This window comes from Marinobacter litoralis, assembly GCF_016427555.1.
Taxonomy (GTDB): domain Bacteria; phylum Pseudomonadota; class Gammaproteobacteria; order Pseudomonadales; family Oleiphilaceae; genus Marinobacter; species Marinobacter litoralis_A.
In genome coordinates this window covers 346029-403699 of the sequence record NZ_JAELVS010000002.1, presented here as the reverse complement: position 1 = coordinate 403699, position 57671 = coordinate 346029, and the positions used below count along the sequence as shown (strand labels likewise).

Sequence of the window (57671 nt, the reverse complement as noted above, 5' to 3'; positions counted from 1 at the left end):
CAAGCTCGACAGCAACATCGCTATTCGCACCCTACTCTGCGAGAACGAACATACAGATGAAAACGGGTTAGAGCATGGCACTATTCGATGCTGGGGAGGCGGTGGCATCGTTGCAGATTCGGAGCCGGAGGCGGAGTATCAGGAAACACTGACAAAAGTTCAGCCCCTGATGAAATTTCTGGAGAATTTGAAACTCTGACCTGCGCCACCTTTTGGCGGCGCAGGTCAGCCGTTTAATCTATTAAGCGCTGTGAACAGCACTTGCCTTCAAAAACTCTTTCTTCAGATCTTCGAATTCATGCACCGCCGGGTACTGCGGGAATTCTTCAATCACGTTCTGCGGTGCGTGGAACAGGATACCGGCCTCGGCCTGCCCCAGCATAGTGGTGTCGTTATAGGAATCACCGGCAGCAATCACTCGGTAGTTCAACAACTGGAAAGCACGAACGGACTGGCGCTTGGGATCACGCTGACGCAGCAAATAGTTGGTGATCTGGCCGTTCTCGGCCACTTCCAGCTTGTGGCACAGCAGCGCCGGGTAGCCCAGCTTCTTCATCAACGGCATCGCGAATTCGTAGAAAGTGTCAGACAGAATCACCACCTGGAAACGCTCACGCAACCAATCCAGAAACTCACGAGCACCCGGCAGCGGGTCCAGTGTTCCGATCACCTCCTGAATGGCCGGCAAACCATAACCGTGCTCATCCAGAATCCGCAGGCGCTGTTTCATCAGTACATCGTAATCAGGAATATCCCGGGTGGTGGCCTTGAGTTCTTCAATTCCGGTTTTTTCTGCAAATGCGATCCAGATTTCCGGGATCAATACGCCCTCAAGGTCAAGACATGCGAGTTCCACAACGGTCTCCTGATTCATCAATTGTTGAGCGAGCATACCCAATGCTCATCTTTCAAGCGGCTATCATATGAAAAACGAGGCCTAAATGCATCGGATATTGGGCCGACTCTCCTGCCGACAACGCATAAACATATAGATTGTCATTCCTTCAGGTTATGAATTGTTTGTTGTAGCCTTGAGGGAATTCTATATTGGCAATGCTGGAGCAACATGACTGACATCGATTCTCTCCGCTCGGAACTGGACGGCCAAAGCCCCCGGGCGATTCTCAAAGCCGCCTTGGCACGTTACGACAACATCGCGATTTCCTTCAGCGGCGCTGAAGATGTGGTGCTGATCGAAATGGCCCACAAGCTGACGGACAACCTAAAAGTCTTCACGCTGGACACCGGTCGGCTGCACCCGGAAACCTACGAGTTCATCGAAAAAGTTCGCCAGCATTACGGCATCGAGATTGAAGTGCTCTTCCCGGAAGCGGAAGCCGTTCAGAAACTTGTCAGCCAAAAAGGCATGTTCAGCTTCTACGAAGATGGCCACTCTGAATGCTGCGGTATCCGTAAAGTGGCGCCGCTACGCAAAAAACTGGCTACCGTAGGTGCCTGGATCACCGGCCAACGCCGTGATCAAAGCCCCGGCACCCGCAACGATGTACCCGTGGTTCAGATTGATGGCGCATTTTCGACCGACGAAAAACCGCTGGTGAAATTCAACCCGCTGGCAAACTGGAGCTCCAAAGAAGTATGGGACTACATCCGGATGTCGGAAGCCCCCTACAACACGCTGCACGAAAAAGGGTTCATCAGCATTGGCTGTCAGCCCTGCACCCGTCCGGTGCTACCAGGCCAGCATGAACGCGAAGGCCGTTGGTGGTGGGAAGAAGCCACCCATAAGGAATGCGGGCTTCACGCCGGCAACCTGATTGGCAAATCCGGCTAATCGCTAGTCACAAAAAAGCCCGCCTGTGGGAGCACAGGCGGGCTTTTTATTGCGCGTTCAGTTAATACGTGGGCAATTCGATATCTTCAAACAGCGCAGCAATTTCTGTACGACTGCCCTGGTGCGCCACCACACGATCAACCATCTCTTTGGTCAGATGCGGTGCAAACCGGTTCATGAAATCGTACATGTAACCGCGCAAGAAAGTTCCTTTGCGGAAGCCAAGGCGCGTGATAGAGGGGCGGAACAATTTGCTACCATCCAACGCCACCAGATCGGTATCCACTTTAGGGTCATAGGCCATGCTGGCAATGATCCCTACCCCTAAACCAAGCCTTACATAAGTTTTGATTACGTCGGCATCGGCAGCCGTGAACACCACTTTGGGTGTCAGCCCTTTAGACTGGAACGCTTCGTCCAGTTTGGAACGCCCGGTAAAGCCAAAGACGTAAGTGACCAACTGGTATTCTGCGAGTTCTTCCAGAGTCAGCTCCTGCCCTTGTGCCAACGGGTGATCTTTCGGAACCACCACGCACCGGTTCCAGCGATAGCACGGCATCATTAGCAGGTCATTAAATAGCTCCATGCCTTCGGTGGCGATGGCGAAATCAACCGCGCCGTTCGCCGCCATTTCCGAGATCTGCATCGGTGTACCTTGATGCATGTGCAGAGAGACATCCGGGTATTCTTCGATGAACCCCTGAATCACCGGGGGCAACGCATAGCGTGCCTGCGTGTGAGTGGTGGCTATACTCAGATCGCCCTTGCGCTGATTGCTGAACTCCTGGGCGATTTTTTTTATGCCTTCGGCGCGTCGCAGAATCTCGCCCGCCTCGCGGATGATAATTTCGCCACCCGGAGTGATCCGGGTTAAATGCTTACCGCTTCTGGCGAAGACCTCCAGCCCTAACTCGTCCTCCAACAAACGGATCTGCTTGGATATCCCGGGCTGGGAAGTAAAGAGACTCTGGGCGGTGGCGGACACATTCAAATCGTGGTGTGCAACTTCCCAGATATAGCGCAGTTGTTGTAATTTCATTAAATCCGTCGCTCCCAGATAAGACCTTTCACCGAATAATACGCATAAAAATGATAATTTTCATTCTTTTTGGATATACTTAGACACACATCTTCAGTGTAGCTTAATTCCCCGCATTCACAGCCCCGCCAGCAACTTGGCATTCGCTTTACACTTGACTTGAGCGTGACAAAGCACACAATCGCTTATCGAAGCTATTTTGATTGTGCTTAACCATGCTGCTAAACACTAAATTCATGAGACCATCCCCTGATCGTCGCGCGGTTCGAAGACCGCGCCTGGGCGAACTGTTGGACCCGTCAGACGGAAAACGTTTGAATTTGGTGGTTGCGCCCGCAGGTTTCGGTAAATCAACACTGGCCAGCCAGTGGTGCGCACAACAGAGTACCCGAACGGCATGGTTATCCTTGGATCCTCATGACAACCAGCCCCGGCAGTTCTGGCAATATCTGATTGGTGCATTTGAACACTCGGGATTGATGGGGCTTGAAGATGCGAAAAAACAGCTTTCTCAAGAGTCCGGCGACGATCTGACGGCTGCCATTACCTGCTTGATCAACACATTGTCAAATGAAGGCGCACCCTGGTCGCTGGTGCTGGACGACTACCACGTTATTTCTGATGACGAGATCCATCGCCAGCTCGCATGGTTTATCGACTACCTCCCGCCCGGCATTCTGATAACCCTCGCGTCTCGCACCGAGCCTCCATTGCCGCTGGCGCGCTGGCGTGTGCGTAGACAAGTCCAGGACATCTATCCGGGTTTGCTGGCATTTTCTGAAGACGAATGCCTGTCGTTTTTCCGCGACACCATGGCAATGAATCTGACGGAACAGGAAATCCGCGCCATTGGCCGGCGAACAGAAGGCTGGGTCGCAGCGATGCAACTTTCCGCGCTGTCTGGAAAAGCAGGACAGGAGTCGCAGAGCCAGAGCACACTCACTGCACCGATTGCTTTGGAAGATAAGCTGATCAGTGATTATGTGTTGTCAGAGGTGCTCGAGCAGCTGTCCGAACCGCTCACAGAATTCCTGCTCGACACATCCTGTTGCCCACGATTGTGCGCGTCCCTGTGTAACACCATTCGGGAACGCTCCGACAGCGAAGAGATGCTTGAGTCGTTATTGGCGCAGAACCTCTTCATCATCCCGCTCGATAACCGCAATGGGTGGTTTCGGTACCACGATTTATTCCGTGAGGCTTTGCTGGCACGTGCCCGCATCGTTGATCAGGCCAGAACCGAGACCCTGCAAGGGCGTACCGTGAACTGGTTGCTCAGCCACGGACACGTGCAAGAAGCGATAGGCCAAATTGTCAGCAGCAAGGACACTGAACGGTTGGCAGAAGTATTAGCTGAGCACGGCAATAACCTGATTCACGGCGGGTTTCACTTACCGGTTCTGGAATGGCTCAAACTACTGCCCGAGAGCCGGATTCAGGATAGCCCACAGCTGATGATGCTGCAGATTTGGGGGCTCTATTTTGCGAACCGGGTTGAAAAGCTGGAGCCTATTCTAGGAAAAGTGGAAGATCGACTGGATTGCCAGGTCGCAGACTCCCACCCGGATGCCGAAGGGGCGCTGGCAATCCATGCGGAGTTGTCGCTGATACGTTCCTACCTGGCTCGAAGCCGGAATGACGACAAACACGCATCGGACCTTACTCGCCAGGCTCTTAAAGAGATCGATCACAACCAGATCCCACTGAAGTCGGTTACCTACTACGGATTAGGGCTGGATTACTTCGGTCAAGGTGAACTCACCGATGCACAAGAAGCCTTGGAGACGGCTATCCATTTCGGCCAGGTGGAGCGAAAACCAAGTACAGTTTTATCTTCCGGGGGCCTTTTAGCGTGGATTCAGTATCATCGCGGTGATACCGACCTTGCTCTGGATACCACCACACGAATACGGACCTGGGTTGACGAACATTATTCCGACCCAAGCCAGCCTCGCCTGATTTCATGCTGGCAAAATTCCGCACTGACAGAAATCTATCGGGAGAGGAATGAACTGGAACTGGCCGCCAGTTATCTTTCACCTCTACTGGAGCATGTTGAAAACGGCACCGAGCCAGGCCAGCATGTGGTTATTCAGTACGTGCGTGGTCATTTGGCCTTCAGTGAAGGAAACCTCGTAGCCGCCATTGAATCGCTGGAAGATGCGCGATCGGTTGCTCACAAACGCCGGGAACATATTGTCTTTGAACCACCAGCTGTTTCTGCCCTGCTAGCCCGCTGCTACCTTGCCGCCGGCGATCAGGAGAAAGCCCTGCGCTGTATTGAGCCGGCGATAAAGCAAGCGGCGAATAACCCGCTGAACCGTGAACAAAATCAGATTTCATTGGCACGAACACTTATTTCGGGTGGGCAATACCGAGAAGCGCAAGATACGCTTTCGGCACTGATTCCCATTGCGGAACGCAATGCGCATAACCGTCATTTGGTTGAAATCCTTTTGGTTTACGCCGAAGCACTTCAGCAAGAGGGCCGGTCAGAAGAGGCATCCGCCATGCTCGAGCGGGCACTGGACAAAGCTGAAGACGCTGGTTTTATGCGGTTGTTCGCTGAAGAAAACGACAGGCTAAAACGTTTGCTACTCGATTTACCTCGCCTGAGAACACCCGGTCGCTGGAATCAGGAGCTGCTCATCATGCTCAAAGATCAGCACACCACCAGCACCCCGAAAACACAGGGATCAGCCTCTCAATGTGCGACTACGCCCCCTGCTCCCAATCTGTCTTCTCCATTAATAGAACCCCTGAGTCTACGTGAACAAGAAGTGCTGCAGCTCATCAACCAAGGTCTGGCCAATAAAGACATTGCGGTAGAGATGTCGGTAGCGCCTGCGACCGTCAAAGCCCACATCCGCAACCTGTATAGCAAGCTGGGCGTGGGTCGCAGAACTGAAGCTCTGGCCAAAGCACGAGAACTCGCACTGCTCGACCACTAATCCTAAAGTGTGACTCACGTCACACTTTTCCCACATTAAGCCTACCCACTACGCCTTTAGGACGATCCCTTTAAGCCCCTTTACGCCTTATTATGATTTCACAGTGAGGTTAACGCCTCACGCGAGATCTGAAACTCAGGCCTTCAGTCTCCTTGTTTCGCGTTGTTTGGACGCCCGGGTTCGATTAGAACCCTTTCGACAAGAGCCACCCTTACGGGCTGGCTCTTTTTTTTGGTGGGAATCAGGTGCAGTGAGTCAGTGCTCAATGAGCCGGCGGAAAGGCGGCAGCGCATCCAAAAGCAACTGCCCGTATCGTCGGGCAACAATGCGGCGATCTAGAATCGTCACGCGGCCGGTGTCTTGCTCAGTCCGTAACAGGCGCCCTACCGCTTGAACCAACTTCACCGACGCATCCGGCACAGTGATTTCCATAAAGGGATTGCCACCTCGCTGCGTGACCCACTCCGCCAGACTGGCTTCGATGGGATCATCAGGCACTGAAAACGGCAGTCGGGTAATGACAACGTGGTGCAAATATTTACCCGGTAAATCGATACCTTCGGCAAAACTGGCAACCCCAAAAAGCACACTGGCTTTGCCTTCATCGATTCGGCCACAGTGGGTTCGCAGCACTTCGTTCTTGGCCATATCGTCCTGAGTCAGAATCAGCTCCGGATACTCCGGCGCCAACGCGTCCCTTACCTGCTGCATTTGTCGGCGCGAAGTAAACAAAACCAACGTAGCCTTCTCGCCCGCCCACAAATCCGGCAGGCGTTTTATCAGCGCATCACCAAACCCTTCATCCGTCGGCAGAGCTTCAATCGCAGGCACTTCCACCGTGGCCATTTCGTTATATTTAAATGAGCTGGGAACGACCATGTACCGGCTTGCTTCCGGAAGCCCTGCCCGTGAGCGCAGACGGTCAAATCGACCCAGCGCCGTCAAAGTTGCACTGGTCAATACCGCGCCATAAACGCGTGACCATAATCGCGAATACAGCAGGTTGTCTGCCAGCACGGGTGAGCTGAACAACGTAATGTCTTCGGCGTGATCCCAACGCTGACGAACCGACCATCGCGCAGCCGGCGGGCCTTTACGCTGAACCGGCTGAGCACTTTCATCCTGATCAGGCTTCGCCGCGACGGCCCCTTCTGACCAGGCTTCCCACAACCGTAGCTGTTCTTCGGCGCGGCTATGGAATGCACCAATAACCGGATACCAGGATTCGGCGGTATCTCGATCCAGTTCCGGATCTTTGCGTTCATCGAACGCACTTTGCAGTTCCTCAACCAGAGTTCCGAGATTGCGGCACAAGCCGGCCGTAACGATTCGGGTTTCGCCGGCCAATTCCGCCAGGCTATCCGGCAGTTCGCCTTCCGGATACCGCCATTGGGCAGTCCGGCGTTCTTCGTTGAAATCCCAGCCGGTATTTTCTTCAACCTCTTCGTACACTTTCGCCAACGCAATATCGAGGTCCCGCCCTGCCACGCTGATCTTCTCTACGGCTTTGGTCGCCTGAGAACCGCCCGGCAGCCACGGCTGCATTTTTACCAAAGCCTGTGACAATTGCTTCAGCCATTGACGGGTCGAATTCAAAGGCACAGAAGCTGCAAAATGGTTCAGTGCTTTGTCGGGCAAGTGGTGCGCCTCGTCAAAAATAAACAAAGCGTTTTCCGGCTCGGGGAGAATGGCACCGCCGCCCAGAGCAAGGTCGGCCAACACCAGGTCGTGGTTAGCCACCACGATATCGGCGTCGTCCAGATCTTTTCGGGCTTCAAAAAAAGCGCAGCTATCGAAGTAGGCGCAATGTCGGTTGGTGCATTGACGGTGGTCAGTGGTGACTTGCCGCCAGATTTCATCCGGAATTTGTTCGGGCCAATGGTCGCGGTCTCCGTCCCACTCCCGGGAACCGTAGCTGCCGAGCATTTTCTCAAACGTTGCCCGGCTACTGGCTTCATCATCAACCGGGTTATCCAAGAGAAAAAGTGGCATGGTGTCGCTGTCGCCGTGCCCTTCATCGTGCAAACGGGCCTCGAGGCGAGACATGCACAAGTATCGGCCCCGGCCTTTGGCGAGGGTCCAGTTGAACTTCAGTTTGCTGTGTTTACGAAGATCAGGCAGATCTTTCAGAACAATCTGGTCTTGCAGGGCCACTGTCGCGGTGGAAATTACCAACGTTTTCCCTAACGCCTTGGCCACCGGTATTGCTGAAATCAAATACGCAAGCGTTTTACCGGTACCGGTACCCGCTTCCACAACACACGCCGACGCAGGTGACGTGCGCTGACCGTCGTTATCGGTAATCTCTCCCATGTAGCGGGCAATTTCGGCGATCATCAAGCGCTGACCATAGCGGGCTCGCACCCCCTTGCCTGCCAACACATCCCGATACGCTTGTTGAATGTCCTGTTTAACGTCTTCGGTTAGCGCCATTATCTCGGGCTCACCCAATCGCGAACGATTCCGACCCGAAAGCGCTGGCCATTTTTGCTCAGTACCACGCCATCTTCTGTGATGTTTTCAACCAACAACGAACCCAGGCTTTGGCCTGCGCGCAAATATCGGTTATTGATCATCACCCGGCTGGCAGCAGGGTCTGAGGAATAGATATGGCTGTTGAAGATCAAATCAGGAACACTCTTTTGAAACGAAAGCGGCAATTCTACCAGATGCGGTACGCGTTCTTGGGGACGTGTTTGTACGGGTGCGGGTAAGCTTTGTTGCGCAGGCTGGTTTGGCACAATAATCGTTGGCTGTTCGAATTGAGGCTCATTCAGTCCGGATTCTGTAACCGCTTGTGGCGGCTCAGCAGGCCTAACTGGAACTTGACTGACAGGTTCAGGCTGAAATTCTGGCTCTGTCTTCGCCTGTAAAGCGCGTACAGGCGCTTCCGGGGAGGTCTCCGCGCCGGGCTCCACAGCGGCTGCTGATACCCCGGCTGCCTCCGGAAGTTGCCTCGAGGGCCAAAACACATAGGCTAAAACCACGGCGTTTATGATCAACGCCAACACCACCCAGACCACCGCAGATACCGGTTTTTTCTTGGGGCGATAGATCATCTGCACCTGCTGGCCGAGATCTGGCGCTTTACCCTGGCGGCGCTCTGCTTCAGATTTTTTTAAGGCTTCGAGTATGTATGACATAACCTAGCTGTTTCCCGCCGCCGACTGTGCTACCAATCGCGGCGCCTCAATGCCCAGATCGTTATGGATCTGAATGATGGTCATCGCACCGGGAATGCCATCCACCGTTAATCCGCGCTGCTTTTGATACCAGCGCACCTGATCGGCTATACCTAAGCGTTTGATGCGGTCAGATTCCTGCGCAGTGGCCGCGTAACGATCGGCAAGCTCCATCATTTTGGAACTGATCCACAGCGTTTGGCCTTTTTTATCGGCGTAAACACCGCCACCACTCTTATACTCGGGCGCACGCCACAGAACCCGGATCCCACCAAACCAGTACTGTTCAAGCTGACGAAATTCAACGGTAACCGGCCCTTCCGGAGTCATTAGAGTGGCTTCATCGCCCTCCAATGCCTGTAAAACCACCTGGACTTCCTGCCCGGGCGCTAAGCGCAAGTCGAGGATCGCGGGCCGGTTAAGAAACTCCAGAGTTCGACGCGCACCCTCACGCTGCAAACATTCCAGCCCAACGTTTTGAGCATGTTGACATGGGTAAGGTGCAACCTCGGGATTGTATACCTTTCCCCATAGATCGAAGAGCGCAACGTACGACGCCTGGAGCGAAAGGCCGTGCTGTTCCGGGAGGAACTCTGTCTTGTCTGTTTTCGGGGGCTCGATTGGGGCCGGTGCCTCCTCAGCTTCCGCGTCCTCAGGGGTAGTCGCCGCCACGATCCGCTCAATCACACCGGAAACCGCTCGCTCATCATCGCCCTCTGCGAAGTATTCCGATTGCGGCACATCCAAAACCCACAAGGTACTGATAATCGCGATCAATACGGACGCAACCACCAACCACAAATGACTGACGCTGTCGCCAAAACGGGCACGCTTCGGTGCTCTTGGCTTCATTCCCCCACTGACTTCCTTGGCTGCTCGCTTGATGTGTAACGCGGTAATCTGGTGCTCACCCTCGGCGTAGGCCCCCAATAGAGCACGATCGCTAATCAGGTTAATCAGCCTTGGCACACCCTGGCTGGCACTGTAGAGCTTGCGGATGGCCCCGGGCGTGAACAAATCTCCTCGAAGTCCGGCGACGCTGACCCGGTACTGCAAATAGGCCGGAAGTTCCGCCTTATCTATTGCGTCCAGATGGTAGCGTGCTGTAACCCGTTGGTTGAGCTGGCGCAACTCGGGCAGTGCCAGAATATCCTGCAGTTCAGGCTGCCCAAGCAGAACAATCTGCAGCAATTTCTTTTCGGCCGTTTCAAGGTTGGTCAGCAGGCGCAGCTGTTCCAGCACATCGGCAGACAGGTTCTGCGCTTCGTCAATAATAAGAACTTTGTGCCGGCCGGCAGCGTGCGCTTTGAGCAAGTCCGCATTGATCGCATCGACTAGCACCTTGATGCTGGCATCAGCGGCATGGGAAATTTCCAGCTCATCGCAGACCGCTGACAATAACTCCCGCGCTGAAAGCCGGGGGTTGAGTATGAGCGCAATATCAACGTGGCCGGGGGCATTATCAAGGAAGCAGCGGCATACGGTGGTTTTGCCAGTACCCACTTCACCGGTGATCACAATAAAGCCGCCCTGCCCCTGCACACCATACATGAGGTGCGCGAGAGCCTCTTTGTGGCGGTCACTCAGATACAGATAGCGTGGATCCGGGGCTATGGAAAAAGGCGGCTCTCGAAAACCGAAAAAATCGTAGTACATGGTTCCTAGGGCCTGCTGGCCTCGCCACTGCTAACCAATTTCAGCTCGGCAGCACGGCGACTTTGGTGTTTCAAACGACGCACACAACGCTCGAGCGTTTTGGATATGCGTGCGTGGGAGCGAATCATCGAAATTTTCGGCCAGGTGGAGCGTTCGCCCTGAAGAATCATTTCCCGAACGTATTCAGGTGTCGGGCTGGACATCACATGCCGGTAGTGGCGGAGAGAATAATTGGGCGCGATGGTCACATCGCCTGAATAGCGCTGCGCCATAATCGTATACATCTGACCTGACGCCTGCCGCAAAAGCTCGGGCTTGACGCGCTTGCGCAAGAAATCAAACAAGCCTTGCCCATGAAATGCCACTTCGGCTTTCAACAAGTGCGAGGGCAAATTCAGCAACGACAGCTTTTCATCCTGGCCTCTGGCGTTCAGAAACGGAAGAACATGGGGGTTAGTCTGGCTGACAATGGTGAAATTCACATCGTACAAATGCATCAACCGGTCAACGGGTAGATCACTGACCACCGAGCCGTCCACAAACTTCAGGCGCGGCATGTACGGCAATGTGTTTCCGTTGAGATCTTTTTTCATCAGAGTGACCGGCGGAAAAACTCCCGGCACTGCAGCACTTGCCAACGCGGCACTCCACATCATCAGATAGGGGGAAGTGTATCCACTCAACAACCGTGCCTTCTGGTGAGCTTGTACCGGCGACACACTGATGTTCACGCTTCGCCCGGTGCGTAGATAGGCCTCTTCAAAAGTATATTCGCCAATGTTGTCACGCAGGCACTGTTTCAGGGTATCCTGATCCATCAATCCGCCGCCACGAAGCGCACTAAACAAGCCTCGCCACTTCCAGGCATGGAGATTATGGTTTTCCGGCACAAGCATTTCCGGAATCTCGGCGTCTGTATGAACGCCCAGAATGCCTGCGATGATAGCGCCAACGCTAGACCCGGCAATCACCTGGGGCAGCAGACCTTTCTCCCACAATGCCTTTATCACCCCAAAATGAAACATGCCCAGCCCAGCACCACCGCTGAGCAACAGTGCCGGCCGGCCGAAACTGGTCAGGGTATCCCGGAAAAACTGCAGTTTATCGTGTACTGAAAAGTTCGGCACTGGATGGTCACAAAGGTAATCCAACGACTCACAGACCTGAGAGATGTACTCTTCAACCAGGTGTTTGGTGCCTACCCGGGAACAAGTATAAAGTTCCGGGTTACCCATATTGCCCAGGTCGTGATGAAGCCCTTCACGCAGAGCCCGCTTCAGACGTTCAAAATCGTTTTGCTGACGATATTGTTTGAGGTTGCAGAGCCTGTCGTATATCAGCTCGTAGTGATACAGATCCGAGGCAAAGTCTTCCTTCCACTCAACGTTGCCTTCGAGATAGTCCAACTCCAATGCAGCCGCTTTCCATTGCTCATAATTCTGAGCATTCGCCATTTGCTTTCGGAATCGGTTTATTCTCGGATCTTTAATCAACATCGATCTCCCAACAGTGCTCAGAAATCTTCGAGCATCAGGTCGTCTTCGTCATCATTGGCAAAGGGGTCAGCTGTGATCTTACCATCGTTAATCAGGAATTCACGACGCTGAAGAAAGGCATTTCTCACGAACGTGTACCGATCCCCAGAAATAATGCCTTCTGCGGGTATCAGGTCCGCGCGCTTATCGACAATCTGCAACGCTCGAAGGTAGTACACTTCCGGCTCTTCAACTGTGTCCCATGCCGAGGGCAGAATAAAACTGTCCGAGGCCAGGCCTGAGAAATGGCGGGGGGTCGAGGGCCCGAGAAACGGCAACATCAAGTAGGGTCCGGAGCCAACGCCCCAATACCCCAACGTTTGCCCGAAATCTTCCGGCCGTTCGGGCAAATCAAAGGCCGTAGCCACGTCGAATATGCCACCTAACCCGAATACCGTGTTGAAGGTGAAACGCCCGAACGCTACAACCGCAGACTCGCCCTTAAGCTGAAACAGGCTATTACTGAAGTTGCGGATTTCTGTCAGGTTGTTGAAGAAGTTAGTGACCCCGCGGTCCACAATATCGGGGGTAACGGCGCGATAAGTCTGCGCGACAGGGCGAAGAATCCATTCATCAACTGTTTCGTTGAACGAAAATACGTTGCGATTCCAGTTTTCGTAAGGGTCGGCCGGATTAACGGGTGCGGCGCGCTGGTCTGCCGGCTCTTGCACGGTTTGAGCAGAGGCAGGCATGGTGGCCAAGATGACCAAGAGCATCGGCATCAATGCCGGGAGTTTCCAATACCGAGTAGTCGTTTGAGTCATTTCAATCTCTTGGGTTGTTTAGTCCGATTCCATTAGTCGACAATACCGGCGTTGTATTCTTTTTATCTCAGTCATCCGGAGGAAATTAAATGTCAGTTCAGGGAAATCTCGTCAGCTCCCTTGCCATGGCCCTTAGATGGGGCGACATGGATGCATACGGGCACGCCAACAACACAGTTTACTTTCGCTTCTTTGAAGAGGCTCGTATTGTCTGGCTGGCAAAGCTTGAACTTGGCGGCACAGGCGAACCTACAGGTCCCGTTATTATAAAGACCAGCGCTACGTTTCTGAAGGAATTAACGCACCCAGCCACTGTGGTGGTGGAAACATACGCGGGCAAAGCCGGAAATACCAGCCTGGATACCTACCATTTATTGAAAGATGCGAACACGGGGGACGTATACGCGGAGGGGTACGCGAAAATTGTCTGGATGGACAAGACCACCAGGAAGTCTACCCCGCTGCCAGATACCCTGAGAGCTCTGGCAACGGAGTAAAGCGCATCAGCGGTGGCGTACGATCACGCTGCCGATGGAGTAGCCGGCGCCAAAGGAGCAGATAACGCCCACGTCGCCGGCCTGCAGGTCATCCTTGAACTTATGGAACGCGATGATTGAACCGGCCGAGCTGGTGTTGGCGTATTCGTCCAAAATGACCGGCGCCTCTTCAACGCTGGCATCCCGGCCCAACACACGGCGGGCAATCAATTGGTTCATGTTGAGGTTGGCCTGATGCAGCCACATGCGCGCCAGATTATCGGGGCCTAGCTCCAACGATTCCAAATGGCTCTGTATGGTAGATGCCACCAGCGGTGACACTTCTTTGAATACTTTGCGCCCTTGTTGAACGAACAGCTTATCCGGCTTGCCTACTCCGGATTCGTCCGCACGGTTCAGGAAGCCAAAATTGTTGCGGATGTTGTTGGAGAACTTGGTCACGAGGCGTGTGCCGACAATGGCAAACCCTTGCCCCGGTCTCACATCTTCTTCACGCTCAACCAGCATGGCGGTGCAGGCATCGCCAAAAATAAAGTGGCTGTCCCGATCACGGAAGTTCAAATGGCCGGAGCAAATTTCGGGGCTGACCACCAGCACCGCACGGGCTGTACCATTTTCAACGGCGTTGGCCGCAGCTTGCAACCCAAAAGTAGCGGAGCTGCACGCCACGTTCATGTCGTATGCAAACCCTTCAATCCCCAAGGCTTGCTGAACTTCGATGGAAACTGCAGGGTATGCCCGCTGCAGATTCGAACAGGCAACGATGACAGCATCAACATCAGCAACGGTTTTACCGGCTTGTTCCAGCGCCTCTTTACAGGCATCAACCGCCATATCACACTGCACGGAGCGCTCGTCGTTGCTGCGCTCGGGAATGTACGGAGCCATGCGCTCAGGATCAAGAATACCTTCGCGATCGATAACATGCCGGCGTTTGATACCCGATGCTTTCTCGATAAACGCAGATGACGAGGGTTGCAACGCCGCCAAATCACCGCGCTCAATCTCTTCCGCGTGTTCGGTGTTGTATAGATCCACATACTGGTTGAAGGCCTCAACCAGTTCGTCGTTTTCGATGGTGGCGGGCGGCGTATACAGGCCGGTTCCGCTGATGACGGCTTTAATCACAATAACCCCACGTCATGGTTATAGAAACAGTTTTTGACAATACACTGCCAGAAATACTAACACAGTCCTGAAGATTTGCCCGTTGGACTATCGTTCAGTAACCCTGCGCACGAACCGCGCTGACATTTATCACACCCGCGTTAGCGCCCACTGTTTATCAAGGCGCTTAACCGACACCGTCATTGCGGTGCCTAATTGCTGCGCAAAGAACGAAACCCGGAATTCTTCCAGCATCCAACGATACAGCTCCAGCTCCGGATCTCGCACACCCTGTCGTTTTTGCTGTTCCAGTTTCTTGGCGTAGCGGGCCCACAAGCTATCAATGCTGTGAAGAAATTCACGCTCTTTGCCCATTTCTCGAGGCATTTTTTCCAGCCGGATCAGGGCCGCCTCAAAGTACACGCCGAAACGGCCCAGCCACTCCGAAGGCGTTTCAACAAGAAACCCTGGATAGACAAGATGTTGAAGCTGAAACTTAATGTCAGCCATACTGTTTGCTAAAGCAAGATTAATCTTACCCTTCAGTTGCTTTGCAACCTTCTGATAACCCGTCATCGCGGTATGAAGGCGTTGGTCTGCCTGCTCCAACGCAGGAATGAAATCCCCTCGATGCTGATTGAAAACCTGATCGAAGCTATCCGGAGTTCGAGGAACCTCAGCGGATAAAAAGTGCTCCATAACAGCCGCTAGCAGCAGATCATCCAACAGGGCTTTAGCCTGCCCGACCGGGGCAAACATCAACGCAGACTGCTTAAACTTGGGCAGACGGCGTTCAAGATCCGTTAGTGTGCTGCCAAATCTGTTGATGATCAGCCGTGCAATGCCTCGACGCATGGTATTTTCAGCCGTCAACGGATCCAGGCATCGAATTGCCCGCACCTGCTTACCGAGGTCTTCCAGAGCCGGGTAAACGGTCACTTGCATGCCGCCCTTTTCAGTCTGGACGCGCTCCGGCAGCTTTCCGAACTGCCAATCCGAGTGCTCAATCACTTTAGCTTCTGCGGTGTCATCCGATGCCGCGGTGGTCAGCGCCTGCTCGGCCTGCTCTCCAAGCTTGGCCTGCAGATCATCCGCGCTGCGACTTTCGGCCATCACCTTGCCTTTATTGCCGGTAACCTTCAGATTCATGCGCAAATGCCGGGGCAGCTCCTCTTCTGGCCAGGCGTCCGGGTCGATCCGAACACCCGTCATACGGCGCAACTGATCCGCCAGCTTTAAGGTTAAAGGCTCGTTGCTCGGCTGCATGTTTTCGAGCGCGGCATCGACAAAATCCGGAACCGGAACGAAATTTCGTCGAACCGATTTGGGCAAGCCTTTCACCAGCGCGATGCACTTTTCCCGTAACAAACCTGGCACCAGCCATTCCAGTCGGCGCGAGGGAATCTGCTTCAGCGCCATGAGCGGTACATTCAGGGTCACGCCGTCCCGTTCACTGGTCGGCTCAAACTCGTAGCTCAAGGGGTATTTGGCACCCTCCCACTCCAGATAATCCGGATAAAGCGCTTCTGCGGACTGATCGACGGGGCGCTGCAACACATCGGCTTCGGTCAGCTCCATGTTTCGCAACGCTTCAGAAGACAGATTCTTCCACCAGCTTTCGAAGTGTCGGCCACTAACAATGTCGTCGGGCAGGCGTTCGTCGTAAAACGCCACCAACACCTCATCATCCACCAACAAGTCCCGACGCCGGGTTTTCTTTTCCAGATTTTCGACGGTATCCAGCATCTCGCGGTTGCGAGTAATAAAAGGCGCCTTTGACCGCAATTCCCCTTCCACCAGCGCTCGGCGGATAAACAGATTCCGACATTCGGCGGGGTCTACTTTGGTGTAGGCAATCCGGCGCTTGGGCACCACATCCAACCCGTACAACGAGACCTTTTCATAGCCCATGACCTGGGCCCGTTTTTGCTCCCAGTGAGGTTCAAAATAATGGCGCTTTACAATATGGCCTGCCAAAGGCTCCACCCATTCCGGCTGAATAGCGGCCACCATGCGCGCAAACACCTTACTGGTTTCGACAATCTCGGCGGCGACAATCCACTTGGGGCCGGATTTTGCCACTTTGGAACCCGGAAATATCATGACCTTGCGATTACGGGTCGCGAGATACTCGCGTTTCTCCACCTTCACGGCAATCTGACCCAGCAGGCCGGCCAAAATGGGTTTATGAATGGCATCGTAGTTCGCAGGTTGTCGGTTCATCGACAGTTTTTGGTCCCGACAAATCAAGGTAAGTTGCCGGTGAATATCCCGCCACTCACGCATGCGCATCCAGCTAAGAAAGTTCTTTTGGCACAGCTTCTTGAGCTGGTTTTGAGATAATTCCTGGCGCTGCTCTTCGAACCAGTTCCAGATATTCAGCAAGGTTGCGAAATCCGATTCTTTATCATTAAACGGCGCATGGGCCTGATCCGCAGCCTGTTGTTTTTCCTGAGGCCGTTCGCGCGGGTCTTGCACACTCAGCCCCGCAATCACGATCAATATTTCGGCCAGGCTGCCGTGGTCTGCCGACGTCACCAACATTCGGGCCAGGCGTGGGTCCAACGGTAGCCGGGACATCGTCCGCCCCAGCTTGGTTACCCGCCGCTTTTCATCAACCGCACCGAGTTCTTCGAGCAGTTTGTAGCCATCATTCACCTGACGCCGGTCCGGGGCCTCCAAAAACGGGAACTGGCGTATTTCGCCTAAACCAGACGTAGCCATCTGGAGAATGACTGACGCCAGATTGGTGCGCAGGATTTCCGGATCTGTGTACTCAGGCCGGTTAATAAAATCTGCCTCGTCGTAAAGCCGGAAACAGATACCCGGCGCAACCCGGCCACACCGCCCTGCCCGCTGGTTCGCGCTGGCTTGAGAAACCGGCTCAATCGGCAGGCGCTGGATTTTAGAACGAACGCTGTAGCGACTGATTCGAGCGACACCGGTATCGATGACATAGCGAATGCCCGGTACCGTGAGCGAGGTTTCCGCCACGTTGGTGGATAACACAATTCGCCGCCCGCGGTGTGACTGGAACACCCGATTTTGTTCTTGATTACTCAAGCGGGAATACAGGGGCAATACTTCGGTGTGGCGCAACTCCGCATGCCGGAGCACTTTGCTGACGGCGCGGATTTCCCGTTCGCCCGGCAGGAACACCAACACATCTCCCGGAGACTTTTTTTCCGAGCGCTCGTGTTGCTCAATTTCTTCGATGGCCGAAAGAATGCCGTCGGTCCAGCCTTGATCCTTATCATCCTCATCGCCGACCAACGGGCGGTAGCGAACATCTACCGGATAGGTCCGGCCACTGACCTCTATCACCGGGGCTTTATCGAAAAACTCGCTGAAACGCTCCACCTCAATAGTTGCCGAGGTGATGATCACTTTCAGGTCCGGGCGCTTAGGCAGTAGTTGCTTGAGATAACCCAGAAGAAAATCAATGTTCAGGCTTCGTTCGTGGGCTTCGTCAATAATCAGCGTATCGTAGCGGTCCAGAAATCGGTCATGCTGTACTTCCGCCAGCAAGATGCCGTCGGTCATCACTTTGATTTGTGAATGCTCCGAGGTGTTGTCGGTAAACCGAACCTGATACCCGACACGCTGGCCTACCTGCTCGCCGAGTTCCTCGGCAATTCGGCTCGATACACTCCGGGCCGCAATACGCCGGGGCTGTGTGTGCCCCACCAACCCCCGTACACCACGGCCCAGGTTTAAACAAATCTTGGGAATCTGGGTGGTTTTACCCGATCCGGTTTCACCGGCAATAATGACCACCTGATGTTCTTCAATGGCTTTGCTGATGTCGTCTACGCGCTCGCTAACAGGCAAGCCGTCCGGAAACCTGGCAGGCTTATGGAGCGCCTGGCGCTTACGAACTTTCTCTTTGCCCTGCTCTAGCCAATCCGTCATCACCGCAAGATCTTTCTGCCCGGGCAAGCCTTTGCTCCGGCCCAAACGTCGAAGAATGCGAGCCGCTTCCTGCTGGTTACACTCAGCCAACTGGCGCTTGAGTGATGTCACCTCAACCTTGGGATCGGCCACATTGGATGCAGAAGCTTTATTCGGGATTGGATCAGACATTACTCGCCATTAGCTCTTAAAGGTTCAATCAGGGAATCAGGCGCTACAGTCTAGCGGGAAAGCCACACTGCATAAACACAAAGACCCTGCCGAGGCAGGGTCTTTAAGTGCGGGAAGAACGAACCGTTTACGCGTTAGCTTCTTCGTCACGCAGTTCACGGCGAAGAATCTTACCCACGTTCGTCTTGGGCAATTCGTCACGGAACTCAAAGTGCTTGGGCACTTTATAAGCGGTCAGGCGTTCGCGGCAGAATTCTTTCAGTTCGTTCGCAGACACACCTTCTTTGGTGGCAACAACGTAGACCTTAACCGCTTCTCCACTTTTAGCGTCATCAACGCCAACTGCTGCGCACTCAACCACTTTTGGATGGCTGGTTACCACATCTTCGATTTCGTTCGGGAACACGTTGAATCCAGACACGATGATCATGTCTTTCTTACGGTCCACAATGCGGATGTAACCATCTTCCTGAATCAGCGCAATGTCGCCGGTCTGAATGAAACCGTCGTCAGTGAAAGACTGGCGGGTATCTTCAGGGCGCTGCCAGTAGCCACGCATTACCTGCGGGCCTTTCACGCACAACTCACCCGGTTCGCCAACTGCGGTTTCGTTGCCTTCATCATCAATGGTCTTGACGATGGTAGACGGGATCGGCAAACCAATGGTGCCCAGCTTAATAGCGCTGCGGGGGTTAAACGTAACCACCGGTGAGGTTTCGGTCATGCCGTAACCTTCGCTGATTTCACAACCCGTGACGCGCTCCCACATCTTGGCTGCGTCGCTGGTCAAAGCCATACCACCTGAGGCGGTCAACTTCACGCCGGAGAAATCCAGCTTCTGGAAATCTTCGTTGTTGCACAGAGCGACGAACAAGGTATTCAGACCGATGAAAGCCGTGAACTTGTGCTTCTGAAGCTCTTTCACGAAGCCAGGAATATCACGCGGATTCGGGATCAGGATGTTGTGAGCACCTGCTTCCAGCATGATCCCGCAGTTCAGGGTGAACGAATAGATGTGGTAAAGCGGTAGCGGTGCGATGACCACTTCTTCGCCTTCAGAAACCTGATCTTCCAGCATGGGGCGAACCTGAGTCAGGTTGGCAACCAGGTTGGCGTGCGTCAGCATGGCGCCTTTCGCAACACCAGTGGTGCCGCCTGTGTACTGCAGAACCGCCAGATCGTCCAGCTTGATTTCAACCGGAGTGAACTTTTCACGGGCGCCCGCGCTCAACACTGCCGGCAGCTTGTGGGCACGTGGAATGTTAAACGGAGGCACCATCTTCTTCACGTGCTTGACGACGGCGTTCATCAGCTTTCGCTTGATGGGCGAGTGCATGTCAGCCACTTCGGTGACGATCACATGCTCAATACCGGTGTTCGGAAGCACTTTTTCTGCGTTTTCTGCCATGTTGGCAAGAACCACAAGCGCTTTGGCGCCCGAGTCGTTAAACTGGTGCTCCATTTCCCGAGTGGTGTACAGCGGGTTGGTGTTCACCACAATCAAACCGGCGCGCATCGCACCAAAGACAACCACTGGGTACTGGGTAACGTTTGGCATCTGAACCGCGATGCGGTCGCCCGGTTTCAGGTCGGTTTTGTTTTGCAGCCAAGCCGCGAAGTTGCGACTCTGAGTATCAAGATCTTTGTACGTCAGAGTGACGCCGACCGCGCTGAACGCAGGCTTATCTGCGTATTTCTTAACGGCCTGCTCAAAAACATCTACCATGTTTTTGTACTTGCTGAGATCTACCTCACGGGGGATGCCCGCAGGGTATTTGTCTTGATAGAACTGCTCAAAATCCATCACCATCTCCTGTTTGATTGGTGTCAATCGGGCCAATTGTGCAACCCGACTAAAGTCTCAATCCTTAAAAGTGCACAGAGAATAGCAGTTTTGGAATCGATGAGGTAGCTTTCAAAATTCTATCCTTCTACAACCAGCAACGAGCCACCAACGACTAGAGGTCACTATGAGCGACACCTTGGACATTCTTGAAAACATTACCTACAACGAATTGAACGAAGGTGACTCCGCGACCTTCACCCGCACACTCACGGAAGACGAGCTCGTGTTGTTTGCAGCAGTCTCGGGTGATGTAAATCCCGTGCATCTGGATTCAGAATTCGCCGCCGACACCATGTTCAAGGAACGCATCGCTCATGGCATGTGGAGCGGCTCGCTGATTTCTGCAGCACTTGCTACCGTTATGCCGGGCCCCGGCACTATCTACCTGGACCAAACGTTATCATTCAAACGCCCGGTAAAACTGGACGATACCCTTACGGTAAAACTGACCGTTTCTGAAAAAGGCTCAAAAAATCGAGTTACGCTGGCTTGCGATGTGCGCAACCAGAACGATGACCAGGTGGTCGTCGGCGAAGCCAAGGTTATCGCACCGACTGAAAAAGTCTCACTGCAAAAACCCCGCTTGCCGAAAATCACCATCGAAGGCTGATGTTCTAGCCCGGAAGGAAATCAATCGGAAACTGAACCTTCCGGGTGCTCACCTGAGCCGCTCCGAAATTGAACATTTGTACTCTCATGGCAATACGTTGTTCCAGGGTCGGATTACTCAATTCGGACGCCACTACCCGACACGCGGATACAGAGCCATTGGGCTCGATGGTCAGCTCCAAGGTGACTTTACCCTCAAGCGTCGGGTCTTTCCTGAGCTCTCGTTTATAAAGCGAGTACAGAACGCTCTTCTGAGCATCGAAAACCTGGCGAATATTGCTCATGGCTCGTTGTTTCGCGGGTTTGCGCAGTGTCTTTTCGGCCTTCGCTACGGCCACCTCTGCCGGCGCTTTCACGTCCGCAACCTGATGGCCTGCAACCTCTACCTCTCGCGCCGGACCTTCACGAGTTTCTATTCCACCGCTATCGCCCAGCACATTCGCGGCAACCGACTCCGCTGACAAACCGGTAACCTCGGCGCCGTTAACATTGGCGGAGAGCCTTCGACTGTTCGTCGATTGAGGCTTGGTCAGTGCCCGTAGCCGATCTTTCATGGCGAACAAACCGGACCTCGACGCGGTTTCCCGAGCTTGTTCCCGGGTTTGCGCAGGCTGCTGGGTTACCTTTGGCTTAATTTCAGGTCGCTGAGGCTCGGCGGCAGGGTTAGGTTGTTCCTCCTGTCGCGCTATTTCTGGCTTGGGTTCAGGTTTCGGTTCCGGTTCTTTAGCGGGCTCTGGCTGCTTTGCCGGGGCCGGTGGTGGCGGAGCAACCAATTTTGCAAACCGTGGCGGTATCCGCTCTGCTTCCGCACGATCAATCTCCGGTACATCCAGGGCAGGAATTAACACCGCTGGCACCATGAACAGGCTCAACACCAATGCCGCGATCACGCCAAAACGCGAACTCTCTGCGCGATCACGACTCCAGGGTAAGCGGGTATTCGCGCGCGCTCCGCCCCGATCAGCCATTACTCACCTCCGCCTCTACCGCGAGCCGTACCTGGCGAAACTGCTCATCAACACAGGTCTGCATAATCCGGCGCAATAATCGATAATCGGTATCTCGCGCGGCCATGATGGTGATTTCAAGCCCTTGTTCCGGTACGGCATCCCAGCGGCTGCGGCGGTATGCCAGCTCCTCGGACAAACCGGCTATTTTCGTGTCTGTCGCTTCGATTCCGTCAAGCGTCGCAACCTCGTGCCCCTGCACGAGTATCGATTGACCAACAACCTGTACGGTCAGGTTCTCGACGGCTTCCTGCTCGGCCGTGGACGTAGGTAAGGGTACATCGGCATTGTTCTGCATCACTTTGACATCAGAAGAATTCACCATCAGAAAAAACACCAGTATGGTAAATATATCCATCAAGGACACGAGGTTCAGGCCACCAGCCTTGTGCATTCGGCTGTAATGGCGCTTGCGCATCCGGGCTCTGCGAGATGTTTTCATACCCCCTCCCCGTCTGCCGCACTGGGGTTTTGCGCCAATACGCGGTTTTCCGCAGCGTCCATCAGCGAAACATCCGGGAACAACTCGGCGTCAACAACACTGGTGGCCACGACCGCCGGATAAGACCGCACGGTATCCATCACCGAGACCAGCGTTTGATAATCAACCTCAGGCCCAACTTCCAGGATCACATCGGTTTTCTCGGGCACGTGACGCTTGATCTGTTGCAGAACTCTGCGCAGACCTTCGTAATTCTGCGCATCGCCGGCAACGGGGAACACCTCGATAAGACCACGCTCGCTGTCGGCGATTTCCAGGCCAGAGGGGATTACAGTAACAACCAGACGTAGATCTTCCGCGGCCGGCACCTCACCAGCTTCCATGCCCGGAAAATTAAGCTCAATCATTCGAACCTGGCTGAACACCATGCCCAAAAGCAATACTGGCACAAGCACGATCATCAAGTTCATAAAGGCCGTGATGTCCAGCTCCGCCTCGGTGGTTAGCCGGCGGTGTCGACGTCTCATATCGCCCTACTCCTGTTCAGTCTCGTTTGCGAATCTGGCACGTCACGCCGCAGCGTTAGGAACTTCAGGCTCAGACACTATATTCAGGAGTTTGACGCCGGCCATTTCGAAGCTATCGACGATTTCATTGGTACGGGTTTGCAGCAGTGCATGAAAGAGCAGCAGAGGGATGGCAGAGATCAAACCGAAGGCGGTCGTGTTCATCGCAACGGAAATACTTTCAGACAGCAAGCTTGCCTTTTGGGCCGGGTCCGCTGCGGCCACTGCCGTAAAGGCGGCGATTAACCCAATGATGGTTCCAAGCAGGCCTAGCAGAGTGGCAACATTCGCCAAAGTTGCTAAATATTGAGTTCGCTTTTCCAACCTTGGAAGCACTTCCATCAAGCCTTCTTCCATGGCGTACTCTATGTCCTCACGACGGCTGTTATTCAGCAAGCGTGCAATACCTGCACCGAGGACGGACGCAATCGCACTGTCCGAACTGCTTGCGGCCTTCATGGCACGAGAATAATCACGCTTTTGTAAGGCCGGTAGAATACCGCGTTCGAACGCCATGCGATTGCGGCGGCGAACTGACCCGAGGTAGATAAAGCGCTCCAATGTGATCGCCAAACCAATCGCCAAAACGACCGCGATCGGGTACATAAAAGGACCGCCGTCCTGAAAGAATCGGATAAGAGTGTCTAGCATGATGTTATTCTCCGTTGTTACTGCTTGTTCACGGTTTATCCCGGCTTGGAGCCACGCCTGTCGGCTCCAGGACCAGTGGGTTCAGGGTTTCGCGAAACAGGCGGTGGTTTTCCACGGCTGTTGCGGTTACCGGTTGGGTAAGTTCGGGCAATTCGTCGTTCAACTCGGCCCTGGGTCTTTTCGGCAAGCTGGGGCCTTGCCAGGGCAGGATATAAAGAATGCGCGGGTCGTCTTCGCCCGAGCTCGCAGAGACACCCGCCACGCTCAACGCTTGCTTCTGAGCTTGCTGGTTGGCCGCCGCTGAATGGGCGGGCATCGGGACTCCAACCACGAGAGCAAGCGTGAGAAATAAACCGGCTTTGGCGACCAAACCCATTATTGAAGCCTCCGTTCCAAATCAACGATCCAGCCGGCAACCATTGCGTCTTCCGAACCAGATAGCTGTTGGTAGCGTTTATAGTGAGCCAAGGCCTTCTCAAGTTGCAGCAGATAGAGCTCGGATATGACCGCCAGGTTGTAATGCAATTCGGCGGTTTCCGGAGATGCACCCAGCCCGTTCTCCAAAAACTTCGCAGCCTCAGCGAATCGGTGTTCGTTTTTAAGAACCAGAGCGAGATTGTTGACCGTGGCTGCGTCGGCCGGATTGAGCGCAACCGCGCTCTTCCAGGATTGGATGGCGGTTTCAACCTCGCCACGGTCATAGGCGTGCTTGCCCTCTTGAGCAAAAACCTCGGCCTGCTCAGGTGAATACGCAAGCGGTAATTGCGACGGCCCCTTATTCGAACCAGCCCGGTCACCTGGCGCTGCACAGCCAGATACCATGGCAACAAGCGCCACCAAGAGACAGAGACCTGATTTGCATGGGCCGTTAAACATCGTCGCTCTCCTTCTCTGCCCAGGTCATCCAGCGAAAATCACGGTTATACCGACCGGGATGCATGGCAGCCAGTGCCTCCAGGCTTTGCCCAATCCACTTGTCGTATCCTTGCTCGGTAATTTTCTGGTGATTCCGGGTATGCAGCTCCATGGCTTTTTCTTCCAGCGGATAGGCTTCTTCCTCAAGCAGCATCTGGTATTGCATGGCTTCCAACTCGTTAAGCTCTGCAGGCACTTCAGATTCCATTAAGTCAGCTGCCAGCACCCGATACAGTTCAGCTCGCCGGAAGAGAACCTCTGTTGCCACGGTTTCACCGGCAAAAGCCTCGGCTTCCAGCAAGTAATTTTGCGCACGCTCCAAGGCAGCCTGTTTGCGAACCAGGGTTTCTTCCAAAGGATGTACCAGCGCTATGGCCGCAAACTGATCGGCTGCGCGGGCCCCAAGATTTAAAGCTGCGTCCGCGGCCCACCTCAGGGTTTCCTCAGAGTGCCACTGGCTTTGAGATTCCGAAGCCACCAATTCCTGCAGCGTTACCCGATCGTTTACGCCGGACTCGATCAGTCGATACCGCATGGTTTGCAGCTGCATATGCTCACTGGCAGTCGCCGCAGCTGGGGCCACGGCAAGCCACTTGCGATAAAGCTCGTTACGGCGTTCAATTTGTTCTGCATCGTGATAGATCGCTGCGGCACGCAGCTTATTTGGCCACGGGTCCGACAACAGGGATGAAGCGGTAAGCAATTCGCTCGCAGCTTTTAATGGCTGGTCAGATTGCTGATAGGAATGCACTAATTTTTCAGTAACTTGTTTCGCTAAAGGATGGTCTGGGTAGTCCCTACGGAACATCTTCAACTCGTTAATGGCGGCAAGCCATTCCGAAGACTTCAAGAAGGTATTGGCCGCATCAAAACGTGACTTAATCGCCAGCTCAGACCCGGGCAGTACATTTATCACCCGTTTAAAGTGTGCAACCGCTAACGTCGACTTACCTTCTGATGCCGCTTGCTCACCTTGTTTGTAAATCGCTGCGGCCAACTGTTGGCGGATGTCATTTTGCTCGTGTGGTGAAACAGATAGCTGGCTTGCCGTTTCAGCAAGCGTTAGCGCTTGGCGCCATGCTCGCTCGGCCAAACCAAATTCGCGCTTGTGTTGCTGCACACGTGCAATGACCAGCCACGCAGCGTACTGTTGCTCGGTATTTGGCGACGCCGAAGCCAACGTTTTTTTCGCATACCCCAGTGCACTCTCATAGTCACCCAAGGCATACCAGCGGTTGGCCAGATCGACACGCAAATCCGACACCCGATCGTCGGCTTCGAAGGTCGTCGAATACCGCTGCTCTTCCGAGCTTATCTCAGTTAACGCGTCCTGATACCGGGTAGTTTGTGGAGACTCAACTCTAGCCGGGACCAACTTTCTGAGCAGCGTGATGGCAGCCCAGCCAGCCTCGTGTGCACGCTCATAGTGGGCTCCGTAGGCCGCACGCCGGAAATTCGATAACGCTTGCACGTCATGCCCAGCCAGCAATCGGGCATCACCGGCCAAGTGCATTAATTCACCTTCCGTCACCGTGCGGGGGGCTAGCATTTCATAATATTCTGCTGCTTTGGCCCAGGAATGCTTCGCCTCTCCCTGCTTCCCGCCTGCTTGAGACGTTGAACCGGAAGCGTAATAAAAATCCGCCAACCACCGGCCATAGTTCTGCCAGCGCCGCCGGTGGTTATCAGGCAGTTGCTGGTAAGGCTCCTCAAGTAAATACTGCGCCACGAATCCGGCTTTGGCTTGCCGGGCTCGTGCCGGCTCTCCTGCCATTTGCCAAAACACGACTTTCTGCTCCAGAAAATCGGGCTTTGATTCATGAACAGGATATCGCCCTACAAAAGCGTTGGTCACTGCGACGGCCTGCGCATACCGGCCTTCAACCGCGTGCAGGTCGGCCAAGCGGTCATACAACAGGTAAAACCATGACGATTGCTCTCGCCTCTCGAGCCAATGCGCCAGAGTCTGATGATCATCCATTCGAGAAGCCATCAACGCGAGCACGCGAAAGCTGTCTTCGATCATATCGAGGTTGGAATTGTGCCGAGGCTGGCTCGAATCGAGATCAGGTAGCTGTTGGTCCAGCAACGTCATAAACGTGGTTGCCGCTCGCTCCCAGCCTGAATTACCTTGTTTGAACTGACTCCACCCCATCATGTAACTGGCTTTTGTGGCCAGCTCCGAATCGGGCTCAGCCGATAGCAATGCCTGATACCCACGTTCCGCCTCCCGGTATCGGCCGGCGGAAAACTCGGCTTCCGCGATGCGAAAACGTGCTTCCGGAACCAGTGCCGATTTCGGGTACAGCCCGACCAATTGCCTCAAACGTTGGATGGATTCCTGGTGCTGGCCCGTCAGGGAATGCGCTTTTGCCATTTGATACAGCAATTCGTCCAAGCGCCCCGAAAACGAACCACGCGAAAGAATACTTTCGTAACTGCCTAATATATCTTGGTATATTTCAGCTTCTTTGGCTTGTGAGAATCCAATATCCTGGCCCGAACGGTCCCGAATGTTATTCAGGCGATTCAGGGCGTCGATGCGCACCTCCGGCTCATCGGAATCTTCAAACAGTTTCTGGTATCGCCGAGCTACCTCCGCGGGAGAAATAGCAGGCAAGGGCCGGGTTTCAAACGTCAGAAAGACCGGCCGCATGTCGCGCAGGGTTTCACCGTCTTTCCCTAACTCCACTCGAAACGATTCCTGAGCAATGGCGTTACCATGCCCAAAAGAGGCAGCCACGAATAAAAGCAGCAACCGCTTGGAAACAAGGGCTAACTTCATTGTGTGCCCTCCCCTAGTGTCTCGAGTGCAAGGTATTCATAGAGGTGTGCAATTTGCTGTTCCGTCTTGTCCAGAGCATGCCCCATCAACTGATACTGATGCTCGACAAAGTCCAGGGCTAGCCGATCCAATGCTTGCGCTGCGCCGGCTCTCTGCGCATTCACCAGAGCAAGTAATCCATGGATCTGTTGCTTTAAACCTTGCGTATCCGACAGCATGGTTTTGATGGAAACGGCATCGTTCCCGCCGTTCAGCAATTCGGTTAACGCGACGACGAACACGGATAGATCATGTCCATTGCGATTTAGCTGCGATGTTTTTTCATCGAGCAGCGCCACCTTCCTGACCGCGTCCTGTGCGTTTTCGGCTTCAAGGAACCTCAGCAAGTACGCCATTCGGGGCTGGGTCAACGTTCGGCTATCCGCCAGGAACCATTCCGGGCCTGTGTTGCGGGCATCTTCGACCAGTGCCTTATAAGCACCGTGCTGTTTAATGCGCTGGGCCAACTCCCTCAACGTTACTCGCTCGCCCTGATAGGCCGCGTTTGCCGCCAGCCAGGATTCCCCGGCTTGCCCCGGATACCCGGTCATATCGTAACCGCGACCCATACCTATCCAGGCATCTGTCACCCCTGGAAACGCCAGGGGGAATTTCTTGGCCCGATGCCAGCTTTGCATGGCCGCCCGGTGGTTGCCTTTGTTCGCTAACGCGAGACCATGCAGGTACAAGGCCTGGGGCGCGTAATAGCTTTCCAGCCGTACTTTTTCCAGTAGATTGATGGCTTTGTCATGGTCATCACTTTTTAAGGCAAGGTAACCGGCACGAAGATGTAATTGGTCAAGGAGGTTGTTGCGGCGTGCTTGATGACTATCTTTGGCCGCCATGGCCATGGCTACTCTGAGAGACACAAGCGCTCTTGTAGAATTCAGGTCGTCCCGAACAAAATCATTGGCCAGGTTGAGATAACCTAACGCCGCCCAATAGCCTTCGTCCATTTTTGCCAGATGGCGACCTGCTGCATCGGTTCGGCCTTTGATGCGCTCTCGCTCGGCCTGCTCAAACAATGCTTGTTCTCGGCGTTCACGGGAAGCCTGTTTAGCTTCGCCGTTCAGATCGGAATGAGCGGGTTCACCAGTTGGAGTGGAAGCGAAATCACCCTCTTCTTCAGAGAACAACGCTTCCGGTTCAAACTCAGGCGCTTTGGCGCGCAAGGTGATCTTCAAGTGCTTTAAGGCAGATTGCTTAATAAACGAGTGTGTAAACTCACGACGCACGAACCGGTTATTATCCGCACGAGCATTCACAACCGCTTTCAGGTGATGAGATCCGCTGCTCAGATGGCCTTGGTACAGCGGTAATGTGTACCCCTGAGCCAAGCCATCGCGCTCATTCTCTGCGTAGCGAGGGGATGCGACAAGCCGCTCGTCGAGATAGATCTCAAGAGAATCGACCAGCAGTGTTTCCGGTGTGGTAGTTGCAAGGGTTAACGTTACGCGGGTGTCTGCATGGCGCAAGAGCTGCTGCTCAACCGCCCGGACATCAGCCGTATGGCGCGCAACCCTATCGGTAAGTTGGGCCAGTTGTGCATCGGGTGACGCAGCTTGAGCACTGGCCACCATGAACACGGCCACTAATCCGGATATCCAACGCTCCAACATCCTTGGAGCAATAATCCGGCACAGTTGTGATTTTTGTTTGCCGAACATAGCTGTCCTGTGGTGTCTGGCCGCAACGATTACGGCAGCCGCGTAACAATTCGAAATAAAGAGTAACACCAGCTAACAACCAAGAACGGTATCCATTTCACCAAATGGACATTTGACGTGCCTGCACTAAATAAAGTGTCAACATATTTGACAGATTGCGGCGAGAAAGGGCCTTCAGAACGAAAGCCCGAAGGCAGGAAGAAGCATCAACCTATTGATTTTCAAGTACATCAAGAGTTTCTGGCCTAAACCCTGCTTCCATCAAGCTTGCGGGCGCGCCATGAGGCTGCACCCGCTTGATATGCCGAGCTTTGCCGATGCCGTGAAAGGCATCGGCTTTTTTATGGCCAATCGAACAGCTATTTGGTTAGTTGTTTCATGGCCGACTCAAGGCCTTCGATGGTCAAGGGAAACATGTGATCGTTCACTAATTGCCGAGTGATACCCAAGGAGCCTCCAGTGCCCCAATAGCTCTCTGGCAACGGATTCAACCAAACCACTTTATGGAAATGCTCCGTCACGCGCTGCATCCAGGTTGCGCCGGCTTCTTCGTTCCAGTGTTCGATAGAACCGCCGGGGTGCGTGACTTCATAAGGCGCCATGGTGGCATCGCCGACGAAGATCACTTTGTAGTCGGGCGTGTACTTGTGAAGAATGTCCCAGGTGCTGGTGGTTTCATTCATACGGCGGATATTGTTCTTCCACACACTTTCATAGATGAAGTTGTGGAAGTAAAAATATTCCATATGCTTGAACTCAAGACGAGCCGCTGAAAACAGCTCTTCACACACGCGGATGTGCGGGTCCATGGAGCCACCCACATCGAAAAAAATCAGAACCTTCACGGCGTTGTGCCGTTCCGGCACCATTTTGAGATCCAGATAACCCGCGTTTCGGGCCGTTGACCGGATGGTGTCATCAAGATCCAGTTGGTCGGCCGCACCCTGACGGGCAAACTTGCGCAGGCGGCGTAAGGCTACTTTGATGTTGCGAAGGCCCAAGGTGATACTGTCGTCCAGATCCTTGTAACCCCGTTTCTCCCAAACTTTCACTGCCCTTCCGTGACGGCCATTTTTCTGACCGATGCGAAAGCCTTCCGGGTTATAGCCATTGGCACCGAAAGGCGATGTGCCTCCTGTACCAACCCACTTGTTACCTCCCGCATGGCGCTCTTTTTGCTCTTCCATGCGCTTTTTGAAGGTTTCGATCAGCTCTTCAAGACCACCAAGAGACTCGATTTTGGCTTTTTCTTCTTCGCTGAGGTGCTTCTCGAACTCAGCCCGCAACCACTCATCGGGAATCAGGGCTTCGAGCAGGTCGTCGAGGTTTTCGATACCGTCAAAGTAGGCTTTAAAGGCCCGGTCAAACTTGTCGAAATGCCGCTCATCCTTAACCAGACAAACACGGGCGAGATAATAAAACTCTTCCATGTCAGCAAAAGCCAGACGCTGCTGGATCGCTTCCAGCAGGTCCAGAAATTCCCGCAGGCTGGCCGGTACTTTGGCTCGGCGGATTTCGAGAAAAAAATCAATCAACATAAAACGATGCTCTTGCCAGCAATCAGTTTCGACGACGCGCCATGAACGCGAGCCTCTGCAGCAGATGCACATCTTGTTCGTTCTTCACCAACGCACCATAGAGCGGTGGCAGCGCAGAGCTGCTGTCTTTTTCCTGCAGTGCTTTCGCTGACAGCTCATCGGCCATCAGCAATTTCAGCCAATCGATAAGCTCGGATGTAGACGGCTTTTTCTTCAGGCCGGGTACTTTTCGGACATCAAAAAATACTTCTAGAGCGTCGCGCACCACTTGCTGCTGCAGGCCCGGGAAATGAACATCCACAATGTCTTTCATGGTGTCATGATCCGGGAAGCTGATGTAGTGGAAAAAGCAGCGGCGCAGGAACGCATCCGGCAGCTCTTTTTCATTGTTACTGGTGATCACAATGATCGGACGATGCTTTGCTTTGATGAACTCCTGGGTTTCATAAACAAAGAACTCCATGCGATCGAGCTCTAACAGCAAGTCGTTCGGGAACTCGATGTCTGCCTTGTCAATTTCGTCGATCAGCAGAATCACTTGCTCTTCCGACTCGAAGGCTTCCCACAACTTGCCTTTAACGATGTAGTTACGAATATCTTTTACTTTTTCGTCACCAAGTTGTGAATCCCGCAGACGCGAAACCGCATCATACTCATACAACCCTTGCTGGGCTTTGGTGGTCGATTTGATGTGCCAGGGAATCAGCTTCATTCCCAGAGACGCCGCCATTTCTTCCGCCAACAAGGTTTTGCCGGTGCCGGGCTCGCCTTTGATCAGCAACGGGCGCTGGAGCGAAATGGCTGCGTTAACGGCCATTTGCAGGTCATCGGTGGCTACGTATTTTTCGGTACCGGTAAACTTCATGTGTCTAATTCCTGTTAGTTACTTTAAAACTTAATCTTTTTTGGTTTTGTCTTCGGGCAGATCGTCGAATTCTGACAGATCAAAATCTTCTAAACCAAATTCTTCGGTGTCGTCATCGAATGACTTCGGCTCTGACTCGATGGTTTCGGTGACCTCGGGAATTTCTTCCGCATCTAGCTCAGGCTCAGGCACCAATTCGGGCACATCTTCTGGCTCTGGCTCTGGCTCTGGAACAGTTTCTTCAAGAACAGGAAGCGCTTCTTCCGGTTCACTCTGCTCCCGTTTTCGAGCCAATATAAAGAATACGGCTCCCACAATGATAACGATCAGGGCCGCAATTGCACCCAACATCCAAACCGGGATTCCCCAGAGCGTCCCTTTTTCGGGTTCATGGATCGGTTGGTCTTTGGTTTCGGGGGCATTCTGCTGGTTTGGCTGCGGCAGCGGCTCTTCGCTGACTTCCGCCACTTCACGTTGCGTACCGGGTTCTGTGGCCGGTTGCATTGCCTGAGCTGACTCAGGCTCAGGATTCTCAACGGTTTCGGGCACTGAAGTGTTGGTGGCATCCTCGCCATCAAGTGACATGGGTTCTAAAGGTTGGCTCAAATCCGGAACCAGAGGCTCCGACACCACCGCAACAGCCGGCTCTTCACCGGGAACAACAAACGTGGTTTCGGCGCTGAACTTACGCGCAAAGGTTCCACCATCGGCCACTACGTCAACGCGATAAACACCTGCCTTCGAAAGCTGCTTCAGCGTGTCACGGTACACTCCATCCTCCGGTGGGGGCCCCGAGGAAAGCACCTTCGATCCCTTGCGGCGATTACCCGCACTAAGAGAGAGAGTTACATCGATCACATCCAGAAAGTTCGGATCGTTCAGCAGCTGGTCGCCCTCATAAAAAGCGATCTCTATCTCTAGCGGTTCTTCCTTGCTGAATTGCGCCGGAATCGGGCCGACGACCATCCTCAGATTGCTCACCACAGTGACCCGGCTCCCCTGCCCCAGCTCACCTTCAATCTTCCATTCCCCCGGCTGAGGGTCTGTGACTGTAATCAGGTCGTACCCCGGTTCTGCCAACCAGCGAACGCCTCCGGGTGCTTCTGAGACGGCAAACAGTTCACCGCCGGGCATGGCCAGGCGAAGCTGACTCTGCTCCGAAGACGGGCCGCCGGTAAAGATCAGCGCGGTAAATTCTTCTACGCCCTCATCAACGGTGAACTGATTTCCTTCCAGTGGGATTTGCGCCTGCGGGGCCAAAGCGTTCAGAGCCTCGGCGAATGCGAGGTTCAAGGCCTCTGCCGAACGCGCCAATCTGAAGGTGCCCCCGGTTTCATCTGCCAAGGTACGGAGAAACGAAACGTCGGCGAATTCCGATAATCCCACCGTATGCACGGTTAAGCCATTCGACTTCAAGGCAGGCAGCATGGTTTCAAGAATTCGGGCTTCCTCGGCACGGCTGGCCGCCTCGCCGGCAGGAATATCCACTTTGCCGTCACTCAACAAGATCAGGTGCGTGTTTTCAAGAGTACCGCCGGACAACCAGTCATTACTGGCTTTCTCTATCGCCAGCCCCAGATTGGTGTGCAAAGCAACGGAATTGATTTGCGCCGAACGCTCAACCGCCGCTTCGCGCCATGCATCATCCACGGAATCGTGGGGAACGAGCATGTTCACGTACTGGCCGAAAGTCCAAACTCCGGCGCCCGCCCCATCGGGAAGCAGCCCCGCCAACAGCCTGACGGCTGGGCGACGAAGATTGTCCGGGTCGGTCTCTTTCATTGAACCGGAAATATCGACCACGACACGCACATCGATAGGCTGTGAACCGCTGGCTTGTTCAGCTACGGACACCTGCCATGGTATCAAGACAGAAAAGACAGCAATAAAAAGCCAGCCTAAACGAATACTTTTCACGGTCGCCCACCAGTTATTATTCGGATCGTTTTTTTGGGGTTATTTAGTCACTAGACGGTATCGGACAAGATCAAGTATCCATACCAACAACATCACCGCGGCGGCCAAACCGAAATTAAAAAGAGCGACGCCCGCGGCATCGATGTCGCCAAGAACCAGTTCGTAGCCCGCGTATAGCCATGCGGGGATCCACCAACCTGCAAGATCAGGGGATTCAACCGGAGTGAGTACTAAAACTGTCAGTGCCGCCAGCAAAAGTGTTCGAAAACCATAGAACGGCAAAAACCGGAACAACGCCTTCATCATATAAAACAGCACGATGAAAGCGGCGGCGTACGCGCCCCAGAAAATGGCGTATGCCAAAGAAGCATCTGCATCAATCATTAGATAACCCAGTGAATAATATGTTCTTCCCATTCCTCTTCCGGCACATCGCCTTCGGAGGTTACTCTACCCTGAATGGACAATCCCGCTTTGCGCACCGAATCCGGATCACCCGACCGAAGCGGATGCCAATCTGCAAGAGGACGGCCTTCGGCAAGCGTTCGATAAGCACAGGTATGCGGTAACCAAGAATACTCAGCAATGGTATCTGGCGTTAACACCGTGCATTCCGGAACCACATCCGACCTTTGAGAATAGACCGTGCATTGGCCGTTTTCGATGTTCATACACCGGCAAACCAGGTCCGTGTGGTACACGTCACCGGTATCTTCATCTTCGAGCTTCTGGAGGCAGCACTGGCCACACCCGTCGCACAAAGATTCCCACTCTGCCGGTGTCATTTCCTGCAGGCGTTTTCGCTGCCAGAACGGGATCTGGGCGCTCATTTTTTATGCTGCTCTACCTTGCGTTTGAAATCGACGATGTAGGTGTCCTGCTCTTCCGGCATTTGCAGGAAGAACCCCTTATCTTTCAGGGCATCCAACACTTCTTTTCCCGTTGTTCGGGCCAACTGCTTTTCGGGTGTCAGCAGAAGATCCATCGCGTGGGCAGGTTGGCCGAAAATAGACCGAAGCGCCTCCGGTAACTCCTGCCAATCCTGGCCTCTGGGGACAAAGATGTATGTATCCATCTTTTTGGTGCTGCGATACACCGATACAAATTCACGGCTGGTCATGGTTTCACAAGTTCCTCAATTTCGCCGGCAACCGGGCCTAACAGTGTGGTGCGCCAACCTTCGAAAAATTCCTGTCCACGCAACGTCTGGTCTTGAATCACTTTCTCTGCTCGCTTCCGAGGAGCAAGAATTTCCAGCGGAATATCATACTCTTCCGCCACTTTCTTGAAGCACTTTTTCACTTGCTTATAGAGCGCTTGCTGGTCCCGTGTGAGTGGCCTTTGAATACTTTCAAAATTCGCAGTATCCGCTTCCTTGCCTGCGCGCACGAGTGCCAACAAATGCTCGCCATAACGTTTTATGATACCGCCGGGTAGGCCCTGGATATCGTTCAGCTCGCCCAGCGAGCGGGGGCACCGCTCTGCGATTGCGATCATCAGAGCATCACTCAACACCCGGTTTCTTGGGCGATCAACCTTGTGGCACTCCAGCTCACGCCAAGCGGCCAAACGCTGGAGCACGGATTGTTGGGCTAGTGTTAAGGTCCAGCCACCGCGAAGTTTCAGATAATGCCGATCAACATCGTCCGGCGCAGCGGCTTCGTCTGCAAACCTGCGAGACTCTTCGGCCAAGGCATGCTCCAGGTTCCGTTCCCGCAACTTTTCCGTTACCCAATTCGCCAGCGGTTCCAGATATCGGATGTCGTCCACAGCGTACCGTTGTTGTTCGGGCGACAACGGCCGTGACAGCCAGTCCGATCGCGTAACCGATTTATCCAGCGTTTCTCCGAACAAAGACTCCACCAGGCGGGCATAGCCTACGGAGAAACCCGCACCGGCGAGCGCAGCGCCGATCTGCAGATCCTGGAGGCCGGCAGGTTCAACTTTCAGCCAGTGCCGGAACAACTCGAGATCCTCACTCATCGCATACAGCAATTTCGGGCGATCGCTATCCGCGAGCATTGTCCGAAAGCGGGCTGACGCTTCCGCTACATGCGGTTCAAGCAACCAAAAATCACCGGCGCCACCTAGCTGAACCAAGCCGGGTATCGGATGAAACGTTGAAACCCGCTCAAACTCGGTATCGAGCGAGACCCGACAACCGGCGGGAAGACTGATCAGCCACTGGTCAAGCTGCTCCGGGGTTTCCAACCAGCGAATGGTTTCCGGCGCTGGCGGAACCGGTATGCCCGTATGGCTTTGATTCATAAATTAACCTGAAATTACTCAGAAAGGGGTTTACGGCCCCGGAAGGCATGCGTGAGGGTAAATCCATCGACATAACCCAGTTCTCCACCCACCGGAATACCGTGCGCGAGACGGGTGATCAAGATGTCCTGACCATCCAAGCGATCAGCAATGTAATGGGCTGTGGCTTCGCCTTCAACGGTTGGATTGGTGGCCAAGATCAGCTCTGTCACACCCTCTTCACGAATGCGCTGTAACAGGCGCTCAATTCCGATTTCTTCGGGGCCAACGCCGTCAATGGGAGACAAATGGCCCATGAGCACAAAATAACTGCCGCGATAGTCGCCCGCCTGCTCTATCGCCAGCAGATCGGACGGGCTCTCGACCACACACAGAGTTCCTGTTCGGCGCTCGGGTTTGGCACAAAGCTGGCAGATCTCGGTATCCGAAAAATTCTGGCAACTCTCACAACGACGAACGTTATCCATTGCCTGATTCAAGGCACCGGCTAAACGAACACCCCCCGACCGGCCACGCTCGAGCAAATGAAAAGCCATACGCTGCGCGGTCTTCTGGCCCACTCCGGGCAAACAGCGAAGAGACTCCACCAATTCATCAACCATCGGGCTGAATGCCATGCATACTCCTCAAACAACAACTAGACCGCGCAGGTTCAGAACGGCATTTTGAACCCAGGCGGCATACCCATACCCGACATCAAACCGGACATTTTGTCTTTCTGGTTCGCTTCTACCCTACGCACCGCATCGTTGACCGCGGCCGCCAGCAGATCTTCCAGAATTTCTTTGTCTTCAGACAGCAGCGAAGGGTCGATATCCACTTTACGAACATCGTGACGGCCATTCATGGTCACTTTGACCATACCGGCACCGGATTCACCCGTAACCTCTGCTTTGGCTGCTTCTTCCTGGGCCTTTTGCATTTGCTCTTGCATCTGCTGGGCCTTTTTCATCAGATCGCCCATATTATTCATCATGCGATTATCTCCTACCTGTCTCTATGGGGCGGATACTTTCTTCGACAACCCGCCCTTCAAACCGTTCAACAATGTTCTGTACCAGCGGGTCCTTTCGAATTGACTCCACCGCCGCCTTCAAGCGAGCAACCCGTTGACGCTCCTCAAAAGCAGCAGGGGTATGTGGACCCGGCTCACCCTCTTCCACCTTTAACTGTGTGGCGTCGCCAAAGCGGGATCTCAAGGCCCTGAGAATTTTTTCTTCATGGCGCTCATTCAGAAGCCGGGCGTGACCTTCTTCCAGCGTTAATACAATCGTCTCACCGTCGCGCTCCATGGCACTGTAGCTAGCCAGATTTCCGGGCATACCGGTAATGTCCAATGTCCGATAATCACGCTCCCACACAAAACCGTCATCGCTGACTGGTGCAGCCAGTTCAATTTCGGGTAGCGCATTGGCTTGGTCAGGCTCGGGCGACGGTTCAGGTTCAGACTGAGCCACATTGGGCGTGGGCTCTGGCTCACCGGCCTCTGCGACAGGCGGCTCAGCAACCGCAACGGGTATCGGTTCCTGAGGTGCTGATGCGAACGCCGGTTCATTCGGATCAGGGTCCCACGGTGGTGCATCATCAATTACCGGAGGCGGTGTTTGTTCCGTAACCGGTTCAGAAGGCGGAGCAGGCCGAGGTTCCGGCACTGAGTCCGGTTTTACCGCTGGCACTGGCTGGGCTTCAGATTGCTCAGATTGAGCAGGTACGGCCTGTGCTCGGGCAGGCTCCGGTTCGGGCTCGGCTCGCCCCGCACTTTCGTTGCCGTTCGACGACACCGCCGGCGGCGCTTTTCGATCAACCCCCGGTCGGAAGGCCAGCATGCGCAGAAGGGTCATTTCAAACCCCATCCGGGCATCCGGCGTAATGGCAAGATCTTTTCGGCCCATCAACGCCGTTTGATAAAACAGCTGTGCATCTTCGGCACTGAGCTTGCGCGCCAGCGCCTGGGCCTGGGCGGCATCACCCATGGCGTTGTCAGCGCTACCCGGCACCACCTGCTCCATGGTGACGCGATGGAACAGCGACAACAGGTCAGCCAGAATAACGTCGTAATCCGGCGCGAAATCAGAAATACGATTGATCTCCGCCAGCAATCCGGGGCCATCCCGTTCGACCAGCGCATCAACAATGCGCTCGATATCTTGCTGATCGATCGTACCCAACATAGTGCTGACATCACTGGCCGCCAGCTTCTGGTTGCCAAACGCGATTGCCTGGTCGGTGAGGCTCAATGCGTCCCGCATACTGCCGTCTGCTGCGCGCGCCAATAACCACAATGCGGGATCCTCGAAGGGAATCTGCTCTTCCGCCAACACCTTCTGCAAATGCCCCACAATATGCTCGGGGGTCATGCGTTTGAGGTTGAATTGTAAGCAGCGAGACAACACAGTAACCGGCAACTTTTGCGGGTCGGTCGTCGCCAACAGGAATTTCACGTGCTCGGGGGGCTCTTCCAGCGTTTTCAGGAAAGCGTTAAACGACTGGTTAGTGAGCATGTGCACCTCATCGATGAGGTACACTTTGTAGCGGCCGCGGGTGGGAGCATACTGAACGTTATCGGTCAGTTCACGCATGTCGTCCACCCCGGTACGGGAGGCTGCGTCTATTTCGATCAGATCGACGAACCGCCCATCCAGGATCTCTTTGCAACTACCGCACTCGCCACACGGATTGGCTGTAATACCCGTCTCGCAATTCAGGCAACGGGCCAACAAACGGCCAATAGTGGTTTTACCAACACCTCGGGTACCGGTAAACAGATAGGCATGATGGAGCCGCTGATGCTCCAATGCGTGTACAAGTGCTTGCAGCACATGCTCTTGCCCCACCATATCTTCAAAGGTACGGGGGCGCCATTTTCGGGCTAAAACCTGGTAGCTCATGATCCGCCAACTGCTCTGAAATCAGGGCTTAACAATAGCATGGACCCGTTGCCAGAAGAAGGATGATCACGCTAGCCTGACGTTTCTGCCATCTTGTCCAAAGCACGAATACGGCGCAATTCGTGCTCTTCGAACATCGATTCCCTCAATAACTGAAGCGCCTCGCTTCGGTCCTGTGGCGCCAAACCTTCACTTTGCATGACCACTTGCTTGCGCCGCTGGTAGTCTGCAACCCGTTTTTGCCACTGCTGCCGCTTCATATCCAGCCCTTCCAGCCTGGCCGTTGCTTCGGCTCCATACCGCTGCAACCGCAAAGCTCGCACCTCTACCTCACTCGCACCCGACTGGCGCAACTGCTGTACACGCTGAACGGTACTAACAACGGTTCTGGAAGTTTCTTTCGATTTTCGAACGTGCTCCGGGAGCTGCTGATCGATCTGAGCCAACGCCCGTTTCTTTTCGTTTGCGCTTAAATTCTCGTCAGCCATCACACGCTGGCGATCTAATGCCAAACGCAGGCGGCGCTCCTCAGCGCCGTAAAAGCCTTCAGCCACATCAGACCCCAGATATTTTCTGCGCATACGATGCACCGCATCAAACGCGGCATAAATATCCTCCGAACCGGATACCGACTGGAGCTCTATCTGCTCCGACGCCTCCCGATAGGCGAGGTATTGATCGAGAATACCAAGCACCTCCGCCTGCACCGCGCTCGGCACGCCGTTTTTTTCCATTACAGCTTGCATACGAAGCTTCATGGCCGGCTCGTGCTCAGGCCCCGGCGCTAAGCCAATAAAAAAATCCATAAAACGGCGGAGGTGCCGATCTAGCACCAGATTACCGTTCATATCGACACGAACCGCACCATCGATCTGGATATCAGCAACGCGCTCGTCTCTTGGCAAAGCTGGAAGTGCCAGTGCTTGATCGGATGAGTTGAATGGAGAAACCGAATTCTGGGGGTGGCGGGCTGAAAAAGGGTTTTGAGCTGCGGAAGCCGCGCGTGGGGTTTCGCTAAGCTCGGTATCCGCGTACCAATAAAACAACCCGGTACACGAAACAACAAAGAGCAGTACACCAAAACAAACAACGATGTAACGCTTACTCATGAACCACCTCGATGGCGGGCCATTGCGGCCCGCTCAGTGTGAACACAAAATCAGAGTCCGAGATTTTTGAGGCGATTGGCCTGCTGCCGATAGAGTTGAACCGGATCGGCCGCGTTGCGCCCAACCAAGCCGAACAATTGGTTCACTTGATCAAGATGGTTATGAGCATAATCAACCCCCAACACCCGCCCCACCTTCATACTGCACGCAGGCACCAAACCATCGGTCGGCTCGTCAAACGCCGGCTTCAACGTTAAAAGTAGTGCGTCACTGGCATCCAGAACGTTGGTCCAGACTTTGTTGCCACCCCACGAGTAATAACGCACACCATCAACAACTTCTTCACCATCGTTCCCGCAGTAGCTTGACGGCAGGCCGGCCGGGAATTGGGCGTTAAATGCAAGCGACCCTTCCGTACTGAGGGATGCGATCGCTGCCCCGGTATCCTGAGGCAGACCACCGCCACCCGAGAAGGTATCGATCAACCCGAAGAAAAAGTTTCCAAGGCCGTCCAATGCGCCATTGTTAGCCAAGTCCGCTACCGGTGTGCCCCAGTTAACACCACCAACACTGGAAACAGAAGCCACAAGATCTGGCCGAACACCGGCTACGTAACGGATTGTCGGGCCACCATGACTGTGTCCAATCAGATGCACCTTTTCGGCACCCGTCACTGCCATATATTCCTCAATCTGAGCCAACAACTGCTCACCACGCACTTCCGAGGAATTGGCGGCAGACACCTGGGGCACGAAAACTTCAGCGCCACTTTCCGTCAGGGCTTCAGGAATGCCGTTAAAATATTCAACGAAACCGAGCAGCTTATTAAAGCCAGACAACCCGTGCACCAGTACAATCGGATGCTCGGTTTGGGTGTAGGTATCTGCACTTTTCCCGAACAACCAATCGAACCATCCGGCAGTAGCAGATTGAGAAGACAAACCAATAGCGAGGGCACCAGCCACGACGGCCAGCTTTCGATTTGAACGTGCCATTTCATCACCTGTTTTATTGTTTTAGTTCAGAATGCAACATATCGAACAGCGCCAACATAACGTACAAACGCACTTCAATTAGCGAACATCGTCACAACAACGAACAGACAATAAGGTCTTAAGAGGCCAAAAGCTTGATGACAGCAGTAACAACAGGAAGGAAATTGGGGGTGACCCCACCAGCAATTCTCCGGCACACAATTCCACCGCTTCGGCTGCTCCCTTCCGGGCCTGACCGGGTTCACGGCTTCATGTTGCGGAGGCACCAATGGGGCCACCATAACGGCGTTTCAGAACATTTCCCTGAAAGCGGCGCAAATAGTATCAGAGAGTTACAGGGACTACAACGCCCTAAAGCGGCAAAGGCACTTCGTCTTGTCGAAACCAACAGGCAATACTGTATCGAGTGCGCCTCGCGGGTAGCACTTCGTGAGGTATGGCTTCACTCAGAAAAAACGCGGCACGACCGCTTTCCGGCCTCAACAAGCCTATTGGCGTCTCCTGATCAACCGCATCGAATATACGCAGCTCCCCGCCGTCTTCGATTCCCCAGTCATCGTTCAGATAGAGCACCAGGCTGATCATCCGGGATGCCCTGCCCTGAAAGCTGTCAACATGCTTCTTGTAGAAATCGCCCGACTGATAGGTGGAGTAATGAGCCTCCTGCCTCTTCAAACTTAAAAACAACCGGCGATTCAACCCCTCACGCACTTGCTCAAAAAAACTAAACAGAGCCGCCTGTGGTGCACTGGCACCATCCATCCAGACAATTTTATCGCGCCGCACACTACGATCTTTCAGCAGATCAGCGCCCCGCCCAATGCCAGCGCGAGTCATGGCCTCCGTTTTGTCGAGGATCTCAACCTCACGCTTTAAATCGCGCAGCAAACCCACTGGCAATCGCGACGCAAGGTCGCACTCCAGCCACCCTGCGCCGGCCAGCGCATCGGCCAACTCATCGAGCCAGGCATCGTCCACCAGAGACTGCACCGACGAAGCGTCTCCCACGCTTTTCGGCTCATCTCCGGCCAACCGATCCATCACCTCACCACCCCGCTCAAGGCGCGGTTCAAGCAACGGCACTACGACACCTTTGGTCACATCTGAATCCATTAACAGCGCTCCGGTAATTTGGGATATTGTATGACTAAAGTCGCCGAATTGGCGCTTTTATTTTAACCTGATAGTACGCAAATGCACCTAAAAAAACGGCATCAGCATGTCAGAACGCAGTGACAAACCTTCTACTACTTTGGCACCCGGCCAATGGTCTTTCACTCGCTGGAAAACCATCGGGCAACTGGAAGCTCTCGAAGTTCAGCACCCGCTGTTTGAAGCAGCAATTACACTTCAGGGAGCACACCTGGTTCACTTCTCCCACACCAACGAAGCTAACTGGCTATGGCTAAGCGAACTCGCACGATTCCAGCCAGGCCGTGCTATCAGGGGCGGAGTTCCCATCTGCTGGCCCTGGTTTGGCGACCCGGCCCGAAACCCACCGGCGATCCGAGCCAACATAAAAACGCCGTCTGCGCACGGCTTTGCGCGCACAGCGCTTTGGCAACTGGAAGATGTGAGTGAAAGCGCGCACGAAGTGGAAATCAGCCTGTCGCTGAACACAGGCACCGAGTTTTCCGGCGCATGGGAAGGGCATGCCTTGGCGCTGATCACATTCCATTTTTCACTGCGCGGCTGCCAAATCGCACTCACTACAACCAACCTTGGCCAAGACCCCCTAGCCTTGAGCCAGGCCCTACATACCTATCTACCTACACCGGACATCACTCACACCCGGCTTCTCGGCCTCGGCAACAGTCAATACATTGATACTTTAGAAAACTGGGAGTACGCCACTCAGGATGGCCCGGTTTATTTCGACGGAGAAACCGATCGCATTTATGAATCCGGCGACGTATTGATCGCAGCAACGCCGGAGCGGCGAACCAAACTCATCGGTTTCGGCAGTGACTCAACCGTCGTCTGGAACCCAGGCCCTGCAAAATCCCAACGACTTTCTGATTTCCCTGAGACTGGCTGGAGGAACATGCTGTGTGTCGAAACGGCCAATGCGGCAGGCGACTATCGAGTATTAAATACCGGCCAGAGCCACACATTGGGCGTATTGATTGAGCGGGGATAATTAATAATTTTCTAACCGCCAGCATGCACCGGGATTCAACACAGGGAGCAGGTATGGGCCTGGCGTCATTTATCAGATCGAAATTGTCTTCTGCGGATGTAAACAGCCAAATTGACCGCATCAAAAAGCCAATTGGAACCTTGGGGTATGACCCTTGGGGCTACAACAACGATTCGGTCAAATTCGGGATGACCCTTACCCGCCACCTTTACGAAAAGTACTTTCGCGTTGAAACCAGTGGCATCGAAAACATACCTGCCGAAGGTCCGGTTTTAATCATCGGTAACCACTCAGGCCAGCTTCCCCTGGATGGCATTCTCGTTGGCCATGCGCTGGCAAATCGCGAGGTGAACCCTCGCTTGCCACGAGCAATGATTGAACGCTTCTTCCCGACTGTGCCATGGCTGGGCAATATGCTGAATGAAGTAGGAGCGGTTCTCGGCGACCCCATCAATTGCGCCAAAATGCTCGAAAACGATGAAGCGATTATTGTGTTCCCGGAAGGCGTCCGCGGGTCCGGAAAACTCTACAAGGACCGGTACCAACTTCAACGCTTCGGCAACGGCTTCATGCACCTAGCCATGAAGTACAACGCGCCTATCGTGCCGGTGGGCGTAGTTGGTTGCGAAGAGACAATCCCGGCCATTGCCAACATCAAACCGCTCGCGAAAGCACTGGGCGTGCCTTACGCGCCTGTAGCCCTGCCCTTCGTTTTACCCGCAAAAGTGCATCTTAATTTCGGCAAGCCGATGTATTTCGACAGCAACGAAATTCCGGAAGAACAAGTCACCGAGCGGGTCGAAGCCGTTAAATCAGAGATTAACCGACTCATTAATAAAGGTCTGACCGAGAGAAAAAGGCTGTTCTGATGTCAAAAAAAACCAGACCACAAATTCTTGTTACCGGCGCTGCGGGCACACTGGCGCAGCAGGTCATCAACCGATTGAGTGCCACCTGCGATCTGGTCGCTGTGGATTTCCGCGAAAAAGTCGATTTGGGCGATTCCATACCCAGCTACTGCATCGACTTCAATAAACGCGTTTTTGAAGATTTGTTCCGCCGATACCAGTTTGATGGCGTGATTCATCTGGGCCGGGTGCAATCGAGCGAACTCACCCGAATGCGCCGATACAATGCCAACGTTCTGGGCACCCAAAAGCTGCTGGACTTGTCCCAAAAATACGGCGTTAAGCGGGTTATTGTCTTATCCACTTATCACGTATATGGCGCGGTGGCCTACAACCCCGCACTGATCGATGAATCCGCACCTCTGAAGAGCGCAGGCCTGAGCGCAGATTTGGTCGATTCGGTGGAACTGGAAAACCTGGCCAACCTGTATTTGTGGCGCTACCCCGAACTGAACGTGACCATTTTGCGAGCCTGCAACATTGTTGGCCCCGGTGTGCGCAATACCATGAGCCGGCTGCTCAGCAGCAAGGCGGCACCGGTTCTGGCAGGTTTTTCACCAATGATGCAATTCATTCATATTGACGATATGGCCGATGCCATCACACTGACGTGGCAGAAAACCACAAAAGGTGTGTTCAACGTAGCCCCGCATGACTGGGTTGCCTACCAACAGGCCTTGAAGCTTTGTGGCTGCACCCGCATCCCCATTGTTTCAGTTCCGCCGGTGCTACCGAAAACCATCGCACGGATTCTCAAGCTTCGGAGCTTTCCGCACTATCTTCTGGCGTTTTTTAAATACCCTGTCGTCATCGATGGCAGAACATTCGCCAAAGAATTCAATTTCGAGCCCAAACGTTCGTTGACGGAAATTTTCCATTATTATCGGAATCACAAATAACAGTGTGATCCACGCAGCTAAATTGGCAATTAAAAGGGGCGCAAACGGAGGTTCACAGCTATTCTGTAGAGGTTAGTGACAGATCGGCGGTTTAAGGAAAGACCGAATGCTCAGTGACCTCAGCGTAATCAGCTACGGCGCATCGGCGATTGTGTTTGCCGTGCTGTCGGTCCTTCTCGCGACGCGTTACCTACGCCGCGAGCTTGACCGCGCACTGTTTCTCGCGGCCTTCGTGACCACCCTCTGGGCATCGGCCTTGGTTTCTCAAAGCCTTTGGGGCGAGCCCGGTTTTTTCGTCCGATATCTTCTTGAATTGCTGCGGGACACCGCTTGGCTGCTCCTGCTTTTCGCACTACTCCGCGATTCTTTTCGGCAAGCGAAATTTACCGGACAACTGCGCAAAACATTAGGCATTGCCACCACCGTATTAATTGTCACGCTGCTCTCACTCGGCACATTGGAGTTCGCGTTTAATATCGACCTGGTCAGCGGAAAAACCAAACTGATCGGACAGATTGCCCTTTCCCTGCTCGGCCTGTCGCTGATTGAGCAAATCTGGCGGAACTCCCCCAGGCTGGGCCGCTCAAGCGTAAAATACCTCTGCATCGGCACGGCAACCATCTTTGCGTACGACTTCATTATGTACGCCGACGCCCTGCTATTCGGGCAGGTCGCCGAATCATTCTGGGACGCTCGCGGCTTTATCAATGCAGCTTTAGTTCCTTTGTTTGCGGTCAACATCATCAACGCCCGCAAACAACCAGTGGACTTTCAGCTTTCCCGTGCGGCGGTATTCCACGCCGGCGCACTGATCATGGGCGGTGGTTATCTGCTACTGCTCGCCATTGGCGGTTATTACGTTCGCAGTCTCGGCGGAGAATGGGGTGATGCCCTTCAGGTGCTATTCATCACCCTGGCTCTCGCGTTCCTTGTGACCCTTGTGATGTCCCGGCGCATACGCGCCCGGATTATGGTGTTCATCAGTCAGAACTTTTTCGATTACAAGTATGACTATCGGGAAGAATGGTTGCGGATGACCAAGGAGCTGGCCAATCTCAGCAACGACCCCCCTCTTCCTGAACGGGCGATTCGAATCCTCGCCGATCTGGTTGAAAGCAACGCCGGGGTTATCTGGCTCAAGTCGGATCAAAACAACTATGAGCTAAAAAGCAGCGTGAATGTCGCCACGCCAAAACACACAACGATCGACGGCGACTCCGACCTCGTCAATCTGTTTCAAGCCAAAGAGTGGATCATCGATCTCGCAGAGTATCGCGCCAATCCTCTGGCCTATGACTTGATAGAACTTCCGGAGCCCATCACCAACGTACCCGACGCTTGGCTGATTGTGCCTTTGTATCTTGGCAATGAGCTATACGGCATTGCAATGATCGGCAGACCTTATGCCAAGGTGGTTTTGAATTGGGAGAATTTCGATCTTATAAAAGTCGTGGCGCGCCAAACCTGTAACTTGCTGGCCCAGGCCGATGCTCAAAATCGATTGTCCCGAGCCATGCAATTTGAGGCGGTCAGCAAAGCGTCTGCATTTATGGTGCATGATTTGAAAACCCTTATCGCCCAGCTGTCCTTGTTGGTTAAGAATGCCCCCAAGCACCGCGACAACCCGGCTTTCATTGACGACATGATTTCAACAACCGATCACGCAGTTCGTAAGATGTCGAACCTGGTCGACCACGTAAGAAAACCCACAGCACCCAACGAAGCCGCTCGAATCAAAGTTAACCTCACCGAATTGGCTCGAAGCGTAGCTGAAGACAATAGCCAACGCCTGCCCGCGCCACAAATACTGGGCGACCCTCCAGCCATTTACATCTGCGCGGAATCCGAACAACTCAAAAGCGTACTCGGCCATTTAATTAGAAACGCTCAAGATGCAACGCCACCAGACGGCGAGATTACGCTGAATCTGAAAACAGCCAAGAACAACGTGGTGCTATTCATCCAAGATACCGGAACCGGCATGACCAGCGAGTTTATTCGCAGCCAACTGTTCAAGCCGTTCGAAAGCACCAAAGGCTTAACCGGCATGGGCATCGGCGCCTATCAGGCGAGAGAGTACGTGCAAGAACTCGGCGGCACTATTGATGTAACCAGCGAACCCGGCGTGGGTTCGTGTTTTTCAGTGCGCATTCCAATGACGGGCGTGGTTATCGAAAAACCCAGTAGCTCAGAGGCTTTGCCAAAACTCGATGCACGAATTCAACACAACAACGTCAATTAATCGACGCGAGATCGGTTTTTGCGATGTCAGCATTGCAAAGTGTCAATCTTGAGTTAAGAATCCTATATAGGGAGTTGGCGAAGCTCAGTCGCGCCCCACTAACGGAACACAAAACAAAGGAATGATGGCCGTTGTGAAGCAACTATTAATCGTAGAAGATGACCCAGGCCTTCAAAGCCAGATGCGCTGGTGCTTTAGCGACGACGTTGAAGTGTCTGTGGCATCTGACAGAGAGACCGCACTCGCTGCTCTGCGTCGCCTGGAGCCCCAGGTGGTCACGTTGGATTTAGGCCTGCCACCCGATCCCGGCGGCGCTAGTGAGGGTTTCGCGCTACTCGAAGACATTCTGCGGCTGGCCCCGCAAACCAAGATTGTCGTGGTTACCGGGCGGGAAGACAAAGAGAACGCTGTCAAAGCCGTCGGCATGGGTGCCTGTGACTTCTATCAAAAACCTCTGGATGCCGACATCCTCACTTTCGTCGTGAATCGTGCTTTCCGCTTGGCTGAGCTTGAACTCGAAAATCGCGAATTGGCTAACCAAAACAACGGCACGCACATCAAAGGCGTTGTTGCATCAAGCCCGGAAATGCTTGCGATTTGCCGAACCGTCGAGAAGGTTGCTCCAACCGATGTAACCACTCTGATTACCGGCGAAACCGGCACCGGCAAAGAACTGCTCGCACAAGCGCTGCACGACCACAGCCAACGGGCAGATAAACCCTTCGCAGCGATTAACTGCGCCGCCATTCCAGAAAACTTGCTGGAAAGCGAGCTGTTCGGGTTTGAAAAGGGCTCCTTCACCGGTGCCACACAAAGCAAAAAAGGCAAGATCGAAAGCGCAAACGGGGGCACGCTGTTTCTCGATGAAATAGGCGACATGCCCCTACCCCTTCAGGCAAAACTTCTACGTTTTCTGCAAGAACGGGTGGTAGACCGAGTGGGCGCGGTAAAACCCATCCCGGTAGACGTTAGAGTGGTGTGCGCAACGCACAGGAATGTTCAAGATCTGATTAGCGAGGGCACCTTCCGGGAAGACCTTTATTACCGTATTAGCGAAATCACACTGGATGTACCGGCCCTGCGCAACCGGGAAGGCGATGCAATCGTTATCGCACAATCGCTGCTGATGAGCCTGGGCAAACAAATGGATCGCCCGAACCTCACCTTCTCCGAGGACGCGACTCAAGCGATCAGCGCATACTCCTGGCCCGGCAACGTTCGGGAGATGATCAACAAGGTCAAACGAGCCATCATCATGGCTGACGACAAGCGCATCACTGCTGAAGACCTGTTGCTGCCTTTCGAACAGGCCTGTGATTCGGATTATCAGTTGAATCTGAGGCAGGTTCGCGAGCACGCGGAACGAAAAGCTATCCTTCAGGCGCTAACCCGTTGTGGTCATAACATGGCACAAGCCTCACGCCTTCTCGGCATTACACGGCCGACGCTGTACAACCTCACCGACAAGTATCGAATTGAAACCTCTACAGCGACCAATGGCACCTGAGCCACACCAACACAATAAGAAAGACCCGACAAGAAAAGGAACAGGGCATGACCATGAATAAATTTGTGCGCGCTTCAATACTATCCGTTGCCATTGCCTCGATAACTCTCGCAGGATGCAGCAATGAACCCGAAATGTCTCAGGAAGACATTCAGTACATCAGCCATGTTGATCAAGCACGTTTCTTTCAGCGCCAAGGTGAGCTAAAAGCAAGCACTATCGAAGCGAGGAGCGCGATACAACTCCAGCCCGAACGGCCCGCTCCTTATTTTGTCATCATTGACAATTTGCTGACTGCTGGCGATGCCACAAATGCCGAGCGCCAGATTGATAAGCTGGTAGAAGAGATTGGAGCCGATCAACTCACCCAGTCTGACAAAAACAAAGCTGCTCTTATTCTTGCAAAAGCCAGAGCGCTTAACGGTAAAACCGAAGCTGCACTGGAAGCGCTCAAGCAGCTCGAATCTCCGCCTCCGGATCAATCTCTGGAAGCTGATAACCTAAAAGGCCAAGCCTGGTTAATTAGCGGCGATTTGGAAAATGCCGAACATGCGTATCAAGATGCCATCAACAATCACGCAAACAATGTGTTGGGCCACATCGGATTATCCCGAGTAGCCGCAGCTCGGGAACACTTCGAGTCCGCGAAAACGCATTTGGATCAAGCTAAAGGTATAGATCCAGAACATGAAGAGGTTTGGCTTTGGAAAGCCCAGCTAGCTCACATGCAAGGTGACTGGGAGATTGCAGAGCAGGCTTACATCCGAGCACTTGAGACCATCGGTCAGTACGATGTAATGACATTTCAAAAATACCAGACCATTTCGGCCCTGGTAACGGTTCTGCGCCAACAAGGGAAATCGGCTGAAGCCTTTGTCTACGAGGAAATCCTCGCAAAGTCCGCACCAGGCACCATCAAAAGCAACCTTGAAGCTGCGACCGCTGCTTATGCGAATGGAGATTTCGACACCGCCGGGCGCTACCTTCAAGAAGTACTGAACCAAGCACCGGGACACGAACAAAGCACCCTAATGCTGGGTGTTGTGCGGTTCCGACAGGGGCGCGCAGCAGAAGCTGAAAAGCTACTCGAGCCTTTGGCAAACGTAGATGATGCCGATGAGATTCGTAAGCTGTTGGCCGCAACACGAATCTCAATGCGGGACCCTGAGGGCGCACAATCCATCCTCGACAACGTTGGCAACAAAGATACAGATCCGCAAACGCTGGCCTTGGTAGGTATAGCAGCACTGGCTTCGGGCGACGACCAAACCGGCCGCCAACTTCTGGAAAAGTCTCTGGAACAAGACCCGGACAACCACAATCTGAGAATACGTTACGCGGCCTATTTGACTCAGATGAATGAGCCTGAGCTTGCGCTCGAGCAAGTGCGCACAATTCCGGCCGATGCCGAAGAAGCTCTCCAAGCCCAGCTGCTGACTGCCCGTATCCAAAGCCTTTCCGGTAATACCAATAGCGCTAAGAAAACCTTGGACAGTTGGCTTGCGAAAAATCCCGATAGTATCCGCGCCCTTCTCGCCCGAGGTCATTTGGCAAGCAGCCTTAAAGAACAAGCAGATGCGCAAAAATACTACGAAACTGCAAAGGCCAAAGCCCCTGACGACCCTGCGCCATTGGTTGCACTGGGTAATCTTGCCCGCGCTACGGACAATACAGATCAAGCAATCGACTATTATAAAGAAGCGATTAACCTTGACCCGGACAATGCCGGAGCGATCCACGCGGCCGCAGCTACCATAGGCCGAGAAAAACTCGCGGCCTACATGCAGGAGATCAACGAACGAAACCCTCAATCGGTAGGCCCGCGCCTGGTGTTGCTTGAGTCAGCGCTGATCAACAATGACACAGCCGAAGCTGATAAGCTAACCGCCCAGCTTTTGGAGCGCGCGCAAGAAAATGAACCCAGCCCAAGTGAGCCAATGGTTGCTACGGTTTATGAAGGTATTGGTACGCAAATGGCACAGCAAGGAAAGCTTGAACGTGCGTTGGAAATCTTGAATAGAGGGCGAATTCTGTTCCCGAAAACAGAAAGCATATCGCTGAAGCTGGCCGCCGTTGAGTTTCAGCAAGGCAACACATCAGAAGCGCGTGCCGCATTGCAAGATGTCAAACAGCACCATCCCGACTCCCCGGCACCCTACCAAGTTGAGGCGAACTTCTACGAAAACAGCGGCAAGCACAAGCAAGCCGCCGAGCTATACGAGCTGGCACTGAAAAAACGCCGTACCCCGGAACTGGAAGTGGCGCGCGCTCGTGCCTTCGCGCGCTCAGGACAAGCTCCAGAAGCAGTGGAGGCATTACAGGTTGCTTCTGAACAGTTCCCTAATAACCAGCCGATTCTATTGAGCTTGGCGATGACCCATCAGCAGCTCAATCAGCCGGATGAAGCAATCAAACATTATCAAACGCTGATGAGAATTAACCCTGACAATCCTCTGGTATTGAACAACTTGGCGTGGCTTTATTACGAAAAAGGTGATGAAAAGGCATCAAAGCTCGCCAGAAAGGCGTTTGAGCTAGCGCCAGACAACGCGGCCATTGCTGATACTTACGGATGGATTCTGTTTGAGGCCGGGAATCTGGATGAAAGCCTCAAAGCCTTAGAAAAAGCACATAGTCTAGACCCCAAGTCTCAAGATATTGCAACGCATCTGGCCGAAGCATACAAAGCCGCCGGCATGCATCAGAAAGCCAAGGCAATCATAAACGGCAGCTAAGCAAATAGAGATACGGTCTAATAGGGTCGTCACAATACCAAATCGTTCCATTCAGCAAGTGGCACCCTATACGAGGATCAACAATACTCATTAGACTATTTTTTAATCAGAGAACCGGGTGATCTATGTCTGTTTACAGGGTTTTGAGTCTTGGAAGCGCCATAATCATCATCAGCGGTTGTCAAAGCTGGCAACTGGGAAGATTGCCGCCGACGGCTGCTGTCCCTGACAAGATCACACCGGGTATGGTAGAGGTTCGGTATTACGATGGAATTTCGGGAAGTTCGCTTTCAAACCTGATTGGCAGCGCCCAGTTTCCAGACAACCCAAACGCAACAGAGGAATTAACTGAACTCAGTATCCCTGGGAGACGTGGTGACAACTACGGAAGCTATGTTCGCGGTTTCATTGTTCCTCCGGCTACAGGCGACTACCGCTTCTACCTAGCTTCTGATGATAACGCCGAATTTGCCATTAGTACGAGTGACCAACCCAGTGATGCGAAAGTCGTTGCAACCGTTCCCAATTGGACGGGCTTTCAGGATTACAACAAATATTCATCCCAAAAGTCCGGGCTCATCTCACTCTCTGCAGACAAGCTTTACTACTTTGAACTCAAACACAAAGAAGGCGGTGGTGGAGACCATTTCTCAGTGGCGTGGGAAGGCCCCGGGTTCGCACAATCTGTCATCGGCAGTGCGTACATAGCAAGCTGGGCACAACCCACAGAAGCACCATCGCAAAGCAGCGGTGAATCTTACAATCTCGGTTACCGGGTCGGATTTGTTGATGGCCAGAACGGACTGGCCTTTAACCCTCAGTTCCCGCCTGCAGACCAAGACAAAGACGGCTTATACGACAATTGGGAAGTCTTGAACGGCTTAGACCCGCAAAACCCGAATGACGGTACGAGCGATCCCGACGGTGACTTTTTAGTCAGTGCCGATGAATTTCTCATCGGTACACGGGAAAACAATCCAGATACCGATGGCGATGGCATCCCTGACGGCGCCGAGTATGCCTACGGCATGGACCCGCTTGACAATACCGATGCTTCAGAGGATATGGATGGCGACGGCTACACAAACCTTGAGGAGCACAACGCCGGCACCTCATTGAACGACGCCAACGATACTCCGGCCCCCGCAGAGCCGACCGCTGTTGCTGGTTTCACGGCCCAGTATTTTGAGGGTTCGAATTTCCAACGCCTGGTTGCTGTTGAAGTACAAGATTCGGTGAATTTTGACTGGAGCCGTGGCCAGCCGCGCCCTGACATGCCGGACGATCGTTTCAGCGTGCGCTGGAATGGTACATTCACTGCGCCCCATACAAGTGGCACCAACCAATACCGCTTTACTGTACGCACCAATGACGGTGTGCGCCTGTATGCAGATGGCAAACTTGTGATCGACGATTGGACCGAACGGCCAACCACCGAATACAACTACGATCATTCGCTGAACGCTGGCGAAACGCTGAACCTGACCATTGAATACTTTGAAGGCCAAGGCAGTGCAGTAGCTCAGTACTCAGCGACTAACCGAACAACCGGTCAGGCTTTGTCTACCGCTGAAACAGTTACCACCCTTGATAGCTCTGGTTCAAGTACGCAAGACACTGACGGCGACCAGATCCCCGATACTTGGGAGCTTCAGCATGGCCTGAGCCCCTGGATTCCAGACGCCAGCAACGTCAACAATTCAGAAGGCCTGACGAACATTCAGGCGTATCAAAGTGCATTGGATCCATTCACTCTTGAGACGGTGGAAACTCCGGACTCTGGCTCTTCCTCCGGTGGCACAGATACAGGCGGCTCTACCACACCGCCAGAGGTCCCGGAAGACCCGGCAATCAAATCGCTCACCCTGAGCTGGACAGCACCGCTGACACGGGTTGATGGCAGCTCGATTGCTCTCAGTGAAATTGACTCTTACACCATCAGCTACGGACAAAGCGCTTCGAATCTTAACCAAACCCAGCAGGTCGGTGGTGATAAAACCTCTTATACCTTTGATAACCTCTCTCTCGGAACCTGGTACTTTACGATTCAGGTAACCGATACAACAGGCCTGAGCAGCCCACCCTCTGACGTGGTTTCTGGTGAGGTAAAATAAACCCGACCTGAATCGAGACTGACCGTTCTAACCCGAACGGTCAGCTTCCCTTTTCAATCCATCCTTGAAGTTGATACTCAGCACGCTTTCTTATGAGCGGTGTAAGCTTCTCTAACTCAGCTTGGCCATTGCATTGCTCGCAAGACACACCGACCGCCATCAAAGAAGCATCCGTGCGGCCATTAAAGATACCGGGAATTTGCGCCAGTTTCGCCCGTAGCTTATCGCTTTCCCAACGGCCTTCAACGTTGTACCCATAGGCCACGAAGAGCTCTTTGCCAGATTGCCGGAGCTTCAATCGCATGCCCCGAAAACTCGCTCCATCACCCGCATCAACCTCAAAGGTCTCCACAGGCATAAACAGAGCACGGTCAAACAGGCGATTGTGATAGCCAACCAGTTCCCCCCCCGGCCTCTGATAGCCATAAATATACAGGCCACTTAACACCTCTAACCGCAGCTTGTCATTTTCAGTAGCGCTTTCACGCTCCAGATAAACATCAACACGGTAAGCATCAGGACTACGCACAACAGGCGCCCACCCCTCGAGATCAGACCGAAACAAGGGCAGCCATTGATCACGCTCAAGCAAAGGTTCTAACGAGGGTAACGCATGGGCCAACCGGCCTTGATGCTGTCGCGCATCCAGGCCAAGTGCGGTCGCGGAAAACAAAACAAGCGGGCCAAAGACCAGAATGGCCATTGGAACCAGACTTGTCGTTTTTCTTGCGCCCCCTTCAGAGAAACTTCCCGTGGTGGTAAGCGGCGCCTCGATACCTTCCAACCATCGCGCTAAAAAGAATAACGGTACCAAGGTGCCAGCGAACACCCACCAGCCAAAAAAGTCATGCTCGTTGATCAGCGATGAGGTCATGTTTGATTCGTAACCAATATAGATGATCACGAAAACCCGAATCCAGTTGGCCACTAATGCCAAGAAAATGCCCGCGGCTATTAACGCCCCGCGAGTTCGAACTCTGGAATAATTCAACTCACCGTACAGTGTGCAAAGCGTCAGACCAACCAACAAATACCGTAAACCGGAGCAGCCGTGGGCAATTTCAAAGGCGCCTACACCCGGGAAATAGACAAAAACGCCCTCGACATAAAATTCAATATTGAAGAAAGAAAGCAGGAAGTCGTTTACTGAAACCGTGATTACCTGCAGTGGCCAAGACACGTAGTCCCAAACGGGGATGGTAAAAGCCAAAATCCCCAACGGGAGGAAGAAAGGCTTCGTCTGTTCCCAGCCCCATATGAGTAAAAAAGAACCAAGCACCAACGGCAGCAGGGCGAGTTGCTGAGCGGCCTCGATCAACAAAATAGAACCGGCAAGATACACCAACGAAGCCATGCTCAGAGGCAAGAGCCAGAATGGATAAGCCCCCACTCTCGGCTTCATTCGAACCCATTTATGCAGCGTTAACGCAAGACTAACCACCAGAACCATGAATCCATGGGAATAGGATTCATCAAATTTCAACCACCGCTCAGACAACACTTCCAGTGCGGGCCATAGACCTGCAAACAAAATAACGATTACAGCTATGGGCATCAGCCGATCATAGCCGGTTCGCAAATTCAAACGTTCCATGTTGCCCCATCTCAATGTTTCAGCCTGTATAACAGCTTCAGTAGCCGCCCGCGCACGACCATCAAAGAAACCATCGGCACCTCACGATTGGCGAGGCGTTTTTTGTAATTTTCGTTCTTCCCTTCCCCAGCTAAAAGATCAAAGCTGTTTAATTCAGGGTCACCGAACGCTGCTTCTATGCAATACCCCAGGTGCAGCGTGCCCAAGGCTAATTTGGGGTGGAATCCTTCTATATAACCCGCTTGAATATTATATACCCTTCCCTCATAAACCACATTGTACAGGAGCGATATCTCCCTCTTGCCACAGAATAGAACAGACAACTCCGGCCTTCCGCCTTCTTCGACAATCCTGTACAAGAAGCGTAAATGGAAATCGAGACTGAGTCGCCCAAAACAAGGCGTCCCCCAACGAATAGCGTGGAGCTCATTTAACCGCTCAAAAAAGTACTCCACCTTATTTGGCCAAAAGTTCTCTGTTTTAACGAAACCCTCAGCATCCAGCACTTTTCGACGGTTAAACAATCGCAAACGCGTATTCGGGCCAAGACTGGCAAGGTACTCATCAAACGGACCATCGGTTGAAATATGATAGGCGGTGTCTTGATGGACGGTTCGCAACAACCAGCCGCGCTCGAGACAAAGCTGTTGCAAACGGTTTATCTCGGAAGCGTTATCAATAATGTCCCGAAAGACCGCTTCGTTCCAAGGCAGATGCGCTAGTTCTTTATCTGGCTCCAGGCCGTCATAGAACGAAGTTAAATCGTTGTATTCGGTTCTAGGTGTGGAAATTCGCCGATAATTCGTACCAACAAATTGCAGGCATCGGATAGGCACCACGTTGCGCCAGCGATACTGATCAAGATATATCCCACAGCGGTGATTTTCTCCTCGCGCCACCAAGCTGAACCCCTGAGTATTGCCCCAGGTGTCCCACCAAGTCTTCTGCCAGGCATTGCTTTGGAATAGGCTCACAACCCATGTCGTCCATGAGTAAGTTATAGAGAAAAACAGCACATTTTAGGGCTGTTGGCTTGTCAGAAAATTTTACATACTGCCCAAATAAACAGTGCAATTAGCAGAGTATCACACTGTTATATAGGGTGAAGTTATAATCTGGCACTCCCAATGCTGCAATCCCTGAAAAGGACCTTTGACCGTGTTGGGGGATTTAAAGCATGAGCTTTCTGAGCCGAGTAGTACCCGCCCGCAGTAGATTGCTGACGTTTTTTCTGTTCTTTGTCTTCAGCGCCCTATCCAGCTCACCGCTTCATGCTGCGCCCAACATATTGGTCAGCGAATATCCCGACCGTTCAGCACCGGCCCCATTGGCCGGGGCCGAACTTCACGGAGTCCGTTATATATTCATTTCACCGGACACTGGCATTAAACGCGTAGAGTTTCACCTGGACGCGGCACCGCCATCAGGAGCATTCAGCGTTGAAAACGTCGCACCTTTCGACTTTAACGGTACCGAAGCTGACGATTCCGCCAAGCCCTATGACACCAGTTCCGTAAACGACGGGCAACACAGCATTTACGCTACCGTTCGTTACAACAACGGCACTTCCGAGCTGTTATCCTCGGTTTTTACGATAAACAACGCAGCTCCTGCTTTGGCGTTCAGCCAATCAACAGTTTCTTTTTCCGCCCAGGAAGGCAGCACGACTGCGACATCTCAAGCGGTATCACTGCAGACCTCAGACTCAAATCCGGTTTCCTTTACCTTATCCGACAACGCAACCTGGCTTTCTGTCGCGCCAAGCTCCGGCACAACACCTCAAAGCATTAACCTCACGGCTGATCCTTCCGGTTTACCACCCGGTCAATACACGGCACAGGTTACCGCAAACAGTAACAGTGCCAGCAGTGACAACGTGCTGGTTTCCCTAAATGTAGTACCGCAGTCGTCTAACACCTATGCCTTGATGGTCAGCAGCGCTCCGGACCGGTCTTCCGCTATCTCACTGCGCGGAGCCTCATTGGCCGGCGATGTTTACGTTTTCGTTCCACAGCAGCCGGACATGACACAAGTCCGGTTCTATATCGACAACACTCAAAAGAACGGCTCGCCAGATCAAACCGAAAATGTTGCACCTTATGATCTAGCGGGTACCGCGTCCAATGATCAGGCCCAAGCGTTCGATACAACACAGCTAACTGATGACACCCATACCGTCACCGCGGTGATCAAGCTTAACGATGGTTCAACGCATGAAGTGACTGAATTTTTTGATGTTACCAACAACGCTGTTTTCATGAGTTTCAATCCGTCGTCTTTGGCAGGGTCAAGGCATGTTGATAACCCGAGCCCGATTGTTTCGAATAGCACACTGAGCGACAGTGATAATTCGGATGCTCCGTTCAGTTTGACCTCAAGCGAAACCTGGCTCTCGGCTTCCGCAGATTCTGGCACCACACCCGCCACTGTTACCGTTACCGCAGACCCGACCGGGCTGCCGGCAGGCACTTACAATGCAGAACTGAGCGCTTCTGCTTCAAGCTATGTATCCGCCGTTCTCAATTACACTCTGACCGTTACCGATGGCCCACAAGGGCTGCTCGCCGCGCCAAGCTCGCTAACCTTTAATGCTGCTCCCGACTCAACAGCCGCAAGCCAGACGGTCTCGGTTAGCCATACAAGCAATCAATCCGTTGCATTTACAGTTAGCACAAATGAACTCTGGTTATCTGCCTCTCCAACAAATACAAATACGCCCGATAACGTTGCTGTGTCAGTTGATACAACGGGCATGGCATCGGGAAATTACAGCGGCCTGGTCACTCTCAGCCCGGCCAGCGGAAATCCGGTGGATATAC

At 53.5% G+C, this 57671-nt stretch carries 46 protein-coding genes and 1 other RNA gene (2 of these 47 cut by a window edge); 13 read left to right on the top strand and 34 right to left on the bottom strand.

Annotated elements, in window-relative coordinates; all coding sequences use genetic code 11:
* Window positions 1-199, top strand: partial view of an aminodeoxychorismate synthase component I gene (pabB, locus tag JAO79_RS09440; RefSeq protein WP_199007001.1) — the end only. The gene continues 1193 nt to the left of window position 1, outside the view; only the last 199 of its 1392 coding nucleotides appear in the window; the start codon falls outside the window, past its left edge; the stop codon is at window positions 197-199.
* Window positions 200-241: 42 nt separating this feature from the next.
* Here pabB and thrH read toward each other — a convergent pair whose 3' ends face one another.
* On the bottom strand, window positions 242-856 hold the full coding sequence (thrH, locus tag JAO79_RS09435) for a bifunctional phosphoserine phosphatase/homoserine phosphotransferase ThrH (RefSeq protein ID WP_199007000.1): 615 nt from the start codon (window positions 854-856) through the stop codon (window positions 242-244).
* A gap of 210 nt (window positions 857-1066) precedes the next feature.
* Here thrH and JAO79_RS09430 point away from each other — a divergent pair, with 210 nt between their 5' ends.
* Window positions 1067-1792, top strand: a complete 726-nt coding sequence (locus JAO79_RS09430) for a phosphoadenylyl-sulfate reductase (RefSeq protein ID WP_199006999.1) — start codon at window positions 1067-1069, stop codon at window positions 1790-1792.
* A gap of 61 nt (window positions 1793-1853) precedes the next feature.
* On the opposite strand, the gene cysB is transcribed toward JAO79_RS09430, so the two are convergent.
* Window positions 1854-2831: an HTH-type transcriptional regulator CysB gene (gene cysB / locus JAO79_RS09425; protein ID WP_199006998.1), complete on the bottom strand. Its 978-nt coding sequence runs from the start codon at window positions 2829-2831 to the stop codon at window positions 1854-1856.
* 215 nt (window positions 2832-3046) lie between these two features.
* On the opposite strand from cysB, the gene JAO79_RS09420 reads away from it, so the two are divergent.
* Window positions 3047-5782, top strand: a complete 2736-nt coding sequence (locus JAO79_RS09420; protein ID WP_199006997.1) for a LuxR C-terminal-related transcriptional regulator — start codon at window positions 3047-3049, stop codon at window positions 5780-5782.
* A gap of 255 nt (window positions 5783-6037) precedes the next feature.
* Here the strand turns inward: JAO79_RS09420 and dinG are convergent, their stop codons facing one another.
* From dinG to JAO79_RS09395, 5 genes are read right to left on the bottom strand one after another with little or no spacing between them, the layout of a single operon-like run.
* On the bottom strand, window positions 6038-8215 hold the full coding sequence (gene dinG / locus JAO79_RS09415) for an ATP-dependent DNA helicase DinG (RefSeq protein WP_199006996.1): 2178 nt from the start codon (window positions 8213-8215) through the stop codon (window positions 6038-6040).
* Window positions 8215-8925 carry a general secretion pathway protein GspB gene (locus tag JAO79_RS09410; protein ID WP_199006995.1) on the bottom strand — a complete coding sequence of 237 codons (711 nt, stop codon included), beginning with the start codon at window positions 8923-8925 and terminating at the stop codon, window positions 8215-8217. Before JAO79_RS09410 ends, dinG begins: the two co-directional genes overlap by 1 nt.
* 3 nt (window positions 8926-8928) lie before the next feature.
* Window positions 8929-10620: an ExeA family protein gene (locus JAO79_RS09405; protein ID WP_199006994.1), complete on the bottom strand. Its 1692-nt coding sequence runs from the start codon at window positions 10618-10620 to the stop codon at window positions 8929-8931.
* A 5-nt stretch (window positions 10621-10625) separates the two neighbouring features.
* On the bottom strand, window positions 10626-12116 hold the full coding sequence (locus tag JAO79_RS09400; protein WP_227664483.1) for a DUF3336 domain-containing protein: 1491 nt from the start codon (window positions 12114-12116) through the stop codon (window positions 10626-10628).
* Window positions 12117-12133: 17 nt separating this feature from the next.
* The gene (locus JAO79_RS09395) at window positions 12134-12847 is read right to left on the bottom strand and encodes a VacJ family lipoprotein (RefSeq protein ID WP_413785056.1); all 714 of its coding nucleotides are present in this window, start codon (window positions 12845-12847) and stop codon (window positions 12134-12136) included.
* A 161-nt stretch (window positions 12848-13008) separates the two neighbouring features.
* On the opposite strand from JAO79_RS09395, the gene JAO79_RS09390 reads away from it, so the two are divergent.
* The gene (locus tag JAO79_RS09390) at window positions 13009-13416 is read left to right on the top strand and encodes an acyl-CoA thioesterase (RefSeq protein WP_199006992.1); all 408 of its coding nucleotides are present in this window, start codon (window positions 13009-13011) and stop codon (window positions 13414-13416) included.
* A gap of 6 nt (window positions 13417-13422) precedes the next feature.
* On the opposite strand, the gene JAO79_RS09385 is transcribed toward JAO79_RS09390, so the two are convergent.
* The 3 genes from JAO79_RS09385 to JAO79_RS09375 form a co-directional block, all read right to left on the bottom strand.
* A complete protein-coding gene (locus tag JAO79_RS09385; protein ID WP_199006991.1) occupies window positions 13423-14544 on the bottom strand; it encodes a beta-ketoacyl-ACP synthase III in 1122 nt (373 codons plus the stop codon).
* Between the two features lie 129 nt (window positions 14545-14673).
* Entirely contained in the window at window positions 14674-18606 is a 3933-nt protein-coding gene (hrpA, locus tag JAO79_RS09380; RefSeq protein ID WP_199006990.1) for an ATP-dependent RNA helicase HrpA, read from the bottom strand.
* Window positions 18607-18733: 127 nt separating this feature from the next.
* Window positions 18734-20410 carry an AMP-binding protein gene (locus JAO79_RS09375; protein ID WP_199006989.1) on the bottom strand — a complete coding sequence of 559 codons (1677 nt, stop codon included), beginning with the start codon at window positions 20408-20410 and terminating at the stop codon, window positions 18734-18736.
* A gap of 166 nt (window positions 20411-20576) precedes the next feature.
* Between JAO79_RS09375 and JAO79_RS09370 the strand changes: the two genes are divergently transcribed.
* Complete coding sequence (locus tag JAO79_RS09370; RefSeq protein WP_199006988.1) at window positions 20577-21062, top strand: MaoC/PaaZ C-terminal domain-containing protein; 486 nt, start codon at window positions 20577-20579, stop codon at window positions 21060-21062.
* A 4-nt stretch (window positions 21063-21066) separates the two neighbouring features.
* Here JAO79_RS09370 and JAO79_RS09365 read toward each other — a convergent pair whose 3' ends face one another.
* The 22 genes from JAO79_RS09365 to JAO79_RS09260 all read right to left on the bottom strand — a co-directional run bounded on the left by JAO79_RS09365 (window position 21067) and on the right by JAO79_RS09260 (window position 41826).
* Window positions 21067-22029, bottom strand: a complete 963-nt coding sequence (locus JAO79_RS09365) for an AgmX/PglI C-terminal domain-containing protein (protein WP_199006987.1) — start codon at window positions 22027-22029, stop codon at window positions 21067-21069.
* The gene (locus JAO79_RS09360) at window positions 22022-22510 is read right to left on the bottom strand and encodes an ExbD/TolR family protein (protein WP_199006986.1); all 489 of its coding nucleotides are present in this window, start codon (window positions 22508-22510) and stop codon (window positions 22022-22024) included. Before JAO79_RS09360 ends, JAO79_RS09365 begins: the two co-directional genes overlap by 8 nt.
* Window positions 22507-23037 carry an ExbD/TolR family protein gene (locus tag JAO79_RS09355; protein ID WP_199006985.1) on the bottom strand — a complete coding sequence of 177 codons (531 nt, stop codon included), beginning with the start codon at window positions 23035-23037 and terminating at the stop codon, window positions 22507-22509. The genes JAO79_RS09360 and JAO79_RS09355 overlap by 4 nt, the downstream gene beginning before the upstream one ends.
* A gap of 42 nt (window positions 23038-23079) precedes the next feature.
* Window positions 23080-23727 (bottom strand): MotA/TolQ/ExbB proton channel family protein, encoded by a 648-nt coding sequence (locus JAO79_RS09350; protein WP_199006984.1) that lies wholly within the window; start codon window positions 23725-23727, stop codon window positions 23080-23082.
* A 28-nt stretch (window positions 23728-23755) separates the two neighbouring features.
* A complete protein-coding gene (locus tag JAO79_RS09345) occupies window positions 23756-24043 on the bottom strand; it encodes a hypothetical protein (RefSeq protein WP_227664482.1) in 288 nt (95 codons plus the stop codon).
* A gap of 59 nt (window positions 24044-24102) precedes the next feature.
* Window positions 24103-24603, bottom strand: coding sequence for a tetratricopeptide repeat protein (locus tag JAO79_RS09340; protein ID WP_199006983.1), 501 nt, complete (start codon window positions 24601-24603; stop codon window positions 24103-24105).
* Window positions 24596-27427 (bottom strand): tetratricopeptide repeat protein, encoded by a 2832-nt coding sequence (locus JAO79_RS09335; RefSeq protein ID WP_199006982.1) that lies wholly within the window; start codon window positions 27425-27427, stop codon window positions 24596-24598. Before JAO79_RS09335 ends, JAO79_RS09340 begins: the two co-directional genes overlap by 8 nt.
* The gene (locus JAO79_RS09330) at window positions 27424-29133 is read right to left on the bottom strand and encodes a hypothetical protein (RefSeq protein ID WP_199006981.1); all 1710 of its coding nucleotides are present in this window, start codon (window positions 29131-29133) and stop codon (window positions 27424-27426) included. Before JAO79_RS09330 ends, JAO79_RS09335 begins: the two co-directional genes overlap by 4 nt.
* 359 nt (window positions 29134-29492) lie before the next feature.
* Window positions 29493-30671, bottom strand: coding sequence for a vWA domain-containing protein (locus tag JAO79_RS09325; RefSeq protein ID WP_199006980.1), 1179 nt, complete (start codon window positions 30669-30671; stop codon window positions 29493-29495).
* A 22-nt stretch (window positions 30672-30693) separates the two neighbouring features.
* Entirely contained in the window at window positions 30694-31536 is an 843-nt protein-coding gene (locus tag JAO79_RS09320; RefSeq protein ID WP_199006979.1) for an AAA family ATPase, read from the bottom strand.
* Window positions 31537-31566: 30 nt separating this feature from the next.
* Window positions 31567-33390 carry a vWA domain-containing protein gene (locus JAO79_RS09315; RefSeq protein WP_320158953.1) on the bottom strand — a complete coding sequence of 608 codons (1824 nt, stop codon included), beginning with the start codon at window positions 33388-33390 and terminating at the stop codon, window positions 31567-31569.
* A gap of 102 nt (window positions 33391-33492) precedes the next feature.
* Window positions 33493-33837, bottom strand: a complete 345-nt coding sequence (locus tag JAO79_RS09310) for a hypothetical protein (RefSeq protein ID WP_199006978.1) — start codon at window positions 33835-33837, stop codon at window positions 33493-33495.
* Complete coding sequence (locus JAO79_RS09305) at window positions 33837-34283, bottom strand: YcgN family cysteine cluster protein (protein WP_199006977.1); 447 nt, start codon at window positions 34281-34283, stop codon at window positions 33837-33839. The genes JAO79_RS09310 and JAO79_RS09305 overlap by 1 nt, the downstream gene beginning before the upstream one ends.
* On the bottom strand, window positions 34280-34573 hold the full coding sequence (locus JAO79_RS09300) for a YcgL domain-containing protein (RefSeq protein WP_199006976.1): 294 nt from the start codon (window positions 34571-34573) through the stop codon (window positions 34280-34282). The genes JAO79_RS09305 and JAO79_RS09300 overlap by 4 nt, the downstream gene beginning before the upstream one ends.
* On the bottom strand, window positions 34570-35721 hold the full coding sequence (locus tag JAO79_RS09295; protein WP_199006975.1) for a ribonuclease D: 1152 nt from the start codon (window positions 35719-35721) through the stop codon (window positions 34570-34572). The genes JAO79_RS09300 and JAO79_RS09295 overlap by 4 nt, the downstream gene beginning before the upstream one ends.
* A 14-nt stretch (window positions 35722-35735) precedes the next feature.
* Entirely contained in the window at window positions 35736-36338 is a 603-nt protein-coding gene (recR, locus tag JAO79_RS09290; RefSeq protein WP_199006974.1) for a recombination mediator RecR, read from the bottom strand.
* Between the two features lie 35 nt (window positions 36339-36373).
* Complete coding sequence (locus JAO79_RS09285) at window positions 36374-36697, bottom strand: YbaB/EbfC family nucleoid-associated protein (RefSeq protein ID WP_114333620.1); 324 nt, start codon at window positions 36695-36697, stop codon at window positions 36374-36376.
* A gap of 4 nt (window positions 36698-36701) precedes the next feature.
* On the bottom strand, window positions 36702-38609 hold the full coding sequence (gene dnaX / locus JAO79_RS09280; protein ID WP_199006973.1) for a DNA polymerase III subunit gamma/tau: 1908 nt from the start codon (window positions 38607-38609) through the stop codon (window positions 36702-36704).
* A 71-nt stretch (window positions 38610-38680) separates the two neighbouring features.
* Window positions 38681-39718 (bottom strand): lipase secretion chaperone, encoded by a 1038-nt coding sequence (locus JAO79_RS09275; RefSeq protein WP_199006972.1) that lies wholly within the window; start codon window positions 39716-39718, stop codon window positions 38681-38683.
* Window positions 39719-39768: 50 nt separating this feature from the next.
* Window positions 39769-40713, bottom strand: a complete 945-nt coding sequence (locus tag JAO79_RS09270; protein WP_199006971.1) for an esterase/lipase family protein — start codon at window positions 40711-40713, stop codon at window positions 39769-39771.
* A gap of 174 nt (window positions 40714-40887) precedes the next feature.
* An RNA gene (gene ffs / locus JAO79_RS09265) (signal recognition particle sRNA small type) lies at window positions 40888-40984 on the bottom strand.
* Window positions 40985-41064: 80 nt separating this feature from the next.
* The gene (locus tag JAO79_RS09260) at window positions 41065-41826 is read right to left on the bottom strand and encodes a 2OG-Fe(II) oxygenase (RefSeq protein ID WP_227664481.1); all 762 of its coding nucleotides are present in this window, start codon (window positions 41824-41826) and stop codon (window positions 41065-41067) included.
* Between the two features lie 106 nt (window positions 41827-41932).
* Between JAO79_RS09260 and JAO79_RS09255 the strand changes: the two genes are divergently transcribed.
* The 7 genes from JAO79_RS09255 to JAO79_RS09225 all read left to right on the top strand — a co-directional run bounded on the left by JAO79_RS09255 (window position 41933) and on the right by JAO79_RS09225 (window position 53258).
* Complete coding sequence (locus JAO79_RS09255) at window positions 41933-42853, top strand: D-hexose-6-phosphate mutarotase (protein WP_199006970.1); 921 nt, start codon at window positions 41933-41935, stop codon at window positions 42851-42853.
* A gap of 53 nt (window positions 42854-42906) precedes the next feature.
* A complete protein-coding gene (locus JAO79_RS09250) occupies window positions 42907-43722 on the top strand; it encodes a lysophospholipid acyltransferase family protein (RefSeq protein ID WP_199006969.1) in 816 nt (271 codons plus the stop codon).
* On the top strand, window positions 43722-44660 hold the full coding sequence (locus JAO79_RS09245; RefSeq protein ID WP_199006968.1) for an SDR family oxidoreductase: 939 nt from the start codon (window positions 43722-43724) through the stop codon (window positions 44658-44660). The genes JAO79_RS09250 and JAO79_RS09245 overlap by 1 nt, the downstream gene beginning before the upstream one ends.
* A gap of 106 nt (window positions 44661-44766) precedes the next feature.
* Complete coding sequence (prsK, locus tag JAO79_RS09240; RefSeq protein WP_199006967.1) at window positions 44767-46902, top strand: XrtA/PEP-CTERM system histidine kinase PrsK; 2136 nt, start codon at window positions 44767-44769, stop codon at window positions 46900-46902.
* 124 nt (window positions 46903-47026) lie between these two features.
* A complete protein-coding gene (gene prsR / locus JAO79_RS09235; protein ID WP_199007147.1) occupies window positions 47027-48409 on the top strand; it encodes a PEP-CTERM-box response regulator transcription factor in 1383 nt (460 codons plus the stop codon).
* A 47-nt stretch (window positions 48410-48456) separates the two neighbouring features.
* Complete coding sequence (locus JAO79_RS09230) at window positions 48457-51144, top strand: tetratricopeptide repeat protein (RefSeq protein ID WP_199006966.1); 2688 nt, start codon at window positions 48457-48459, stop codon at window positions 51142-51144.
* Between the two features lie 125 nt (window positions 51145-51269).
* The gene (locus JAO79_RS09225; protein WP_199006965.1) at window positions 51270-53258 is read left to right on the top strand and encodes a PA14 domain-containing protein; all 1989 of its coding nucleotides are present in this window, start codon (window positions 51270-51272) and stop codon (window positions 53256-53258) included.
* Window positions 53259-53298: 40 nt separating this feature from the next.
* On the opposite strand, the gene xrt is transcribed toward JAO79_RS09225, so the two are convergent.
* Together xrt and JAO79_RS16515 are read right to left on the bottom strand one after the other, a co-directional pair.
* Window positions 53299-54852, bottom strand: coding sequence for an exosortase (gene xrt / locus JAO79_RS09220; protein ID WP_199006964.1), 1554 nt, complete (start codon window positions 54850-54852; stop codon window positions 53299-53301).
* A gap of 11 nt (window positions 54853-54863) precedes the next feature.
* Window positions 54864-55826 carry a GNAT family N-acetyltransferase gene (locus JAO79_RS16515; protein ID WP_199006963.1) on the bottom strand — a complete coding sequence of 321 codons (963 nt, stop codon included), beginning with the start codon at window positions 55824-55826 and terminating at the stop codon, window positions 54864-54866.
* A 203-nt stretch (window positions 55827-56029) separates the two neighbouring features.
* Between JAO79_RS16515 and JAO79_RS09210 the strand changes: the two genes are divergently transcribed.
* A protein-coding gene (locus JAO79_RS09210; RefSeq protein ID WP_199006962.1) for a kelch repeat-containing protein crosses the window boundary here: on the top strand, window positions 56030-57671 show its 5' end (the start). 2864 nt of this gene lie beyond the right edge of the window; 1642 of the gene's 4506 nt are visible here — the first part of the coding sequence; its start codon is at window positions 56030-56032; its stop codon lies off the right edge, out of view.

Bases quoted from the DNA above. Each gene is read 5' to 3' on its own strand.
- JAO79_RS09430 (WP_199006999.1), top strand. From the start codon at position 1,067: ATGACTGACATCGATTCTCTCCGCTCGGAACTGGACGGCCAAAGCCCC.
- cysB (WP_199006998.1), bottom strand. From the start codon at position 2,831: ATGAAATTACAACAACTGCGCTATATCTGGGAAGTTGCACACCACGAT.
- JAO79_RS09420 (WP_199006997.1), top strand. From the start codon at position 3,047: ATGCTGCTAAACACTAAATTCATGAGACCATCCCCTGATCGTCGCGCG.
- dinG (WP_199006996.1), bottom strand. From the start codon at position 8,215: ATGGCGCTAACCGAAGACGTTAAACAGGACATTCAACAAGCGTATCGG.
- JAO79_RS09410 (WP_199006995.1), bottom strand. From the start codon at position 8,925: ATGTCATACATACTCGAAGCCTTAAAAAAATCTGAAGCAGAGCGCCGC.
- JAO79_RS09405 (WP_199006994.1), bottom strand. From the start codon at position 10,620: ATGTACTACGATTTTTTCGGTTTTCGAGAGCCGCCTTTTTCCATAGCC.
- JAO79_RS09400 (WP_227664483.1), bottom strand. From the start codon at position 12,116: ATGTTGATTAAAGATCCGAGAATAAACCGATTCCGAAAGCAAATGGCG.
- JAO79_RS09395 (WP_413785056.1), bottom strand. From the start codon at position 12,847: ATGCCTGCCTCTGCTCAAACCGTGCAAGAGCCGGCAGACCAGCGCGCC.
- JAO79_RS09390 (WP_199006992.1), top strand. From the start codon at position 13,009: ATGTCAGTTCAGGGAAATCTCGTCAGCTCCCTTGCCATGGCCCTTAGA.
- hrpA (WP_199006990.1), bottom strand. From the start codon at position 18,606: ATGTCTGATCCAATCCCGAATAAAGCTTCTGCATCCAATGTGGCCGAT.
- JAO79_RS09375 (WP_199006989.1), bottom strand. From the start codon at position 20,410: ATGGATTTTGAGCAGTTCTATCAAGACAAATACCCTGCGGGCATCCCC.
- JAO79_RS09370 (WP_199006988.1), top strand. From the start codon at position 20,577: ATGAGCGACACCTTGGACATTCTTGAAAACATTACCTACAACGAATTG.
- JAO79_RS09365 (WP_199006987.1), bottom strand. From the start codon at position 22,029: ATGGCTGATCGGGGCGGAGCGCGCGCGAATACCCGCTTACCCTGGAGT.
- JAO79_RS09360 (WP_199006986.1), bottom strand. From the start codon at position 22,510: ATGAAAACATCTCGCAGAGCCCGGATGCGCAAGCGCCATTACAGCCGA.
- JAO79_RS09355 (WP_199006985.1), bottom strand. From the start codon at position 23,037: ATGAGACGTCGACACCGCCGGCTAACCACCGAGGCGGAGCTGGACATC.
- JAO79_RS09350 (WP_199006984.1), bottom strand. From the start codon at position 23,727: ATGCTAGACACTCTTATCCGATTCTTTCAGGACGGCGGTCCTTTTATG.
- JAO79_RS09345 (WP_227664482.1), bottom strand. From the start codon at position 24,043: ATGCCCGCCCATTCAGCGGCGGCCAACCAGCAAGCTCAGAAGCAAGCG.
- JAO79_RS09340 (WP_199006983.1), bottom strand. From the start codon at position 24,603: ATGTTTAACGGCCCATGCAAATCAGGTCTCTGTCTCTTGGTGGCGCTT.
- JAO79_RS09335 (WP_199006982.1), bottom strand. From the start codon at position 27,427: ATGAAGTTAGCCCTTGTTTCCAAGCGGTTGCTGCTTTTATTCGTGGCT.
- JAO79_RS09330 (WP_199006981.1), bottom strand. From the start codon at position 29,133: ATGTTCGGCAAACAAAAATCACAACTGTGCCGGATTATTGCTCCAAGG.
- JAO79_RS09325 (WP_199006980.1), bottom strand. From the start codon at position 30,671: ATGTTGATTGATTTTTTTCTCGAAATCCGCCGAGCCAAAGTACCGGCC.
- JAO79_RS09320 (WP_199006979.1), bottom strand. From the start codon at position 31,536: ATGAAGTTTACCGGTACCGAAAAATACGTAGCCACCGATGACCTGCAA.
- JAO79_RS09310 (WP_199006978.1), bottom strand. From the start codon at position 33,837: ATGATTGATGCAGATGCTTCTTTGGCATACGCCATTTTCTGGGGCGCG.
- JAO79_RS09305 (WP_199006977.1), bottom strand. From the start codon at position 34,283: ATGAGCGCCCAGATCCCGTTCTGGCAGCGAAAACGCCTGCAGGAAATG.
- JAO79_RS09300 (WP_199006976.1), bottom strand. From the start codon at position 34,573: ATGACCAGCCGTGAATTTGTATCGGTGTATCGCAGCACCAAAAAGATG.
- JAO79_RS09295 (WP_199006975.1), bottom strand. From the start codon at position 35,721: ATGAATCAAAGCCATACGGGCATACCGGTTCCGCCAGCGCCGGAAACC.
- recR (WP_199006974.1), bottom strand. From the start codon at position 36,338: ATGGCATTCAGCCCGATGGTTGATGAATTGGTGGAGTCTCTTCGCTGT.
- JAO79_RS09285 (WP_114333620.1), bottom strand. From the start codon at position 36,697: ATGATGAATAATATGGGCGATCTGATGAAAAAGGCCCAGCAGATGCAA.
- dnaX (WP_199006973.1), bottom strand. From the start codon at position 38,609: ATGAGCTACCAGGTTTTAGCCCGAAAATGGCGCCCCCGTACCTTTGAA.
- JAO79_RS09275 (WP_199006972.1), bottom strand. From the start codon at position 39,718: ATGAGTAAGCGTTACATCGTTGTTTGTTTTGGTGTACTGCTCTTTGTT.
- JAO79_RS09270 (WP_199006971.1), bottom strand. From the start codon at position 40,713: ATGGCACGTTCAAATCGAAAGCTGGCCGTCGTGGCTGGTGCCCTCGCT.
- JAO79_RS09260 (WP_227664481.1), bottom strand. From the start codon at position 41,826: ATGGATTCAGATGTGACCAAAGGTGTCGTAGTGCCGTTGCTTGAACCG.
- JAO79_RS09255 (WP_199006970.1), top strand. From the start codon at position 41,933: ATGTCAGAACGCAGTGACAAACCTTCTACTACTTTGGCACCCGGCCAA.
- JAO79_RS09250 (WP_199006969.1), top strand. From the start codon at position 42,907: ATGGGCCTGGCGTCATTTATCAGATCGAAATTGTCTTCTGCGGATGTA.
- JAO79_RS09245 (WP_199006968.1), top strand. From the start codon at position 43,722: ATGTCAAAAAAAACCAGACCACAAATTCTTGTTACCGGCGCTGCGGGC.
- prsK (WP_199006967.1), top strand. From the start codon at position 44,767: ATGCTCAGTGACCTCAGCGTAATCAGCTACGGCGCATCGGCGATTGTG.
- prsR (WP_199007147.1), top strand. From the start codon at position 47,027: ATGGCCGTTGTGAAGCAACTATTAATCGTAGAAGATGACCCAGGCCTT.
- JAO79_RS09230 (WP_199006966.1), top strand. From the start codon at position 48,457: ATGACCATGAATAAATTTGTGCGCGCTTCAATACTATCCGTTGCCATT.
- JAO79_RS09225 (WP_199006965.1), top strand. From the start codon at position 51,270: ATGTCTGTTTACAGGGTTTTGAGTCTTGGAAGCGCCATAATCATCATC.
- xrt (WP_199006964.1), bottom strand. From the start codon at position 54,852: ATGGAACGTTTGAATTTGCGAACCGGCTATGATCGGCTGATGCCCATA.